The sequence below is a fragment of the Mesorhizobium sp. WSM4898 genome (genome assembly GCF_029625845.1).
In the GTDB taxonomy this organism is placed as follows: Bacteria; Pseudomonadota; Alphaproteobacteria; order Rhizobiales; family Rhizobiaceae; genus Mesorhizobium.
Genome location: NZ_JARTVQ010000005.1, coordinates 115344 through 172609 on the forward strand (window position 1 = coordinate 115344; position 57266 = coordinate 172609).

At 61.7% G+C, this 57266-nt stretch carries 53 protein-coding genes and 1 pseudogene (2 of these 54 cut by a window edge); 25 read left to right on the forward strand and 29 right to left on the reverse strand.

Annotated elements, in window-relative coordinates:
* The 7 genes from P9228_RS22230 to P9228_RS22260 form a co-directional block, all read right to left on the reverse strand.
* Positions 1–231 carry the 5' end (the start) of an amidohydrolase family protein gene (locus P9228_RS22230; protein WP_278055633.1) on the reverse strand. Its footprint begins 690 nt before the window's first position, so only the first 231 of its 921 coding nucleotides appear in the window; its start codon is at positions 229–231; its stop codon lies beyond the left edge, outside the window.
* Complete coding sequence (locus tag P9228_RS22235) at positions 228–1220, reverse strand: Gfo/Idh/MocA family oxidoreductase (protein ID WP_278055635.1); 993 nt, start codon at positions 1218–1220, stop codon at positions 228–230. The genes P9228_RS22230 and P9228_RS22235 overlap by 4 nt, the downstream gene beginning before the upstream one ends.
* A gap of 102 nt (positions 1221–1322) precedes the next feature.
* The gene (locus P9228_RS22240; RefSeq protein WP_278055637.1) at positions 1323–3383 is read right to left on the reverse strand and encodes a hydantoinase/oxoprolinase family protein; all 2061 of its coding nucleotides are present in this window, start codon (positions 3381–3383) and stop codon (positions 1323–1325) included.
* Positions 3380–5131 (reverse strand): hydantoinase B/oxoprolinase family protein, encoded by a 1752-nt coding sequence (locus P9228_RS22245; protein WP_278055638.1) that lies wholly within the window; start codon positions 5129–5131, stop codon positions 3380–3382. The genes P9228_RS22240 and P9228_RS22245 overlap by 4 nt, the downstream gene beginning before the upstream one ends.
* A 53-nt stretch (positions 5132–5184) precedes the next feature.
* Positions 5185–5952, reverse strand: coding sequence for an ATP-binding cassette domain-containing protein (locus tag P9228_RS22250; protein WP_278055639.1), 768 nt, complete (start codon positions 5950–5952; stop codon positions 5185–5187).
* Positions 5949–6848, reverse strand: coding sequence for an ABC transporter permease (locus P9228_RS22255; RefSeq protein ID WP_278055641.1), 900 nt, complete (start codon positions 6846–6848; stop codon positions 5949–5951). The genes P9228_RS22250 and P9228_RS22255 overlap by 4 nt, the downstream gene beginning before the upstream one ends.
* 162 nt (positions 6849–7010) lie before the next feature.
* On the reverse strand, positions 7011–8018 hold the full coding sequence (locus tag P9228_RS22260; protein WP_278055643.1) for a sugar ABC transporter substrate-binding protein: 1008 nt from the start codon (positions 8016–8018) through the stop codon (positions 7011–7013).
* Positions 8019–8204: 186 nt separating this feature from the next.
* On the opposite strand from P9228_RS22260, the gene P9228_RS22265 reads away from it, so the two are divergent.
* Positions 8205–9254, forward strand: a complete 1050-nt coding sequence (locus P9228_RS22265) for a LacI family DNA-binding transcriptional regulator (protein WP_278055644.1) — start codon at positions 8205–8207, stop codon at positions 9252–9254.
* 529 nt (positions 9255–9783) lie between these two features.
* Here P9228_RS22265 and P9228_RS22270 read toward each other — a convergent pair.
* The 7 genes and pseudogenes from P9228_RS22270 to P9228_RS22300 all read right to left on the reverse strand — a co-directional run bounded on the left by P9228_RS22270 (position 9784) and on the right by P9228_RS22300 (position 20898).
* Positions 9784–12216 carry an AAA family ATPase gene (locus tag P9228_RS22270; RefSeq protein ID WP_278055645.1) on the reverse strand — a complete coding sequence of 811 codons (2433 nt, stop codon included), beginning with the start codon at positions 12214–12216 and terminating at the stop codon, positions 9784–9786.
* A complete protein-coding gene (locus P9228_RS22275) occupies positions 12213–12812 on the reverse strand; it encodes a hypothetical protein (protein ID WP_278055647.1) in 600 nt (199 codons plus the stop codon). Before P9228_RS22275 ends, P9228_RS22270 begins: the two co-directional genes overlap by 4 nt.
* Positions 12809–14563, reverse strand: coding sequence for an SIR2 family protein (locus P9228_RS22280; protein WP_278055649.1), 1755 nt, complete (start codon positions 14561–14563; stop codon positions 12809–12811). The genes P9228_RS22275 and P9228_RS22280 overlap by 4 nt, the downstream gene beginning before the upstream one ends.
* 433 nt (positions 14564–14996) lie before the next feature.
* Complete coding sequence (locus P9228_RS22285; protein ID WP_278055650.1) at positions 14997–16157, reverse strand: hypothetical protein; 1161 nt, start codon at positions 16155–16157, stop codon at positions 14997–14999.
* Between the two features lie 188 nt (positions 16158–16345).
* A complete protein-coding gene (locus P9228_RS22290; protein WP_336618919.1) occupies positions 16346–17812 on the reverse strand; it encodes a helicase-related protein in 1467 nt (488 codons plus the stop codon).
* Positions 17807–18544 (reverse strand): annotated as a pseudogene (locus tag P9228_RS22295) (BREX system ATP-binding domain-containing protein); the annotation flags it as partial. The pseudogene P9228_RS22295 and the gene P9228_RS22290, both read right to left, overlap by 6 nt.
* A complete protein-coding gene (locus tag P9228_RS22300; RefSeq protein WP_336618917.1) occupies positions 18541–20898 on the reverse strand; it encodes a TerB N-terminal domain-containing protein in 2358 nt (785 codons plus the stop codon). The gene P9228_RS22300 and the pseudogene P9228_RS22295, both read right to left, overlap by 4 nt.
* A gap of 302 nt (positions 20899–21200) precedes the next feature.
* Here P9228_RS22300 and P9228_RS22305 point away from each other — a divergent pair, with 302 nt between their 5' ends.
* On the forward strand, positions 21201–24599 hold the full coding sequence (locus tag P9228_RS22305; protein WP_278055654.1) for a TM0106 family RecB-like putative nuclease: 3399 nt from the start codon (positions 21201–21203) through the stop codon (positions 24597–24599).
* Positions 24600–24712: 113 nt separating this feature from the next.
* Here the strand turns inward: P9228_RS22305 and P9228_RS22310 are convergent, their stop codons facing one another.
* From P9228_RS22310 to P9228_RS22320, 3 genes are read right to left on the reverse strand one after another with little or no spacing between them, the layout of a single operon-like run.
* Positions 24713–26119, reverse strand: coding sequence for an exonuclease domain-containing protein (locus P9228_RS22310; protein WP_278055655.1), 1407 nt, complete (start codon positions 26117–26119; stop codon positions 24713–24715).
* A gap of 6 nt (positions 26120–26125) precedes the next feature.
* A complete protein-coding gene (locus P9228_RS22315; protein ID WP_278055656.1) occupies positions 26126–26683 on the reverse strand; it encodes an ImmA/IrrE family metallo-endopeptidase in 558 nt (185 codons plus the stop codon).
* The gene (locus tag P9228_RS22320) at positions 26661–27020 is read right to left on the reverse strand and encodes a helix-turn-helix transcriptional regulator (protein WP_278055658.1); all 360 of its coding nucleotides are present in this window, start codon (positions 27018–27020) and stop codon (positions 26661–26663) included. Before P9228_RS22320 ends, P9228_RS22315 begins: the two co-directional genes overlap by 23 nt.
* A 152-nt stretch (positions 27021–27172) precedes the next feature.
* Here P9228_RS22320 and P9228_RS22325 point away from each other — a divergent pair, with 152 nt between their 5' ends.
* Genes P9228_RS22325 through P9228_RS22340 form a run of 4 tightly spaced genes read left to right on the forward strand, consistent with a single transcriptional unit; the run spans position 27173 to position 30079 of the window.
* Complete coding sequence (locus P9228_RS22325) at positions 27173–27700, forward strand: hypothetical protein (RefSeq protein WP_278055659.1); 528 nt, start codon at positions 27173–27175, stop codon at positions 27698–27700.
* A 7-nt stretch (positions 27701–27707) separates the two neighbouring features.
* Positions 27708–28205 (forward strand): hypothetical protein, encoded by a 498-nt coding sequence (locus P9228_RS22330; protein WP_278055660.1) that lies wholly within the window; start codon positions 27708–27710, stop codon positions 28203–28205.
* A gap of 40 nt (positions 28206–28245) precedes the next feature.
* A complete protein-coding gene (locus tag P9228_RS22335) occupies positions 28246–28692 on the forward strand; it encodes a hypothetical protein (protein WP_278055662.1) in 447 nt (148 codons plus the stop codon).
* Positions 28693–28702: 10 nt separating this feature from the next.
* Positions 28703–30079, forward strand: a complete 1377-nt coding sequence (locus P9228_RS22340) for a hypothetical protein (protein WP_278055663.1) — start codon at positions 28703–28705, stop codon at positions 30077–30079.
* 312 nt (positions 30080–30391) lie between these two features.
* Here P9228_RS22340 and P9228_RS22345 read toward each other — a convergent pair whose 3' ends face one another.
* The 3 genes from P9228_RS22345 to P9228_RS22355 form a co-directional block, all read right to left on the reverse strand.
* Positions 30392–31039 (reverse strand): SMC-Scp complex subunit ScpB, encoded by a 648-nt coding sequence (locus P9228_RS22345; protein WP_278055664.1) that lies wholly within the window; start codon positions 31037–31039, stop codon positions 30392–30394.
* 2 nt (positions 31040–31041) lie between these two features.
* Positions 31042–31998, reverse strand: coding sequence for a DUF1403 family protein (locus P9228_RS22350; RefSeq protein ID WP_278055665.1), 957 nt, complete (start codon positions 31996–31998; stop codon positions 31042–31044).
* Between the two features lie 239 nt (positions 31999–32237).
* The gene (locus tag P9228_RS22355; RefSeq protein WP_278055844.1) at positions 32238–33296 is read right to left on the reverse strand and encodes a GSU2403 family nucleotidyltransferase fold protein; all 1059 of its coding nucleotides are present in this window, start codon (positions 33294–33296) and stop codon (positions 32238–32240) included.
* A 196-nt stretch (positions 33297–33492) separates the two neighbouring features.
* Here P9228_RS22355 and P9228_RS22360 point away from each other — a divergent pair, with 196 nt between their 5' ends.
* The 4 genes from P9228_RS22360 (at position 33493) to repC (ending at position 39318) form a co-directional block, all read left to right on the forward strand.
* Positions 33493–34584 (forward strand): site-specific integrase, encoded by a 1092-nt coding sequence (locus P9228_RS22360; protein WP_278055846.1) that lies wholly within the window; start codon positions 33493–33495, stop codon positions 34582–34584.
* Positions 34585–35602: 1018 nt separating this feature from the next.
* Positions 35603–36805: a plasmid partitioning protein RepA gene (gene repA / locus P9228_RS22365; RefSeq protein WP_278055666.1), complete on the forward strand. Its 1203-nt coding sequence runs from the start codon at positions 35603–35605 to the stop codon at positions 36803–36805.
* A 2-nt stretch (positions 36806–36807) separates the two neighbouring features.
* Positions 36808–37818, forward strand: coding sequence for a plasmid partitioning protein RepB (gene repB / locus P9228_RS22370; protein ID WP_278055667.1), 1011 nt, complete (start codon positions 36808–36810; stop codon positions 37816–37818).
* Positions 37819–37983: 165 nt separating this feature from the next.
* Positions 37984–39318, forward strand: coding sequence for a plasmid replication protein RepC (gene repC, locus P9228_RS22375; RefSeq protein WP_278055669.1), 1335 nt, complete (start codon positions 37984–37986; stop codon positions 39316–39318).
* Between the two features lie 33 nt (positions 39319–39351).
* On the opposite strand, the gene P9228_RS22380 is transcribed toward repC, so the two are convergent.
* The gene (locus tag P9228_RS22380; protein WP_278055671.1) at positions 39352–40521 is read right to left on the reverse strand and encodes a site-specific integrase; all 1170 of its coding nucleotides are present in this window, start codon (positions 40519–40521) and stop codon (positions 39352–39354) included.
* 174 nt (positions 40522–40695) lie between these two features.
* On the opposite strand from P9228_RS22380, the gene P9228_RS22385 reads away from it, so the two are divergent.
* The 3 genes from P9228_RS22385 to P9228_RS22395 all read left to right on the forward strand — a co-directional run bounded on the left by P9228_RS22385 (position 40696) and on the right by P9228_RS22395 (position 43172).
* Positions 40696–41820: an RHE_PE00001 family protein gene (locus P9228_RS22385; RefSeq protein ID WP_278055673.1), complete on the forward strand. Its 1125-nt coding sequence runs from the start codon at positions 40696–40698 to the stop codon at positions 41818–41820.
* A gap of 102 nt (positions 41821–41922) precedes the next feature.
* Positions 41923–42654, forward strand: coding sequence for an XRE family transcriptional regulator (locus P9228_RS22390; RefSeq protein ID WP_278055675.1), 732 nt, complete (start codon positions 41923–41925; stop codon positions 42652–42654).
* A 155-nt stretch (positions 42655–42809) separates the two neighbouring features.
* Positions 42810–43172, forward strand: coding sequence for an RES family NAD+ phosphorylase (locus P9228_RS22395; RefSeq protein ID WP_278055848.1), 363 nt, complete (start codon positions 42810–42812; stop codon positions 43170–43172).
* Positions 43173–43302: 130 nt separating this feature from the next.
* Here the strand turns inward: P9228_RS22395 and P9228_RS22400 are convergent, their stop codons facing one another.
* Together P9228_RS22400 and P9228_RS22405 are read right to left on the reverse strand one after the other, a co-directional pair.
* Positions 43303–43605, reverse strand: a complete 303-nt coding sequence (locus tag P9228_RS22400; protein ID WP_278055676.1) for a DUF982 domain-containing protein — start codon at positions 43603–43605, stop codon at positions 43303–43305.
* Between the two features lie 327 nt (positions 43606–43932).
* On the reverse strand, positions 43933–44175 hold the full coding sequence (locus tag P9228_RS22405) for a DUF982 domain-containing protein (protein ID WP_278055678.1): 243 nt from the start codon (positions 44173–44175) through the stop codon (positions 43933–43935).
* Positions 44176–44473: 298 nt separating this feature from the next.
* On the opposite strand from P9228_RS22405, the gene P9228_RS22410 reads away from it, so the two are divergent.
* The 4 genes from P9228_RS22410 to P9228_RS22425 all read left to right on the forward strand — a co-directional run bounded on the left by P9228_RS22410 (position 44474) and on the right by P9228_RS22425 (position 49263).
* The gene (locus P9228_RS22410) at positions 44474–45670 is read left to right on the forward strand and encodes a DUF932 domain-containing protein (protein WP_278055680.1); all 1197 of its coding nucleotides are present in this window, start codon (positions 44474–44476) and stop codon (positions 45668–45670) included.
* A 270-nt stretch (positions 45671–45940) separates the two neighbouring features.
* Complete coding sequence (locus P9228_RS22415) at positions 45941–48058, forward strand: ParB/RepB/Spo0J family partition protein (RefSeq protein WP_278055682.1); 2118 nt, start codon at positions 45941–45943, stop codon at positions 48056–48058.
* Between the two features lie 110 nt (positions 48059–48168).
* A complete protein-coding gene (locus P9228_RS22420) occupies positions 48169–48555 on the forward strand; it encodes a hypothetical protein (RefSeq protein WP_278055683.1) in 387 nt (128 codons plus the stop codon).
* A gap of 108 nt (positions 48556–48663) precedes the next feature.
* Positions 48664–49263 carry a DUF1419 domain-containing protein gene (locus P9228_RS22425; protein ID WP_278055684.1) on the forward strand — a complete coding sequence of 200 codons (600 nt, stop codon included), beginning with the start codon at positions 48664–48666 and terminating at the stop codon, positions 49261–49263.
* 96 nt (positions 49264–49359) lie between these two features.
* Here P9228_RS22425 and P9228_RS22430 read toward each other — a convergent pair whose 3' ends face one another.
* Positions 49360–49755, reverse strand: coding sequence for a hypothetical protein (locus P9228_RS22430; protein ID WP_278055850.1), 396 nt, complete (start codon positions 49753–49755; stop codon positions 49360–49362).
* 263 nt (positions 49756–50018) lie between these two features.
* On the opposite strand from P9228_RS22430, the gene P9228_RS22435 reads away from it, so the two are divergent.
* Positions 50019–50459: a MucR family transcriptional regulator gene (locus P9228_RS22435; protein ID WP_278055685.1), complete on the forward strand. Its 441-nt coding sequence runs from the start codon at positions 50019–50021 to the stop codon at positions 50457–50459.
* A gap of 188 nt (positions 50460–50647) precedes the next feature.
* Here P9228_RS22435 and P9228_RS22440 read toward each other — a convergent pair whose 3' ends face one another.
* Positions 50648–50965 carry a hypothetical protein gene (locus tag P9228_RS22440; protein ID WP_278055686.1) on the reverse strand — a complete coding sequence of 106 codons (318 nt, stop codon included), beginning with the start codon at positions 50963–50965 and terminating at the stop codon, positions 50648–50650.
* Between the two features lie 79 nt (positions 50966–51044).
* Here P9228_RS22440 and P9228_RS22445 point away from each other — a divergent pair, with 79 nt between their 5' ends.
* The 3 genes from P9228_RS22445 to P9228_RS22455 are packed head-to-tail and all read left to right on the forward strand — an operon-like array spanning position 51045 to position 51770.
* Positions 51045–51221, forward strand: coding sequence for a hypothetical protein (locus P9228_RS22445; protein WP_278055687.1), 177 nt, complete (start codon positions 51045–51047; stop codon positions 51219–51221).
* Positions 51222–51234: 13 nt separating this feature from the next.
* Entirely contained in the window at positions 51235–51528 is a 294-nt protein-coding gene (locus P9228_RS22450; RefSeq protein WP_278055689.1) for a hypothetical protein, read from the forward strand.
* On the forward strand, positions 51525–51770 hold the full coding sequence (locus tag P9228_RS22455; RefSeq protein ID WP_278055691.1) for a hypothetical protein: 246 nt from the start codon (positions 51525–51527) through the stop codon (positions 51768–51770). The genes P9228_RS22450 and P9228_RS22455 overlap by 4 nt, the downstream gene beginning before the upstream one ends.
* A 215-nt stretch (positions 51771–51985) precedes the next feature.
* On the opposite strand, the gene P9228_RS22460 is transcribed toward P9228_RS22455, so the two are convergent.
* The 3 genes from P9228_RS22460 to P9228_RS22470 all read right to left on the reverse strand — a co-directional run bounded on the left by P9228_RS22460 (position 51986) and on the right by P9228_RS22470 (position 53437).
* Positions 51986–52177: a hypothetical protein gene (locus tag P9228_RS22460; protein WP_278055693.1), complete on the reverse strand. Its 192-nt coding sequence runs from the start codon at positions 52175–52177 to the stop codon at positions 51986–51988.
* A 115-nt stretch (positions 52178–52292) separates the two neighbouring features.
* The gene (locus tag P9228_RS22465) at positions 52293–52571 is read right to left on the reverse strand and encodes a hypothetical protein (RefSeq protein WP_278055694.1); all 279 of its coding nucleotides are present in this window, start codon (positions 52569–52571) and stop codon (positions 52293–52295) included.
* 26 nt (positions 52572–52597) lie between these two features.
* Positions 52598–53437: an ATP-dependent DNA ligase gene (locus tag P9228_RS22470; protein ID WP_278055852.1), complete on the reverse strand. Its 840-nt coding sequence runs from the start codon at positions 53435–53437 to the stop codon at positions 52598–52600.
* 94 nt (positions 53438–53531) lie between these two features.
* Here P9228_RS22470 and P9228_RS22475 point away from each other — a divergent pair, with 94 nt between their 5' ends.
* The 3 genes from P9228_RS22475 to P9228_RS22485 all read left to right on the forward strand — a co-directional run bounded on the left by P9228_RS22475 (position 53532) and on the right by P9228_RS22485 (position 54770).
* Positions 53532–53717 (forward strand): DUF3606 domain-containing protein, encoded by a 186-nt coding sequence (locus P9228_RS22475; protein WP_278055696.1) that lies wholly within the window; start codon positions 53532–53534, stop codon positions 53715–53717.
* Positions 53714–53896, forward strand: coding sequence for a hypothetical protein (locus P9228_RS22480; RefSeq protein WP_278055698.1), 183 nt, complete (start codon positions 53714–53716; stop codon positions 53894–53896). The genes P9228_RS22475 and P9228_RS22480 overlap by 4 nt, the downstream gene beginning before the upstream one ends.
* Before the next feature lie 130 nt (positions 53897–54026).
* Entirely contained in the window at positions 54027–54770 is a 744-nt protein-coding gene (locus P9228_RS22485; protein WP_278055700.1) for an excalibur calcium-binding domain-containing protein, read from the forward strand.
* A gap of 19 nt (positions 54771–54789) precedes the next feature.
* Here P9228_RS22485 and P9228_RS22490 read toward each other — a convergent pair whose 3' ends face one another.
* Entirely contained in the window at positions 54790–55983 is a 1194-nt protein-coding gene (locus P9228_RS22490; RefSeq protein WP_278055853.1) for a DUF1173 domain-containing protein, read from the reverse strand.
* A 178-nt stretch (positions 55984–56161) separates the two neighbouring features.
* Here P9228_RS22490 and P9228_RS22495 point away from each other — a divergent pair, with 178 nt between their 5' ends.
* Positions 56162–57266, forward strand: partial view of a strawberry notch family protein gene (locus tag P9228_RS22495; RefSeq protein WP_278055702.1) — the beginning only. Its footprint extends 3392 nt past the window's final position; 1105 of the gene's 4497 nt are visible here — the first part of the coding sequence; the start codon lies at positions 56162–56164; the stop codon falls past the right edge of the window.

The following is a 57266-nucleotide window of genomic DNA, read 5'->3' on the forward strand; positions in this document are numbered from 1 at the left end:
GTCCGTGCCGTAAATGCTGGGCTGGACGACGATGACGCGGTCAAGATTCAACGCCGCCTGGTGGGCGGCAAGAGCCTCGACCGGGGCCGGCGGGGGGGTGTAGGAGCGTCCGTTCCACAGCGGAAACTGTTTGCGCGGCCCGAAAACATGCACATGGCAATCGCATGCGCCCCGTGGCATGTCCGTGCCGACAGTGCTGTGCACGACGTCCAGGATCGGCTCCGGTGTCATTGGCGCGCCTCGGCATCGGGATGCGCGTCCCACCATTTGGCCTGCTCGTCCTCAATGGATTGGAGAATGCTCATGGCCGGAAGGACGGACCGCCCGGTGACGAGCGGGGCCTTGCCGCCACGAACCGCCGAAACGAAATCGCGGCTCACTTGGGCATTGTTTTCCTTTTCCGACTGCACGGGCTGCTCGCGGCCGCTCAGCGACAGCGTGCCCTTGAGGATATCGAGCCGATAAGCCTCCCGGTCCGTGACGACAAAGATGTCGAACATCCTTTCCTGCGAGTGATAGGATCCGGTACACACTATCGTCTGCTGCCGATCGGTCTCGATCATCGCCGCCAGTTCCATCGGGATGCCGGTCTTGGGCAAAGGCGGCGGCATGATCGCGAAAGAGCGCGTGATGCGCGCGGCCGCGCGCTGCGGAACGCCTCCGCCTGCAAGCCAGAGCCCCACGTCGACCAAGTGCGCACCATGGTGCCAGAGCAGGTTGTCAGTCCAACTGCGATGCAGACCTGTGGAGCCTACGTTTTCCAGCCGATGAAGGAAGAGCCTGGAATGGACATGACGTACATTCTCCTCGCCTGCGCCAACGCGCTTGCACAGTTCGACGTGCTCGCGCCTGAAACGCATCGGATGGACGACGCCGAGAGTGAGGCCCAGCCGCTCGGCGAGTTCCACCACTTCGAGCGCGTCCGGATAATTCAATGCCAGCGGAATCTCGACCAGAACGTGCTTGCCCGCCTCGAGAGCCTGAATCGCCATCGAGGCATGGGTGGCGCTAGGCCCCGCGATAATAATGATGTCGATTTCGTCATCGGAAACGGCGGCGGAGTAGTCGGTCGTCCACTTGCGATATTCATAGTCGACGGCGAAGGCTTCCGTCTTAGGCGCTTCGCGGCCGACAAGCGTATGCAGTGTGCAGCCGAAGTCCTTTAGGCTGTCCGAATGCCACGTGCCCATCATGCCGTGGCCTACCATGCATACGTTCATTTTGTCAGCTCCAGCGCGCCAGCGGACATTTAGCAATATATCAGAATATTACAATATCGATGACTGTCGCAGGCGTGTTGCGTCGATATCCCGCGGCCTCAGTCAGTCAAACGAGATCAGCAGCCCGCCCTCGGCTGTAGTGCTTGCTCGACTGCCCGCGGGCACGAAGTTTGACGTGAGCAAATCTGAAACGATGGCCGGCCCCGACAACTCGCTTCCGGCTGGCAGCGTGCCGGCATCGAAGGCGGCGATCGTGGACCACCCTCCTTTTTGCGAAAGATAGACCTGTCTCTTCGTGGAAACCCGGCGCGAGAAATTGGCCATCGCGGCGCCCGTTGGCGCCCGCACCTGCACCCGACCGACCGCCTGGATGCGCCATTCGAGAAACTCGACCGGCTCGGCAGGCGAGGCAACCGAGTAGAGCCGCTCGTGCAAGCGGTGGAAATCCAGGACGAGTTCGGTGAGAGCTTGCGCGTCGAGGCTCTGCCTACCGACGGGCACGGGTATCTGCCAGACCTGTCCATTGTAGCGGCACTCGGCCGCGAGCAGGAGCTCCCGCCTGTCATCGTCGATACCCATTGAATCGAGGAACGCAGTTCCTTCGGCCACCAGTGCGGCGAGCGTCGAATTCACAAGACCAAAATCGAAAGCGTCGCTTCGGCTGTGGGCGATCCTGCCGAAATCGAACTTGATGTCGCCCGTCGAGATGCCATACGCGCTCAAGACGCTGCCCGCACGCGGTATCAGAACCTTACGAATGCCGAGTTCCTTGGCCAGATTGGCAGCATGCAAACCGCCTGCCGCACCACCGGAGACGAGGACGAAGTCGCGAGGGTCAAATCCCTTGCGCATAGTCATGTCTTCAATGGCCGACACCATGTTCTGCTCGGCGACGGCTGAGATGATCGCGGCAGCATCCTCGACGCCAATTCCCAGCGGATCGGCCACATGCTTCGAAATCGCAGCCACAGCCCGTTGGCGGTCGAGCGTGAGGTGGCCGCCCCCGAACCGACCCGGCTCGAGAAGGCCGCGAACCAGATTGGCATCGGTAAGCGTCGGCCGTTCCCCACCCAAGCCATAGCAAGCCGGTCCAGGCTTGGATCCTGCACTTTGCGGCCCGACGTGTACGAAGCCTCCGGCGTCGACCCTCGCAATCGAGCCTCCGCCGGCGGCAATCGTCGAAATATCGACCGAGGGTACGCCGAAGACATGTCCCGCGATCGTTCCTTGTCGTTGCATCGCGACCGCGCCGTCGATCGCCATGCAGACGTCGAGGCTCGTCCCCCCGAGGTCCATGGAGATCACGTTGCGCTCGCGCAGGCCGGCGTGTCCGACAAGGCGGATCGCAGCGCCCGGGGCGGCGGAAGGGCCGGACAGGCACAGGAAAACAGGCTTGTCGACGATGACCTCACCGGAAGTTCTTCCTCCGTTGGAGCAGACGAAGAGCGGCGTTCGCTCGAATCCGGCATCGGCAAGCCGGGTAGCGAGGGTGCCGATGCTGTCCTTCATAACTGGCTTCAACGAAGCGTCGAGTGCTGTGGCGGACGTCCGGCGGTATTCGCCCACGGCGGGATTGACCTGATGCGACAAGCTAAATGGAACACCCGGCAATGTCTCGGAGATCAGTTCGCCGACCCGCAGCTCGTGCCTAGGATTCATCACCGACCACATCAAGGCGACTGCGACGGCTTCGGGTTCGGTCTTCTTGACGCGCGCCAGAACCTCTCGAACCTCTCTATCGTCCAGGGAGAGTTCGACGCCGCCTTCCGCATTGATCCTTTCCGAGACGGCAAACGTCAGCTGTCTCGGGATTAGCGGGTCGGGATAGTCCTCGAATATCTCATAGCTGTTTTCCCGGCCTCCTTCCCGGATGCGCAGCACGTCGCGGAACCCCGTGGTGCAGATCAGGACGGTCCTGGCAGTGCGGCGTTCGAGAATGGCGTTTGTGGCCGCCGTCGTGCCGCACGAGAACGTCGCGCAAGCTTTCAGAAGATCCCTGACGCTGGTGCCGCGGTCGGATGCGACGTATTGAATCCCGTCCATTATCCCTTGCGGAATGTCGTCGTGGTTCGAGAGCGACTTGTAGAAGCGGAGCGCTCCGTGGTCGTCCACCACGATGTCGGTGAACGTACCGCCCACATCCACGGAGATGGTGAGATTCATAGTGCATCTCCCGAGCAGGGACGGCTTCCCGCCGTTGGGTCGGCCCGGGCATAGCCGTAAAGCCTTGCCGCGTGGGCTTCGGTCAGCAGACCTTCCGAAATCGATTTCTCGATCTTTTCCCGCGATCGCTTGCCTGGATCACCGAAGCCGCCGCCCCCGCTTCCGTGGGCGATCAGGCGCTCACCGGGACGAAGGGTGACGTCGAAAAAGATCGGGAGCTCGCTCAGCGCGCCTGACAGGTCTCGCTTCCACGTTCTGGTCTGTCCGCCTGGCAGCCCGCCTGCTACTCCGGCCGGTGGAAACTGCTCGCCGCCGCTGTTGACCGAAAAGGTCACCGCGTCGTCTCTCACCCGGATGACGCAGTCGCAGCCCTGCGCGCCTTCCCACTCGCCGGCACCTCCTGAGTCCGGACGGAGCTCGAGCTTCTCGATGATCAGAGGCTGCTGCTGCTCCATGACCTCGACCGAGGACTGGGAGAGCATGCCTTGCGTCGTTCCGCTTCCGTATGTGAGCCAACCGTCGTGGCCGGCGAGTGCGGGGCCGCCCCAGTATCCGAGCACCATCTGGTTCACGAAGGGCGCCTGGCGCCGGGAATCGAAACCGCTGACGCAGGGAGCGGAGGCGGGATTTCCGACGGTCCCGTAAGCGGTGCCGCGCGTGTCGGTGACCTCGGCGAACATAGCCTGGATGTGATCGATCAGGATGTGAGCGAGATTGGTGGTCGCCGAACTGGTCGCCGCGGGGAACCTCGGCAGTCCGATCGCGGAGTTCTCGCGCATCTTGATCCGCACCCGGTCGAACGAACCCGATGCCCTGGGCACGTCGGGTCCCAGCATGTTGAGCACTGCGGTCAGGCAGCTGGCGGTGACGGTCGCCTCGGTCATGTTCAGGCCGATCGGAAGGCAGTCGATGTTGTCCGTAAGGTCGATCGTGATCTCGCCGGCCGTCGGGTCCACCGTCATCGTCGCCGAAATGGGCAAACCGCTCTCGAAACCCTCGCTGACGCCGTCGTGCATCGCGCGCTTGCTTAACGTGGCCGCCGGCAGCCGCGAGATTGCGCTCTTCGCCATCATGGACGCGTATTCCTGATACTGGTCCAGGAACGCCAGCACCGTCTCGACGCCGGACCGCTCACACATCTCCCGGGCCCGGCGTTCCCCGGTACGCACCGCTCCGACCATCGCGAGGTAGTCGCCATAGAACTGCTCGGGAGCGCGGATGTTAGCCTTGCAGAGTTCCACCAGCTCGAAGTTGTCTCGATAGTCGGCCTGGATTCTCAGGCAGGGAAGCGTCAGACCCTCGGCATAGTAGTCCCTGCAGAGGGATCCGTAGGTCGTAGGGGTCGGAAACCCGATATCGCTGAGGTGCGCGCGGGCGATCGAGAAGAACATGAGCCTGCCGTCGAAAAAGACGGGAGCGCATAGCGTCACGTCGGCGCAGTGTGTATTGCCCAGGTAGCTGCTGTTGTTGATGAAGCAGTCGCCTTCGCGGACGTTGTCACCGTATCGGTCACGAACGGCCTTCGGCACCAGATGGGCTGCGCCGGTGTGTATGGGAAGACCCTGCCCCGCGCTCACAGTGCGATGCCGGGCATCCGTCATAGTGCACGAGAAATCGAGCGCGGTGTTCAGCACTCCCGATCGGCCTGTCCGGGCCAGCGTATATGCCATTTCCCGGTTGATCGCCTCGAAGCGCTTCTGAAGGACGACCATGGTCAGCTGGTCGAGAGTTTGGCTTGGGTCAGACATACGCATATTCCCCTGGCCATCCTCTCAATGTTCCAGATCCTTGCTGGCCGCGCTTAATGCCGGCGCGGCTCCTCGTTGCCTCGGATGAGCGCGGAGACGTGTTCGGGATCCGCCTCGTCGATCCCGAAGGCGGCGATCGACCTGCCGTTGCGAAGCACGACGATGTCGTCGGCGACTGGCCGCACGTGGTGCACGTTGTGGGTGATGAAGATTACGGAAATCCCGCGGTCCCGGACCGCCCGGATCGTGTCCAGGACCTGCTCCTGCTGACGGACGGAAAGCGCGGCGGTCGGCTCGTCCAGGATGATCAGCTTCGCGCTGAAGTGGATCGCGCAACTGATGGCGATGCTCTGTCTCTGGCCACCGGAAAGTTCGCTGATACGATCATCGGCGCTACGCAGCCGAAGCCCCATCGAGATAGCGGCCTGTTCAGTTTCGCGCCGCATTTTTGCGTGATCCAGACGTTTGAACGGCCCCCAGCCCTTGGTCACGGAGTCCTCGCGCCCAAGAAACATGTTCCTGGCGATGCTCAGCTCGTCGACGAGGGCAAGGTTCTGGAACAGCGTCGCCACGCCTGCGTCCTGGGCGGCTTGCGGCGAACGGAAGTCGATCGGGCGGCCCTCCCAGTGGAGGCTGCCACGATCTGGCGAAACCACTCCGCTCAGCATGCTGATTAGGGTGGACTTCCCGGCGCCGTTGTCGCCCAGAAGGGCAAGCACCTTGCCCTTGCCGACAGCGAAGGAAACGTCCTTGACTGCCTCGATATGTCCGTAGCTTTTTGCGACGTTGCGAACGTCGAGGAGTACCTCCGCCGAGTTCATGAGCGGCTCCTCTTCTCGATCGCCCGGTTGATAAGAACTGCGGAAACAAGCAGCGCGCCGAGCAGTGCCTGGTAGACTGCCGGCGGCATGTTTATCAGGGCAAGCCCTTGCCGGATCATCGCGATCGTCAAGCACCCGAGCAGGGTCCCAAGCACGCTGCCGACACCGCCGCGAAGGCTGCTGCCGCCGATGACGGCCGCGGCGATGGCTTCGAGTTCCAGGCCGGAGCCGCGGTTGGCGTCGACGGTTCCAAAACGGCCGAGTTGGACAAGCCCGGAGAAGCAGGCCAAAACCGCTGTCATCACGAACAGGGTCAGTTTCAACTGGTTTATAGGCACGCCCTTCAACCGGGCGGCGGCGACATTGCCTCCGGTGGCATATATCCAGTTGCCAAACTTGGTGTTGGTCAGGACCCAGTGCGCGATCAGGAGAACGACGAGCGACCACAGAAGCCCCATGCTGAGGCCGTTCGCGAAACGCTGGGACATCCACGTCAGGACGGCTGAATCGGCGGGCGCCGAAACAGGATATCCGCCCGAGATCAGATAGACCATGGCGCGCCAGAACATGAGGCCGCCGAGCGTCACTATGAACGACGGTATGGACGCATAGAGCACAAGCGTGCCGTGCAGCAGGCCGATAAGAACTGCGCTTGCCAGCGCGCCGCATAGGGCGACGGGAACGCTCACGCCCGCGACCGACGTCAGGAACGCAGCGATAATAGACGTCAGCGCAAGCACCGACCCGATGGAGAGGTCGAATTCTCCGGCGATCATCAGCAGTGTCACGCCCGCGGCCCCGATCCCGAGCTGAGCCGCCACGATGGCCACTGAAGTCAGCGATTCCGCCGAGCTGAAATGAGGCGCCACCGTCAGGAAGATGACGAAGACGACCAAGGCGGAAATGGCCGCACCTACCCAAGGCGTTTGCGAGATCAAGCGGCGGAATTTGTGGCCAGGCCGCGGCCCGACATCGGGTGCGACAGCCGTCGTCTTCAACGTTTGCATACTTTCCTCCGAATTGAAGGGTGAGCGGGGAGCGCGCTCACCCTTCTCGCCTCACCGATAGCCGGCGGCGACGTTCGCCTTGACGGTCGCGACATTGTCCTTGTCGATGATGGCCGGACCAGTCAGCACGTCTTGGGCGAGCGTAAACCCGTACTTCTTGTTCAGATAGAGGAACTCGACCGCCAGGTAGCCCTGAAGGTACTGCTGCTGGTCGATTGTGCCGAGAATCTGGCCCTTCTCGATCGCATTGATGACGTCGTTCGACATGTCGTAGGAAAAGAGGGTGACGCTGTCGATCTTTCCGGCCTCCTGAAGCACCTTCATGATCTCGATGGTGTAGGTTGGATCCACGACGAAGACGGAAGAGATGTCGGGGTTGGCGGTCAGGTAGGCGCGGAACTGCTCGGCGGCCTGGGTCGGACTGTCGGGCGGCACCACGATGGTGTCGGCCTTGAGGCCGGCCTTGTTGTAGGTGTCCGTGAAGCCTTCGCAGCGCGCCACCAGGCCTGACTGGCCCGCGTTGGTATTCACGCAGATGCCCGACGTCGGCTTCTTGTGGCTGAGAATGTACTCCGCAGCCCTTTCGCCGCCCAGTCTTTCGTCGCCGCCGATGTAGAACAGGTAAGGGATACGCTCACCGACCGGACGGGTATCGCCCACGTTCATGGCGATGATCGGAATCCCCTTTTCAGTCGCGCGCTTCAGGCTCGCTTGGACGCCCTTGGCGTCGGGGAGGGAAACGATGAGACCATCGGGCTCGGCGGCGATGGCGCGGTCGATCTTCTCCGACTGCTGGGCCGAATTCGGTGGCGAGTTTTCCTGAAGGCTGACGACTTTGACGCCGTACTTGTCGGCGGCGTCGTGCATTCCCTTGTTGAGAACGTTCCAGAAAGGATGGCCGAGCCAGGCGTGGCTCGCCTCGTAGAACACTAGCTGCTTGTCCTCGGCGTTGGCCGCCGAAGTTGTTGAGGTGAGCGAAAACGCGGCCGTCAGGACGACTGGCAGGACGGCAAGCAAGCTGCGGACACGCGACGTCCGGCTATCACGCTGGTTTTTCATCGTTTTTCCCTCTAGCGGTTGAACCTTTGAGGTCCGCGGCCGTCTTTAGCTGTCTCTGCAGCGGCCTCTTGTGTATCGATACACAACCACCTGTCGGTGTCAACAGAATATTGATATATCGTTGAACCGCACTCTCAGACGATGAAATCAGTTGCCCTGATCGAAATGGTGTGTGCAGGAGGCGGCATGGGAAGAGTCACGATCCAGGACGTAGCAAGGACGGCTGGCGTATCCGCCACCAGCATCTCAAATTTCTTCAACAACCGCCTTCATCACATGCGCCCAGAGACGAAGGAGCGGATAGAGCAGGCGATCAAACAGTTGGGCTATGTTCCAAGCCACGCGGCACTTCAGTTGAAGACCGGCAAGACACCGATGATCGGCCTGCTCGTCCCGACTGTGGCGAACGCGTTCTTCGGAGAGCTTGCGGTGGCCATGGAGCAGGCCGCAAAGGAACAGGGATTCCGGATTATCCTTTGCAACACGTTGCAGGATGCCTCGAACGAGCGGGATTTTTGGGTCGGCCTATCTGCGCTGGGCGTGCGTGGGGTAATTTGCTCGTCAGCCCTGGTGACGAACGACGAACTGGCCGGCTACGTGAAGATGGGTCTCTGCGTTGTCGCCGTCGACGAAAAGCAGTTGGACCAGCTTCCTCCGTCTGTGGATTTCGTGTCGATCGATCACCGGAAGGCGATCCGCCTTGCTGTCGACCACCTGGTGATGCTGGGGCACCGCCGCATCGCCTACATAGCCGATTTCAGCACGACGACCTTCAGCCGCAGATCCAAGGCCGAAGGCTTCCTGGAGGCCGTGGCTAGCCATGGACTTGAAGACTGCCATCTGGTGATGCCTGACGCATCAGAAGGCGTTCCCAGGTTCTCCGGCAAGGAACTGGCGGAACTGGGAAGAGCGGGCGTGAACACCATTCTTCTCGAACATCCGAAATCGACCGCTATAGTGACCTTCAACGACATGACCGCGCTCGGAGCGATCGAGGCGTTGAAAGAGCGCCAAATCTCGGTTCCCGACCAGATTTCCGTGGTTGGTATCGACGGCATCAGCGTCGGCGAATTGCTCGCGCCCACGATTACGTCCGTGCGGCAGCCGCTGGAGCTGAGCGCCAGAGAGGCGATAGGCTGCATCACTGAACAGCTTGAGGGCGGGCGCAAGGTTCGCAAGGATGTCTCGATCGAACCTCAACTTCTAGTTCGGAAGTCTTCGGGGCCGCCGCCATGACCTGTTCAGCATGAAGCCGCCTTTGTGCGATCTCTGTCGTCAAGTTCGGGTTCAATGCGGCCGGTTGCGCGATGCAACAGGCTGACGGTGCCCTTGTCATATCCCTGTCAAGGGCGCTCTCGGTGTCGGCAAAGATCACGCTCGCACACAGGCCTGTGAAGCACCTTGCAGGTACTGCTGGCCACAGCCATGGTTGCAATCGCGGTAACGAAGCCTGATCTTGAGCAGTTCCACATTGCCCTTAATGCGACTTTCGAAGCACGAAGCGTGAACATGGAGTAGCGGCTTATGTGTTTCGAAGCCAGCAGCTGTGGCTTAGTTCGGTGACGGGCAACCACTGTGAAGGTTGGGGCCGAGAACGGATGGCAGCATGGGGTCGAGCGGCCGTTCCTTCGTCGACCTCGAGTTGGCGCCGCGACGTTCGTTGGGCACTGGCTGCAGCGTCGGGTCGGCCGCATTTCGCCGGAGCAAGGCGTCCGCGGTTTGCGCTTCCAACGTGCGAGCGGTTATAAGTTTTCGCTGCAGTCTGCTACGCCGCCACAGCGTCCACCAAGTAGGTGACTAGGTCAGGCACGATTCGGGTGGATTCTCCCGCTGTCCGACGAAGCTCAAGCGCCAGAAGACGGTCCTTCTCAAATGCGGGACTTAGCTCCAATTTCAGGTAGTCGAAGAGCGTCCGTTCATGCACGGCTATGACTACTTTCGTACCGTGTGCGCGGGAAATCGTTCTCAGCAAAGCCGCGAACTGTGCAATGTGGACCTCGTCCATATTCTGCACCGGATCATCCAGTACCAGCCATGGCAATCTCGTACCGACCGAGAAATGCAACGCGAGGAACAGCGTCAGCGCGGCGGTGTTCAGATTTCCAGCACTGAGCATGGAGCCCGGCGTGCCTCCCTTTTTGCCGTTGCGGTGCACAGTCTCGAGCTTGGCAAAATCCTTAGAATCCGTTTCGGGAACCTTGAATGCAGGCACGAATGGTTCAGTCGGAGCAAGCCGGATGAACAGGTCGCGCCACAACTTGTTGAGCGAGTCGTTGAACACACGCCGCACGATCGACGTTCGGGCACTTTGAGCGGTCTCCCCTAGTATCTTTGCCTGCGCCTTGAGCTTCTCAAGCTCGGCAACAGCCGCCTTCAGTATGACAAGCGTGTCGCGTGCCTTTGAGAGCTCGCCCGAAACAATTGCACGACGTTGATCGATGGATAGAACCGTCTGCAATGATTGCAACGCAACCGACTTTTGCGACTGCAACGCGTTTAGGCGCGTCACATTGGCCTGAACTTGCTCGACCAACGATTTAAGCATTGAGTCGAATGGCTCGTTGGCCAAGTCTTGGCGCGCCAGTTCGTCGGCAATGCGAATAAGCGAGTTGCGTAGATCAGACGCCGAGCGATCTCGCTCTCGGAAACTGGCAAGCCGCCCGCGTAATGACGCCTCGTGCGTAAGCAGCGCCGTGCCGCTCGCGGCCGAAGTGGCCAAGCGGTCCAACGCTACCTTCGCCTCCGACATATTCGCTTGCACCATTATCATGGAAGCTCTGGCATCGTCCGCGATTCGTTGCGATTTCAGCGAGCCAAGTTCGCGACGCAGCTGCGCCAACCGACCACCGGAGGACGACTTTTCGTTCGACAGTTCCGACAGTTTTCCTGCGTCCGCGGTCAACTGCGCGATGGTTTTTTGCAAGTGAACCGAAAGAGGCTCGGTGGGCGATATCTGTGAAAAATCGCGGCCACAAACCGGGCAGTCCTCGGTGTGGACGTGCGGAAGGAGCGCGGCGAGCGCACCCGCAAAGTCACCGGCGTCCTTCGCGACACCCGCCAGCTGACTGTCAATAAGCTGACCGCGCGCCTCTTCCTTCGAGACCGACTCGTTCAGTTCATCTTCGCGTTTTCCGGCGGCGTCGTCCCTATCGAGCAGGCCTTTGATGCGAGTCAATTCGTTAGCGACACGCTGACCGGCAGTCTCGGCCGCCGATGCCGGATCGGTTGACGACCAAGATGGCAAATCCGGGAACGTGGCGCGGAGGGATACGATTACTTCTTCGAGTTGGAAGCCAGTCGAGGCGCGCCAACCATCGGCTGCCTGGACAGCGGCAAGTTCTGCGGCCTCCACGTCGGTCCGCTCGCTGGCCTCCGCATCCTTTGGCAACTTCGCCCAGGCGCTATCGAGCGACCGTAGCTCCGTAAGGCGACGCGTTGCCTCGACAAGACCATTGTCACTCGAAAGAGCTCGAAGACGATCGCCCACGGTTCCGAAGTCAAAAGTATCCGGCGTCTCGCCCGGAAAGAGTGCCGCGAGGGCAACGTTCATTGGGGCAAGAGCTGTTGCCCGGCTTTGGTTCAGCTCGGAAAGCTCTGAGGTGAGCTGAACGATGTCCTGGGCCGTCCGCTCGATCCTCGTCTCGAAGGCCCGGTACTCCGGAACGAGCGTTTTGGTTCGGCTTTTGTGACCAGCATCATGCAGACCGTCTACCAGCGCATCTAGCTGGTTTAATCCAAGCAAATCCTTGACGAACTGCGTAAGCGCGCTTTCGCCATCTTCGACCTTAGACTTTTGGTAGATGTCAAGCAGTCGCCCAAGCATCGACTGGGCCAGATAGCATCGCTCGGCGAAAAACTTCCGATCGCGTGCATCCAGATACGGAGTTCCGGTTAAAACGCCGCCCCCGATGACAAAATTGCCAACCGCCGGCGTCGGCGCGTGTCGTCCCGTGAGGGCGACCTTAGCCTCGCTCGCGCCCTCATGAACGATATGACGAGCAAAGTTCGTGTCGTCGTCGCGCATCGACCTGATGTCGCCGGTAAGGGCCAACTCAAGCGCGGAGAGCAAACTAGTCTTTCCGGTCCCGTTAGGCCCGTGGATCAGAATAATCGGAGCGTCGAGCTGAACGGTGACCGTTCCCGCGATACTGCGGAAATCAGTGACAGATAGCTGGAGGGCATCATCGAGATTGCTCATTCGTCCTCGCCGAGCTTCTTCGCCGCAATCGCGAAAGGAACGGTGAGCCTCCGCTTCAATTCCTGCTGGACAGCCTTAGGGCCCCGCGGCGAAACCTGCAGCACGACGTCCGCGAGCGAATGATCCAGAGTCGTTGGCAGAAGCTTCTTTATTTCGCCAATCGGATCGGCCGCGATCCCCGATTGTGGGGCGATCGGCAGCGGCAATAGAACCGAAAGCCAGTCTTCGAGCACTTCGTCGTCCTTGGTTCCCGTAGGTGTGCCTACTGGCAGAACGCGGCAAACGCGAGCGATCGACTCTAGCGTGTTTTCATCAGGCCGCGGTCCTGTCAGAATCGCCGTTACCGGACGACGCGAGCCTACCACATCCATTGCGCGGCCGAGACCGCCGATCTTCTGGCGCGTTCGCTGAATCTCCTCGTTGATCGTGTCGATAATTACGACCAAGTCAGGATTCTTGTCCTTGCCGATCAACACCGCGGCGAAGTCGAATGGGACATTGCCGATCTTGATCGGTGTGGGGACGCGCCGAAAGGCATTCGATGCTTCTAGGATCGAAACGATCCGCTCGACAGGCGCTTGTGTCGATAAGCTCACAGCGTTGCCTCCTCTTTCAGGCGCGCCAGCAAATGGTCAGCGCCGGTGGCATTCTCCACGAGACTCTTGAAGCTGAATTCACGGCACCCCGACGGGGCATCATCCTTACCTGCCCGACCGTAGGTCGCCGACGGGTTTGTCTGGCGGCGAGGGACTGGCGCGGAGCAAACGGCGACGATCGTGTTCGTGTCACTCTCGTCTAGAACGCCCTCGCCGACTAGCTTCGATACTGTTTCATTGTTTGAAACCACGAAGACCTTCTGCGGGGCAACCGACGCAGGCGTCGAAATGGAGAAGCTTCCAACATCTGGACCACCGACAGGCTGCGTTAGAGTCCATCCCTCAACTGCCGTTCCTAGCCCGACTGCTCCCACAAACATCGCCAGCTCCGGCATGCCGGAGTTCTGAAGATTGGGATCGTTCCCCATTTGGCCAATTGGAACGGTGCCAACAGGCCCATATACCCTGTTGACGAGAGCATGGTTGTCGCCTCTAAACATCGCGAGATTGCGTGTGATGCCCGCGACAAGCCCGTTGACGAAATTGCGCTTGTCGTCACTGCTATCGCCCGCTAACGCGGCGATCAGATCACGTATCTCCATCGCGCCGTCGGCGATTCTCTTCCGCTCTGGCGCGAGGAGCAACGGTGCGTTGGCAAGGCGAATGAAACTAGCCAACTTCTGACTGAGCACGCTTAATACCAGCGCGGACAGGAGTGGCTTGCCATACGCGGGTATTTTCGCGCCTTTCTCGATTTCCTCTTGATGATTGTCGTAGTCGTCCTGATAGACGCTCTTGATCATCGTACCCTGCTCAGCGCCCAATTCGTCGCCGGCAAAAACATAAGCAGGAGGATGAGCGGGCCACGCGCGTTTCAGCATCGCGCGCCCGGCCGAGAAAATATCCTTGATGTTAGAGTCTTGCGCTGACAGCCCGATCATGAGCGTGCGATACGTTACGCTCATGCCGTCGAGTTGATTTTTCATCAGCGCGAACTTCGGGTCGTTCGGCCAGTCCGTGATTTGCTGATCTCTTCCCACGATGTACTCGCGGTACAGCTCCTCGCTTTGCTTAGCACGAACCGCGCAGCCATGAAACTTGTGAAGGTGCGTCCTGCCGTTTGCGCCGGGAATATCATCGGCCCGCACCATGATGGCGACGATATCCTGATTTCCGTTTGTAATAGACGCAGCGGCCTTTTCCACCAACCCATCCCAATTCGCCGACGCCACCTTCGGAATGACTCCTTCAAGTGCAAGCACCGCAATCGCAATATGCTCGCAGTCGGGCTCAAGATTGTCGTTGGCGTAGGTGTTACGAACATCCACGATGTCCCACACCAAGTGATCCGACCGTTTCCCTGCGATCCGCAGGTCCAGAAGCAGCGCATATTTTCCGACCAATCGGTCGACGATGGTGTCAACATTAGGCCACTGCGCGGGCTCAACAGATTGATCGACCCCGACCTTTTCCGCAGTAGTGAGCGCGTAGTCCAAGGCCTTGCTAAGTGCCCGCTTGAACGGACCGTCATCAGCTTCTGCGCGCGCTTCTTTCGACAGGTAGTCGAGGACGCGTCGCGCCACGATGCGCAGATCGGGCACGCGCTCGCGAGATATTCCGGAACCAAGCCAGAGGGCATATTCGCCCTTGGCAACGCCTTCGGCCACCTCGTGAAACTCACCATCCAGTAGTTTCAACGTGTCCAAGACAGAAATATTCGCAGCAGTCTTTTTCTTTATGGCGCTCGACATGAAAGTGCCCCCCGACACATACGATTTCACTCTACTTAAAATACGCGAGCCGGAGCTTGCAAGGCTGGTAAGCGAATAGAGTTATCCGTTCGCCTTACCCAAATTCATCGGACAAAACAAGAACGATCAACCGAAGGCTACCCATTAACCATTCGCCAAGGCTTGTTAATGACCGGACACAGGTCTCCATTTTTACTGAACGAAACGCAACTACCGAGCTAGCGCGGCATTACGGCGCATGACGTCGGTGGCTTTTCTCAATAGTCGACGACTTACTTCGTGCAATATCTAACATCTGCACTTGCCCGATCAAGCGCCATCGACGTCGACTTCAACCGACCAGAATGCCTTTCTGAGCGTCTGTCGCTCAGCGCACAGCTGGCTTTATCAGTGCGGTATGAGGGGTGGGCCAGCGATGGTGTGCAATGGGTATTTACAGTGAGTGCGCGGCCAAATTCATTCCTCCACTAAATCGCGAAGCGCCGATCGGATGCGCGGCCGAAGTGCGTTTACAAACGCGTTTGTCCGCTCCTGAAGCCAGTTCAGGGCCCGTGCCCGGTCTTCTGGATTCTCCAGGTCCTGCACGGGTGTAGTCCTGAGCAATGATTGGCCTGTCGCCCGCAAAATCGATCGTCACCCCTGGACCCAATTCCGCAGCCAACTCCTCTGCCTGAGGGGCCAGGGCCTTCGACGCGCGCTCGCCCACAGAGTTACGGTTGGAAGATAGGTCCAGACCGACGCGGTTGGCGCGCATATCACGGTAGACCGTCAACCAACTCGAACCACCGGGCGCTCCGAACTTGAAGACGATATGGCCGCCAAGGGCAGGTGGCGGCCGCATCTGATCCGGATCGTCGAGATGGAGTCCCGACAGGAAATCTTGCCAGAAGCTCTGCCTGATGGCGTTGCGCCGCTCCCGCCCGGCTCTTCTTTCCGATGTCTCGACGGGACCAGAGGATTCCTCTTCTTCGTCCTCAGACAGAGCGAGGCCATCCGGCAGGGCGATAACGCTCCTCACAATTGTCTGCGTCTTCGCGAGAACACGCGCCACGACGATCCGAGTCCCGTCTGCCAGCTCGTAGATCGGCATTTCGACGAGGCCCAACGTAAAATGAAGGCCGGAATGGCCTTGTAGATACTCCGCGATCGTCTCTACCCCGACGCGAATACCATCACCTACAATCAGGAGCAGGAACCGTCCTCGCCTCAGGTTCAGTGTCAGCGCATCATTGAAGCTGATCTCGTCCACATCGTTTCCTGCTGCCCGCACCAGATCGAGGAGGACATTTCCTTCTCTGCCTACTCTTCGGCTGGTCTCGCGTTGCAGGTCGGATGAGGTCCACAGCGCTAGTTCCTTCGCATAGTCGAGAATCTGCCCAACTACCTCCCGCCTGCCTTCTGGGTTGCGCCAAAGCTTGCACTCAGCGAGCACTGGCAGGCCTGTAGGCGTGACCATGAAGTTGTCGATTGGACCAGCCGGCGTCGAAAGCTCTCGGCAAATGGGTACCGGATTAGCGAATAACGGATCGATCTCGGCGATGGGCAGGCAGGATGGAAAGCGATGAATGAGGTCCTGGATCGCCGCCTCGGTCACGCCATGTCCCCCTCGGCCAAGCTCGAGGAGCCTTGCAGTCACTACCGAAGCTCCATCGCCGGAGATAACCAGAGGCGTTGAATGCTGCCTCGCCATGCGTCATTCCTCCTGTTTAGGGTGCGGCTGAACCGCATTTGCCCGGCGGTCCGATTGCCTCGCTTTGCAACAATTTCTTCTCCAAGCACCGCTTAGCCTCGCGGATTGAGTAGTTCGGTCGCGACAGCGCCGATCTCTTTCCCTATGTTCGCGCGCGCCTTGGCCCACAGCCTTCTCAAGAGTGGTTCAGGGACCATACCGTCGAACCTCGCTGTCTCGAGGTTCTCGACGAACTCCGAAATGGACTGAATATCCGGTGGGCGTTCAGCTACTTGACGAAGGACCGCCTCGGCTTCTGAAGGCGTAGTCTCCAGAACTGTCACGCCGACGTCGTGCACCGCGCATTCAAGGCCCGCCGAAACCAACGTGAAGGCGAGAACTGCATTGGCTTCGGTACCTCTCCAGGTCAGGATGTGCGTATCCTTCCCCGCCGGCAGGAATCTGGTCCGCTGCAGCCCGAGCTCCAGATAGGCTTCCCTCCCCTGCCCCAGGAAGTCGGCGGCGGCCATGTCGAGATAGGCTGGAACGTCGTCACCTTCCAGGACCGCTCGCATCTCGGACGAAAGCCTGTCGTGTACAGGTTCGCTCATCACGTTGTCGAACTGAGGAATCTTTCCGGACCGATGCCGCTCGACCTCGAGCACCTTGCTGCGGTCGTCCACCGATGCGATGCGCCAGCGCTGCCCGGCGAACGCGATTACCACTCCAACGGCGACCGGGTTCGAGATCGGGATGGCGCCAAGCGTCCGCCCGCCGCAGACGATCCGCCACTCCTCGTCCGTCGAAAACACGGCGTAGAAGTCGCGGCCAGCCGTAAGCCGCTCCCCGATTTCGCCGAGCATGACCGTACCATCCGGCGCCTGCTCCAGCAGCCGGTTGTCTGCCGAAGCCATGCCGCGCAGCAGCTCGATGTAATCGTCCTTTCCCAACACGGAAAGCGGGCCAGCCGAGCATATCGTCTCGAAAAGACGATCAGCGCGTAGTCCGCCCTCCTGAGCGATCAAGGAAACAGTCTGGTGAAGCGCGACGGTCGCAACGGCGTCGACGATGGATGGTGGTTCCACGAACTTGGCGACGAGCAGGCGCACCGCGGCAACGGCACGCACCGTCTCCAGTCTCAGGTGGTCGAGTGGGTCGGAATCCTGTCCAAGATTTCGTTCTCGCACATACACGCGAAGGATTGCAGGAACGCCGCGCCGCCGGCCACTGCGCCCCAGACGTTGGCGAAGCGACGCGAGCGACCGCGGCGCCCCAACCTGGGCCACGGACTTGATGGATCCGATATCGATGCCGAGTTCCAGCGTCGTCGTCGCGACCTCTGTCGTGGGTAGGTTGGACTGCTTCAGCCTGTCTTCGAGCTCCTCCCGCAATTCCTTCGAGAGGCTGCCATGATGGGGAAAGAACTCGTTCGGAACACCGCCATTTTCGGATCGCGTCCGCAGCCTGTCTGCCAGGGCCTCCACGCGCCTGCGCGACCCGGCGAATACAAGGTTGTTCGCTCCGCGAAGCGTCGCGAACATATGGTCGGCGATGAGGTCGAGCGCGACTGGCTTCACCATTTCGTCGAAGACGACGAACAGCCCGGCGTATCCTGCAAGCTTCACGAACGCTGCCAGCAGCTTGAGGGAATCATAGAGGTTGTCGTCATCGATGATGTTTCGGACGCCAAGCGCCTGGCGCGCCTCCGTCTTCGTGGAGTATTCCCCGCGCAGCCACCGGAGGGCCGAGGCCTTGAGAACCTCGTCGCCCTCTTCGCTTCCTTTCCAGTACGCCTTCAGGACCGTCGCGTAGTCATAGCCGCCGACGTGTTCCTGCAGGTGCGCGAGACGCTGGTCGATGATGCTCTCGACCGGCACGCCCGCTTGTCCCGCCTCCTGGATGCAGTCCGTCACGAAGCGCTCGACCACGCTCGGCAGTGCGCCGCCGTCGGGCCGGGTCCGCGTCGCCATGTTCCGGACGGCTTCGGCATAGAGTCCCCTCGCCTGGCCTGCCGTCGCATGAATCCTGCGGTCGGGCGCAAGGTCGGCGTGGATCGTGACGCATTTGCGCTCGAGTGCGACCAGGCGCACGAGGTTCAGGAAGAAGGTCTTGCCGGCACCGTATTCGCCGATCACGAAACGGATCGCCGCGCCACCGTCGCAGATGCGGTCGATATCCCGGACCAACGCTCCCACCTCGGCGGCACGGCCGACCTGCACATGACGAAGTCCCGTCTTGGGGACGACTCCGGCGGCGAGCGCCTGCAGAATGGCGTCGCGATCGCGCGTCTTGATAGTCGTCACGGTCGTCATGCTTCCACCCTCGCTTGCTGCAGCTTGTCCCTGAGATGCTCGCCGACTGAAACGCGCTCGTCGCTATCGACTATAGGTTCGTCGAACCTGTCGAAACCCCATTCGTTTATCGTTTCGATCGCTCCGTCGGGCAACAGCCGAAGCTTCCGTGCCTCGTCTTCGAACTCTTGCCGGTCAAGTTCGCCGCTCTCGGCCAGAAGGCTCAGCAATTTGGCGTGAGCGCCATCGAGACCGGCGAACTTCCCTTCCGCAGCTACAGGTTCCCTGATTTGAGGGGGAGAGGCTGGCGGCTCCTCTTCGATGAAGATGCCCGCGAGAAGCTCCGACACGGCCGTGGTCTCCGATTTGATCCGCTCCAGGCGACCGCGATCTATCCTGACACCGCCCGAGGGAGGTGCAGGAGGCTGCGCCGGGATCGGAATGCCGATCGCACGCGTCTCCGGAGCGACGGCGACGGGCTCGTCCAGCGCGACCGACCCGCGATGGAGGGCGGAATACAGATCCTCCACCGGGTAGCCGAGCGCCTTGTACAGCCGCTCGAGGAACTTCACCTCGTCAGGGGCCGCGTGGCCATCCGCCAGGACGGCCGACGTGGCCGATCGGACGGCGCTGGCGCGGGCATCCGCACCGATGCTGCCCAATTTCTTGATGGCGGATTGCTGCGCCGCCGGGTCCCTGAGAAGCGTGCTGGCGTACGCCATCAGCCTGCCGCGCTCGACGCCTCCCACGCCTGGAAACGAACGGATGTCCGCCTTGATCGATTCGAATTCGCTGGGCTCGACCTTTCCATCGGAAACGGCCGCCAGTGCCGCCACCTCTACCATCGCCCTGGCGGCAGCATAGGCGGAGAACTCGCCGTCCACGGGAGCCCCTTCCTTCGCCTTGAACAGCAGAATGTAGCCGTCGGCTTCCAAGCCGCGCGAGCCGTACCTGCGGTCCGGCTCGAAGCCAACATCCAGCTTGTCCATCAAGGCGCCGATCTGGTTGCATAGGACTGCGCCGAGTTTTCCCTTGGGCGGGATTTCCATTCCCAGGGCTTGCGCCAGCCGCGTCACCTTGACCCCGGCGATCCTGTGATCGCCAAAAAGATCGTCAACGCGCTTGAGCGCTGCGGCTCCGGTCCTCGAGCCGGACATCAGAATCTCCTTGGGCAAGAGGAAAGCGGCCTCAACGGTATCCTTGGCCTCAGGTTTCTTTCCAAGAAGACGGCTGTAAGCGGCAAGCTCGTCTGTACACGCGTTGAGAAGGTCTCTCAGTCCATCGATTGGCGCGGAAAGGGCAGCGACGTCGGGAAGCGGTCCGAGCTCGCTATCCGACAGGTCCACCCTGCCCCCGAAGCCTCCGCTCGCCGCCCGGTATTCGACTTTGATCTTCGTCCTCGGCGAATTGACCTTCAGCCCGTCCGGATACCGCGACGCGAACCGCACATGCCAGAGTTCGGCGAGTTCCTCGAAGCATCTAGCTGCAGGCTTACGGAGCTGCGTGTCCGGAAGGGACAATACCCACAGAAGCGCATCAGTGCTGTCGAAAGGAAGCTTGGAACCTAGCTTTCGTCCGAGATGCAGCCTTACGGACAACGGCATCTCGTAGCCGCTCCTCAAATCTGGCGAGAGTGCCGGCCGGGAGATATCCGGGTTCGCCATCAAATCCGCCACGTCCAGGAACTTCGAAACGTAGCCCTTGAAGGAGTAGTTCTCGCCATGGAGCGCAAGAAGGCGCCGGACCTCCGCTGCCATCGCCGGCGCCTCGTTCCTGGCCTCGTCGACGAAGAGACGACGTTCGAGGCCATAGAAGAATATGAAGACGTAGCCTATGCCGATCGAAGGATCGTTCCTGCTTCCTGCAAGCCATTCGAGATACGTCCGGCGCGCCCCGGGGGAGATCGATTGGTATGATGGCCAGTAGGGCAACGTCCTGCCTTCGGGATCACCTCTTACGGAGCCGACGTGGCATGTTGGATCAACCAGGCAGTTCTCGGCACCGGATTTTCCGGCGAAGGACGCGCCGAGATAGAACATGCCCGAGTTGATTGAGACTCCCGCCACCCGAACGCTTTCTCCGGAAGCTATCCATTTTGCCGGAGCCTTCGACTGACGACCGCTATCGCCTGCGAGCATGCTGGGCGTGACCGGGCGCCGCTCCCACTGATTGCTTCCTTCGGTGAAACGCCCGCCAGGATGAGATCGCGGGTCCTGCCAAGGCTGCTGCGGCGACGCAATCCGTTCGCTCGTCGGCGCAGACCGGTCCTGCACAGATCGGTGTGAGCGCTGCGGCGCCTCTTCTGCGAGACTTTGCTTGCGTCCTAGATAGATCAGCCACGCAACCAACGCCGCGCCGATCAGGAACCATTCCATAGTCGTCCCCCCGGACCCTCAGGATATTCCGTTGACATCATGGCATGGTCTGCGGGTATCGGACAATCTTCGAACAAAGATTGCCGCCCACAGCAAACAACTTCGATGACGAAGAGCACCTTCCTTGGTCATCGCCGCTAAAGAGAGCCGGACAATAGGGTTGCGTGGCGGCCATGCGAGCACCACTCATCCCATTATCTTGCGGCGCCGGGTGCCGCTAGACGGCGAAAGTTCTCCCGCAGAGTTTATTAACGGCAGCGAATGGAAATAGGCTGCGGCAGCAGAAATGGGGGGACACTGGTATGCAGGTAGTTGCGGGCGAACTGCGCCTTAGTGCGAGCGACTTGGTAGGGCATCTAAGTTGCCATCATCTGAGCGTTCTTGACCGAGCTGTCGCACAGGGACAGCTCGTAAAGCCAATCTACTGGGACCCGCAGCTGGAGGTCCTCCGGGAGCGCGGAGCCGTGCATGAACGGAACTTCGTGCAGCATTTGACCGACAGCGGATTGGAGACAACGCGGATCGACGGCGTCGATATCTCTGACACGGCCGTTGCAGCGACCCTCCAGTCGATGGCATCCGGCACCGAGGTCATCGTGCAAGGCGCATTGCGTCATGGCCGCTGGGGCGGCCGGGCCGACGTCCTGCGGCGTGTCGAGAAGCCAAGCAATCTCGGCGCCTGGTCGTATGAGGCGCTCGATACGAAGCTCGCACGGGAGACGAAGGCCGGAACGGTGCTTCAGCTCTGCCTCTATTCGGACCTGCTGGATCACGCGCAAGGCCTTGCGCCGGATCATATGCATGTAGTCGCCCCTTGGTCCGACTTCATGCCGCAGACGTTCCGCTTCGCCGACTACGCAGCCTACTATCGGCAGGTGAAGCGTCGCTTCGAGCAGTCGCTGGAGCAAGAGAATGCTCCGGCCACGTATCCCGACCCGACCCCGCACTGCGACGTTTGCCGCTGGCATGACACTTGCGATCGCAAGAGGCGGGAGGACGACCACCCCTGCCTGATTGCCGGCGTGACGAAAGTCCAGATCAACGAATTCGCGCAGCACGGCGCCTCGACGATGGCTGGCATCGCAGCGCTCGCCCTTCCCTTTCCCTGGCGTCCTGAACGCGGGTCGGTCGGCTCGTATGGTCGTGTGCGGGAACAGGCGCGCATACAGGTCGAGGCGCGGGAAACCGGGGCGCGAAGATTCGAGATGCTTGAGATCGAACCCGGGTTCGGGCTCGCACGTCTGCCTGAACCTTCCGCCGGCGACATCTTCCTGGACCTCGAAGGAGATCCATTCGTGGGAGAGCACGGCCTCGAATACCTCTTTGGCTACCTGTTCAACGACGGTCAGGGCCAAAGCGTTTACCGCGGCGAATGGGCGTTAAGCCGCGCCGAAGAAAGGCAAGCGTTCGAGCGGTTCGTCGATTTCGTCATGGCGCGCTGGGAGACGTATCCGGACCTGCACATCTACCATTACGCGCCCTATGAGCAGGCAGCCCTCGAGCGCTTGATGGGAAAGTACGGCACGCGAGAAGACGAAATCGACCGGATGCTGCGCGCGGAGCTCTTCGTCGACCTCTATTCAGTCGTTCGGCATGCCGTTCGTGCCAGCGTCGAGAGTTACTCCATCAAGCGTCTCGAACCTTTCTATGGCTTCGCAAGGCAGGTGTCGCTGCCGGACGCGAACAGCGCGCTCACGAACTTCCAGGCCAATCTCGAGCTCGGCGACGTCGCATCCGTCAGCGAAGCGACCCTCGAGACAGTGCGCGGCTACAATGAAGACGACTGCCTCTCGACGGCCGCCCTCCGCTCATGGCTCGAGGATCGGCGGGCAGAATTCATCGCCGCCGGCGTGGATGTCCCACGGCCCGCAGGCGGTGATGATGGTGCCCCGAACGAGAACGTCGCTGCCTGGCTTGCGCGCATCGCTCCCGTTATCGAGCAGCTTCTGCAAGGCATCCCCGACGATCCTGCCGATCGCTCGGAAGAGCAGCAGGCGCGTTGGTTGCTGGCCAATCTGCTGGATTGGCATCGGCGGGAACTCAAGGCTGCATGGTGGGAGCTCTTTCGCCTTGCTGCGGTGTCCGCCGAAGAGTTGCTCGACGAGCGGGCGGGGCTGTCAGGCCTTACATTCGTCGGGGAAGCCGGCGGAACGGCTCGCGCGCCCATCCATCGCTACAGTTACCCAAAGCAGGAGACCTCACTTCGCGGCGGCGAAGACCTCCGCAATTGCGGCGGCGACAAGTTCGGAAAGGTTGAAGCTATTTCGCTTGAAGAACGGACCGTCGATATCAAGAAGCGCCAGGACACCGCCACCGTTCATCCTGAAGCAGTTTTCGCGCATAAAGTCGTCGGCGCCGAGGTCATTGCGGAGGCTCTCCTCCGCATCGGAGAACATGTCGTGGCGAACGGAGTTGAAGGCCCCGGCCCGTACCAGGCGGCGCGAGATTTGCTGTTAAGGCGCCCGCCTCCCATCGGTGACCACTCTGTGAGGGAGGCAGGAGAGAGCACGCTTGATGCCGCGTTACGACTGGCGGAGCATCTCGGCGAAGGCGTCCTCCCCGTGCAGGGACCGCCGGGCGCTGGGAAGACCTTTACAGCAGCGCGAATGATCTGCGCCCTCGTCCGACAGGGCAAGACAGTCGGGATCACCGCGAACAGCCACAAGGTCATCCGGAACCTCATCGACAAGGTCATTGAGGAAGCGGACAGTCTCGGCGTCGATCTCCAGTGCTGTCACAAGGCCGATGAAGAAGACGAACAACAGCATCGGCTGACGTTTGCCCGCCGGAGTGAAGACCTAATCGCGGCCATGGGCCACGACGTGAACGTTGGCGGTGGGACGGCCTGGCTCTGGTCTCGTCCCGACGCATTTGAAGGGGTCGATGTGATCTTCGTCGACGAGGCGGCACAGATGGCCCTCCCCAACGTGCTCGCCGTCTCGCAGGCAGCGAAGACGCTTGTCCTCGTGGGTGATCCTCAGCAGCTCGACCAGCCGATCCAGGGCAGCCACCCTGACGGGTGCGACGTATCCGCCCTCCACCACATCCTCGATGGCGCCCAAACCATCCCGCCAGATCGCGGCCTGTTCCTCGACGAAACATGGCGGCTTCACCCCGACATCTGCGGTTTCACGTCCGAGCTCTTCTACGCAGGGGAACTCCATCCGCGCGAAGGGCTAGGGAGCCAGTTAATCGGTGGCGAGACACCCATGTCCGGCGCCGGCCTCCGATGGATGCCCGTTGCGCACAATGGCAACCAGAGCAATTCGCCGGAAGAAGCTGAGGCGATCGCGGACCTGGTGAACGAAGTCATTGCGGCGGGCGTTAGCTGGACGGATCGCGAAGGGGCCAGTCGCCCGTTGACTCTCGATGACATCCTCATAATCGCGCCTTTCAATGCGCAGGTTTTTGAGATCCAGAAGCGCCTGCCAGGTGCCCGGGTCGGTACGGTGGACAAGTTTCAGGGGCAGGAGGCGCCGATCGCCATTTATTCCACCGCGACCTCAAGTCCCGCCGACGCGCCGCGCGGCATGGAGTTCCTGTACAGTCTCAACCGTTTGAATGTGGCAACGTCCCGGGCGAAATGCGTATGCGTTCTGGTGTCGTCGCCTATGCTTTTCCAAGCCGAGTGCCGAACACCTCGCCAGATGCAGCTTGCCAATGCGCTTTGCCGCTACCTAGAGCTCGCAAGGCCAATTTGACCTCGTCGCAACTAGGCGGGAGAGATTGCATGGGCATTATTAGCGTCGGTACATATGGCTGAGGCTCGGACCAGCACCTAGTGACTGAGCAGAATAGCGGTATGGTTGTAAATCTACGCCGCGACGGACGCTAGACTGTCACGCCAGCCGACAAGGTGGGCCCGATGGGACTGGAGATGTGCCAAATCGCCAGGGCCTGCGAGGGCAATCATGGAGTCAGCGAGTTCTATCGCCGCCGGCAGCGTCAGCCACGGGCAAGGCGCCTCAAGGCCAAGTACCCGATTACGATGGCGGACTGCGTGAAAGGCTCGCCGCTCGGTGCTCAGTGCACCGGGACTTTCCAAGTAAATCAATTCTTCGCCAAGAAAACAAAGCCGTCCGTCCTGAAGCGCGGATAGGATTGCGTAGCGTTTCTCCCACGGAGCAGCGTGGAACTGCTCCAGTACGGCGACATCATTATCGGCCGTAAAGGCGTCGAATATCTGCTGCTCGACATGGGGCGATGGCGGGTAGATCGGCAGAGACGCATCTCTCGCAGCCACCAGCCTGGCGGTCAGACCGGGATCATCGCGCAGGCGTCGCACTCTGAGCTCCAACTCCGCATCATCTAGTGCCCGCGCCTCGGTGCCCGCTGGTGCGTCTTCAACAGCGAACAGGACCGGGCAGCCATTCACCTTGAGCTTCTTTACCGGGCGCGGGAGGGTGGCAAGCCGCTCGACAAGCTCTTCGTCCGAGAGCGCGGCAAACTCTGCAGGATCGAACTGGAGATCAAAGGCGTAATGAATATTCCTGTCGCGAACTGATATCCCGATCCGGGTCACGAGCCACGTGTAGGCCTTGCCCTTGTAGAACTCCGCCAGCCCGAAAATCTGTTCGTCGTGTATATGCTGAAGAACTGCCGATTTCTGCGCGAAGCGCATAAAGTCGTTCCAGACTGCGGGCGCCTCGTTCATGAGAATGCGCGCGACATGCAGGGTCGCGTCAAGATCTGCACGGGCATTGTGAGCGTTGAGATTGTTGTATCCGTTGGCACGGGCGAGGTCGCCAAGCTTGAACACAGGCGCTCCGTAGTCACCGGTATTGAGCCGTAGAGCACCCGGCGCAAGGAGGTGGGCAGCGCGCGCGAGCTTCAGAAGATCGGTTCGCGAATTGCCGTCCATCACCGTCAGGTAGGGGCGATGCAGCGTCTTGTAGAAGGCGGCGCGCAGGATATTTTCATCCAGCCCGAGATTGTTGAAACCCATGAACATCGATCTGCCCCAGCCGCGAAGCCGGGAGTTGATCGACTGCATCATCTGGTAGTGCGACGGCAGTGACGGGTCGGTCAGGTGGGAGGGCTTGAGGCCGTTGACCTTCATGGCCTCCGGACTTGGCACGACGTGAGGTAATAGCCGGCTCTGGAGCTGGAACTCGTCGACGATATGCAGATCATGGTCGGTCTTGATCGCGGCGAACTGCAATATCTGATCGAACTGCCAGTTCGTCCCGGTCGTCTCGGTGTCGTAGAATACGAAGGCCATGAGACCTCAATTCGTCGCTGACAAACTCTTCAGTCGGTATTCCATCATCGATTTGCTGACGCGGAACTTTCGCGCCAGCTCGTCCAGCGGGCTCTCGTCGTCTATGTCCGCCGAGGCGAGGCGACCATCGAGGGTCTTTTGCAGTAACGTATGCGGAACCAGGAGTGCCGCGGCGAAACGGTTGGCCTGGATTTCGATCGGCTGCGTGCCGAGCGAGGACCGGTGATCGCGGTTGAACACCAGCAGCGGCACTTCATATTCCTTGTCGACGTGAACCTCGCTGGACAACAGTTCGCGGTGCAGTTCGAGATGCCCGCACTCATGGGCGATTGTGAACCGCTGCCGATTGACATGGTGGAGTGCGTTGACCCCGATGATCGGCGTCCCATCCTTGATGTAGATCATCCCTGAAAGCTCGTCATCGAGCGGCGAGTATCGGACAAGGGCGCCGAGGCCCTTGGCTATCTTGTCGACGGGTATGGGCGCTGTATCTCCCAGTTTGAATCTTTCGAGAACGGCCGCCGCCGCTTTTTCTGGCTGGTCAGCGCTTGTTCTGCTTGGCACCTGTCTCTCCCTCTGCTGGCACTATTGGCTTGTCCGCGAGCATCTGCGCGAGTTGTGCGCGCTGGCTCGCGCTGAGCTGCTGCGAGAACTTCATGTCGTTCTGCCCAACCACCGGCCTTGCGGGCCTCGGCAGAAGGTCGGGCGGCTCCAAGCCAAGCGCCGAGGCGAAGGCGAAGAGTTGATGCACCAGCAGCTTCTGCCTGCCGCTCTCGATGTTTGCCAATGATGTTCTTGAGAGTCCGACGAGCGGCGCAAGCTTTTCCTGCGTCAGATTCTGCTTTTTGCGGCGCTGGCGGATCAGGCCGCCGATCTCTCGATATACCCAATCGTGGTTCATGACTTGTTCTAAATGCAAACCGACAAAATGTCAACGTCACCAACATTGTTTGCATAACAGACATTATAAATGTTTGTATTTGACGCATTTTGGAATCGACGCTATGGTTGTCGCCGTGGGGATGGCCCTGCGACGAATCCAAGGAGAGCAAAATGGCTTTCGATATTTTTGTTCATGCGCACGGACGCGATCCCGTGGTGGCCTCCGTCGAAGACACGGATAAGCTAGCTGACGTGCTGGAGCGGCTGGGGCTTGGCGACAAGGAGTCTGCCGATGCGCCGGTATTTGTCGGCGAGAGCGAAGATGTCCTGAAGGATATCGAAGCGGAGGATGCCGAGGACACGGTCGAGGCCATCGACAAGAAGAAGTCGATCGGCGAACTCGGCCTTACCAAGCACCGCCATGTTCATTTGGCGCGCTGCACGCGCGTGAAAGTGGAGGTGAATTACGGCGCGAAGACTAAGCACCGCAAGGTTGCCCCCTCCACGACGGTGAATACGCTGACGAACTGGGCGCGCAAGGCGTTCAAGCTCGATCCGGCTTCGGCTGCCGAGTACGTGCTGCAGATCACCGGCACCACGACGCAGCCCCGTGGCGATACCCATATCGGCGAACTGACGACTGCACCGGTTTGCGCGGTGTCGTTTGACCTCATCAAGGAAGTGACGCCTCAGGGCTGAGGTCGAGATGACGCCGGATCAGAAGCTGTTCAACATTGATCTTAAGGACGCCGGGTTTCGTACCGGCGTCCTCGCCGGGCGCTGGGGCATTGCCGAGGAAGAGGTTCTGCCGGAGGGGATGACATGGCCGCGTGCCTGTTTCTGGCTTCAGGCGGCTGAACGTCCGGGCGCACCGACACGCTACCACATCATGATCGACGTTGCCGGATACCGGGCGGTTTCTCCAACCGGGTCTTTCTGGGACCCGGTAGCAAAAACCATGCTGCCGAAAGGCATGTTCCCCAAGGGGCGGCCAGGATCGCGGTTCGCCCAGGTTTATCGGACCGACTGGGAGCCCGGCCTGTGCAAGGCCTTTTACCACCCTTACGACCGCTTCACCCTGAGCTCGCACGGCGACTGGACCACCACCATACCGCACCTCGCATGGAAGGACCGGAACACGATCACTGACTATCTCGACGAATTTCAGACGCTGCTGGTGGGGGAAGACTATATCGGCCAGTAACGCAGGCGCGAGACGCATCAATATCAGCGTGTGGACCTGGATGTGGCTGGTACTCGGGCTGCGCAGTCGCGGCCAAGGCCGTCGTGAAAGCGGAGCGTTTCTGTTAGGCAAATGGAATGGTTCAACCGGCAGGGTGAAGCGGGTCGTGTTCTATGACGACCTCGACCCGAACGCCTACCAGCACGGGATCATCACGTTTCACGGCCACGGCCTTGCCGCGTTGTGGGCAATCTGCCGGAACACCGGCCTCGAAGTTCTCGCCGACTGCCACACCCACGGCAACCAGAACACGGGGCAGAGCGTGACTGACCAGCGCAACCCAATGATCCCCGAAGTCGGTCATGTCGCACTCATCTTTCCGCACTTCGCGCACATGGCTCCTTGGACGGCGCGGGGAGTCGGTGTGCATCAGTACCTCGGCAGCTTCCGGTGGTGCCGTCACGACAAGGACGGACTGTCGGATCGCATCCGTCTTTTGCTTTGGTAGGAGGCCAGCAATGGCACAGGGCATCTCGCGCATCTCCAAGTTGCTGGTCGACCGCAATGGCGACGATCCCGAAAACGTGCTTGCGCGTCGGCGTGGGTTCACCGTCACTCTTCGTCTCGGCGAAGACGTCGCCGGTTCACGCTCGCTGCAGTTGGCAGCACTGACAGCCGCCCGCCTCGCCGTGCGTTGCTTTCCGGGCGCAGTGCGCATCGAGGCCCCACAGAAGGTGTTGGATGCCGTGGCCGTCGTCGGCGTGGTTGGAAAGCCCCCGTTGCGCGAGGCGCTGAATGCCGAGGTCGGCAAGAACGGCTGGAAAGCCGGAAGCACCGGGCACGTCCTCCTCATTGGCGATGCCATGCATGACGGATTGGCGACCCGCATCACGTTCGATGGCTGGGCCGCTGCTGCTGGACCGGCATCGTTGTTGAGCCGGTATGCGGAGCGGGAACACTGCTCCCTTGCGCCAGTCCTTGCAGCAGCGCTGTCGGTATCGGAAGTGTTTCTCGCTTTCGCCCGCCTTGATCTGCAAGCCGGGCGGCGGGTCATCGGGATGTCGCTGTGGCGACCGGACCTTTCGCCTACTGACCCGGACGCCGTCGGGCCCGGTGTCACTTTTCTGCCGAGGAAGGCATGGCTTCTGGGCCTCGGGCATCTTGGCAACGCATATCTGTGGGCCATCTCAACGCTGCCCTACGCGCGACCGCAGGATCTCCTGCTGTATCTGCTCGATTTTGATAAAGTCGAACTCGCGAACACGGAGACGGGCGTCCTCTTCCGTCGTCGACACATCGGTCAACTGAAGACGCGCGTATGCGCAGGCTGGCTCGAGGACATGGGCATCGAGACGCGCTTGATCGAGCGCCATGTCGATGAGCATCTTCGCAGGCGCGACGATGAGCCCGCGCTCGCGTTCAGCGGATTCGACAACAACGAGGCGCGCCATCAGTTGGTCGGCGCAGGGTTCGGCCGCGTGGTGGATAGCGGGCTTGGCGGGACTGCGACCAATTTCGACTCAATTAGCCTGCGAACCTGGCCGAACGCCCGCCGCCCAGACGATATTTGGCCGTTGGTCTCGGGCGCGGAACAGCAAGCAATCAATGCGGCGATTGAGAAGGCGGCAGAAGCCAACCCCGGGTACCGCCGCCTAAAGCGCCAGGCCTGCGGCCTGATCCAGCACGCGGGAAAGTCGGTGGCGGTGCCGTTCGTAGGGATGACTGCAGCAACGATGGTTTTGGCCGATGCCCTCAGGGTGCTGCACGATGGAGGCAGGATCGAGAACCTCAAAGTGCGGCTGGGGGCGATTGCCAGTGGTATTGACGTGACCTGGTCGCAGTACAACGGCGACGACCTTGCCGCCGTCGCCTACACCGACGCCAGGTCCATCTGACGCGACCTCGGTCCACGTGATTGAAATACCTTGCTCTCGGGTCCGCGTCGGCGTTGCGCGATAGGTGAGAACCCCCTAATGCGGCCCCGCCGCCAGAGCAGGCCAGCAGCTTTCGGGACAATGGCAGTGAGGCGCGAACGGATAGCCTGCGGCGCAGAGCTGCCGCTAGGCAACCGATACGACGATGAGGAAGGACAAGCCGTGCGTTATAAAGCGTAAGCCTCTGTTCGCTTACGTTGCATTTTGCATGTGGCCGCAACGTGACAACGCTCCGCTCACGGCACAAGCTCCTCAACGATGTCGCCCTCCCCGTTAGCCAATACCGCCGGCCAGCAGCTTTTCTTTCGACAGCAGCCCGGCGTCCTCGAGCGCCTCGAAATCCGGCAGCTGGCGCAACGTGTCGAGCCCGAACTGCGACAGAAAATTCTTGCTCGTCACATAGGTGTAGGGCGCGCCCGGCTGCGGGCTGCGCGGCCCCGAGGCAATGAGGTCCTGCGCGCGCAACACGCCGATCAGGTCGCGCGACACCTCTTTGCCAAAGAAGGACGACAGCTCGCCACGCGTGATCGGCTGGAAATAAGCGATGCACATGAGGACAAGAGCCTCCGACTGCGACAGTTCTTTTGTCCCCTGTCCCGCGGCTGTCCCGAACGCGGCGTGGATGACGTCTCCAAAAACCTTTTTGGTCCGATGCTGCCAGCCGCCGGCGACCGACACCAGTTCGTAGGGGCGGCCGGCGAGCTCGGCGCGAATGTCATCGATGACCAGTTCGAGATTGCAGTCTTTTCCCACCACCCGCGCGAGCACTTCGCGCGGTACCGGCTCGCTGGCCGCAAAGATCACCGCTTCGACGCGGCCCATCCACTCGCGCCAGCGCAATTCCGGCGGCAGGTGCTCAAGCTCAGTGTCCAGCAGCGCCGGCTGCTCGTTCGGCTTTCGGCGGACGGACGCTTGGCTCATCGCTACAGCCCAAACAGCCGGAAGGTGGGACGGCCGGAGAGCTCGCGCACGGCCTCAAGCTGCTGAAGCCGCTCGAACAGCCGCCGCGCCGCAAAGCGCGACAGGTTTTTTGTCACCAGCGATCCGGCGACGGCATCTTCATTCAGGAGCAGAAAAATCACGTCGCCGGCGCCTTTGGCGCGCAGTTTCGGCGCCACCGCCAGGAGTCTTTCGGCGCGGCGCGACAGCTCGGTGGCCAGCCGGCAGGCATCGGCCGCCGCCTGAACCAGGGCGACGCAGACCGCCCGCTCAAAATTCTTTTCGCCCGGTCGGATGCGCTTGCCGCCGCCAGCCTGGGCGCGGAAGGCCGGCGAAAAAGCCTGCGCCATCAGGAGCGGCAGCGGCCGCGGCCAGCGCAGGCTTCGCGCCAGCACTAGGTCGGCGAGCCACCAGGCCAAAAGCTCGGCATCGGGGCGCATGGCGACGACGCGGGCGGCGATCGCCGCGGCGGCGAATGGCGCCGACTGCCGCGAAGCCGCTACTTCTTCGATCTCCGTATAGAGGTCAGCGAGAGCCGCGCCGTCCCAATGGAGGCCAAGCTGGACGACGATCTTTGCAAGCCGATCGGCGCTGGCGACGGGCGGCTGCAGCGCCAGCTGCCGCCAGGCGGCAAAAATGGCGCCGGCGGGACCGGGATCGGCGCCGGCCGGGCAGAGGTGCCAGGCATCGCGCAAGGCGGCCGCGTCCTCGGCGCGGCCGGCGAGCCGCATGCTGGCGGTCGCGCAGTTGAGTGCCAGCCGCTGGCGCCACGCGCCGGCCCACGCTGACTGGGCGCGGGCAAGCATGTCTAGCGAAGCCGAGGCGGCGCCGGCCTGGAAGGCGGCGTCGGCCTCTTGCAACGCGCCGCCGGCGGCGAGTGCCCAGGCGGGAACGGTCGGCGGCGCGGCGGGGCTGGCGGTCGCGGGATCGAGGCGAATCATGCTTTCGAGGGTAAAATGCCGGTGCGCTTTATGCCATGATCTTCGCATCAAAACGCACAGCCTGTCGGCGCGATAAAACGAATGATAATGTTGCCTTATCGCTCGTTTTGGGAAAATGGCCTCTGTGGCTCGTTTTTCACCGGCGGACGGGCTTGTTCAGGCGTCAGATCGACGAGAATTCGCGTTCATTGAGAACGCGCATTTTGTTCATCGCCAAGCATTTTCTGGTGCGGCAGCTATCACATCATGTCGCCAAGGGCAGCCTGCAGCGATGGCGATCGCTTCAGGGTGGCCGCAATCCTGTCCCGCCAGCGCTTGCCGCGCGCCAGAGCGTCCTCAAGAGCCTCGCGCAGGTCGTCCGGCCTGTCCGTAGCCAGCACATCAACCAGGAATTCGGCCTGCAGCCGGTCCTTGATGGATTTTAGGCTGTCTGGCCCGTCGCGGCGACGATCGGCAACGATGAGCTTATGGATTGCGAAGCGTTCCGGCCGCGGAATTTGCACGAGCACGCCGTCGCGATAGGTAACGGCTGCCAGCATTGGCTCTGCCAGGAGATAGTTGAGATGATGTAGCGATTGGGCATGGACGCCGAGCGCCGGTAGTGGACGCAGTCCCTCTTCCTCGGCGAAAGACGGCGTCAGGAACTCGACCAGCGTCTCGCTCCGCGTTTGTTTCCAGCGCCAGGTCTTACCGGGGTCCAGCGTCGGCGCCGGTTCGAACGAGAAATCCTTGAGAACCCGTTCGAGCGGCGCCGACACACTGTCGTCCAGGGCGATCGAGAGTTGCTCGAAGCTGGCGATATCGACGTCGTTCGTTTGGGCAGTCTGGTCAAGGGTGAAGCGGACGCCGAGCTCGCCCTCGTAGAGGCGGAACGCTTGAGTTCCCACGACCGTCCCGCCGAGACGGAAAACTCCGGCGGAAGCGAATGCATGCAGAAGGCTGCCGGTCGCTGCATCGACGCCAAGGAACCGTTCCGCGCGCAGCAGGCGGACCAGTCGAGCGCGATTGCGGCGACGATTATCGCGGTCGTCGCGCAGTGCTTCGATGCGTTGCATCCGAAGGCGAAGTTCTTCGCCATCTTCTCCGATATAGGTCTTCTTGACGTCCGAACCGACGCGGTAGGTGTCGTACCAGTAGACGCGGCCGTTGCGGTCGATCCGCGTCGGCGTTCCGCGAATCTCCGCCGCGACTTCGTCGCGCAGAGACGACAGCAGATCGTGGTAGGCCGAATGAGCGAGCGGTGAATGGCGCGTGATCATGATGCTCAACGAAATACGGTTTTGTTGAGCATACTCCATGTTCAACGAAAATGAAAGCCGTTGAACATCATCACCGCCGCGGCCTGATTTTTCTGATTTAGGGCATATTTCGGCTTCGAGGATGAGACGTTCCAGCTAATCGTCCCTGACATGGTATGTTGCGAATAGCAGTTGAGGATCCGCGCGATTGACCGAACAAGGTGACCTGCCTGATATCGTGGAGATCGTCCACGCCATGGGCCGAGATACCGCTGAAGGGTCAAATGCGCGGTTGACGGCCGCCAGGAATGATCCCTCCCCTGCCCTGCCGGAGCCAAATCCTGTCGACCGACAGCGGTTGCCCGGCCACCTCGAGCACCTCGCCGATCGCGCGCGCGATTATGTCGAGGCGGCGAGTTCGGCCAACACCCGTCGCGCCTACGCCGCCGACTGGAAGCATTTTTGCGCCTGGGCGCGACGGCAGGGCATCGAGGTGCTACCGCCGGATCCACAGATCGTCGGCCTCTACATCACGGCTTGCGCATCCGGCAAAGGAAACGGTGACAAGAAGCCCAATTCCGTGTCGACCATCGAGCGCCGCCTCTCCTCGCTTTCCTGGAATTTTGCCCAGCGCGGCCAGCGGCTGGACAGGAAGGACCGCCACATCGCCACGGTCATGGCCGGGATCCGCAATAGCCATGCCATCCCTCCCCGGCAGAAGGAAGCGATCCTTCCCGAGGATCTGATCGCCATGCTGGAGACACTTGACCACGGAACGCTACGCGGCCTGCGCGACCGCGCCATGCTGCTCATCGGCTTCGCCGGCGGCCTGCGCCGTTCCGAGATCGTCGCGCTCGATGTCGGCCGCGACCAGACCGAGGATGGCCGCGGCTGGGTGGAAATCCTCGACAAAGGTGCATTGGTCAGCCTGCGCGGCAAGACCGGCTGGCGCGAGGTCGAGATCGGCCGCGGCTCGTCCGACACGACCTGTCCGGTCGTGGCGCTAGAGAACTGGCTCAAGATCGCGCGCATCGGCCACGGCCCGCTGTTCCGGCGTGTCACCGCCCAGGGCAAAGCCGTCGGCGCCGAGCGGCTCAATGATCAGGAGGTGGCGCGGCTCGTCAAGCGGACCGCGCTTGCCGCCGGCGTGCGCGGCGACCTGCCGGAAGGCGAGCGCAGAAAGCTCTTTGCCGGCCATTCGCTGCGCGCCGGCCTCGCTTCGTCGGCCGAGGTCGACGAGCGTTATGTGCAAAAACAGCTCGGGCATGCCTCGGCCGAGATGACCCGCAAATATCAGCGCCGCAGGGACCGCTTTAGAGTAAACCTCACGAAGGCGAGCGGGCTCTGACGCCCGGCTCCACAAGTCTGCCTGGATAATTAGAGCGGTATTCCGTGATTGGAGGGGATTATCGGGCCCCGCATGGCCGTCTACGCCCGCAGGCAGAAAACAGAAGGCGCCATTGCCCACGCGAGATCTTTGAGGGGCATTGAGGTTAACATCTGCTCGCACAAACGCGCACTTTGGGCAGCGGGAAGCCTGGGTAGGATAGCAAGAAATCGCGAGCTCGGTTGTACATGTGCAACTCTCTTCCCAGTGGCTAATCGCGAGCCTTTAGTTGTGCACGTGCAACTGACGGATATGGAAGCGGGGAAAGGGCGATGTATCAGGATCGCCGATTTGATTCGCTCGACCAGGCGGCTATTCCCTGGTCGACGCCAACTCAATCCGTGCCGCGTCACAACCGCGAACCGAGCCCCCGAGTTACCGTGTCGGAACTGGTGCAGGCGCGTTCGCATGCATTCGACGCATCGACGCCTGGCGTCGCGGAACACACCAGACCGAGAATGGTACGGATGCCCACTCGCACATTGAAATGCTTCCACGGTTGGCAAATGTCGAAGTTGCACACGTACAACTGAAGACCACCTTACCGCTTCAGGGCCGATGCGGATGCCTCCGAGGAGCCGGCGGCGGTGGCGCAATTCCCGCGATCGACCAGGACAGGTGTTGCACGTACAACCACAGCAAACGATCCGAGTCACGTCATGCTGAGCGCCGGGTAGGTCGCAGCAGCCGAAAACGCACTCGCGGTCTCGACGGGATCTTATCGACGGGGAAGGGCGGCTTGAAGAGCCTTGCAACGCACCCGTATGCCGGTCCCATGAAAACAATACCTGGCCGACATAGTAGTGCGCAGCTTTGATTCTTTACAATTTGCAAGCGGACGGAGACTCGCTCAGCGGCTTTGCCGCGTTAATCTTTCGTTAACCAAAAAGGGTTTGTCGGCCATCAAGAATCAGTCCATCTTGATCAGCGCATTTCAGTCGCCTCTTGGCCAAAATGCGCAGATCAGGAGAGGCCGGTGTTGGACAAGGTCAGCCAAAGCAGTCCCGCGGGCGAAAGCCTCCGCGAACTCATCGCCACGGATGCCGCGGAACTGTCAAGACAGCTGCAGGCGCACCAGGCGAGAATATTCCCGCCGACGTCGCAAAAGGGCATGCGCCTGTTCACGCCGGGCGAGGCGGCTGACTTCATCGGCATCCATGAAGGTTATCTTCGACAGATCGTTTCCGAGGGACATGGTCCGCAACCGCAGCCAAACGGTAGGCGACTATATTCCGTGGAAGATATTGATCGGCTCCGCCAGGTGCTCGACGAGGCGAATTCGAAAGGGCCTGGGAAATACATCAGACATCGCAGGGGAGGGGAGAAGCTTCAGATCCTCTCGGTGATGAATTTCAAGGGCGGCAGCGCCAAGACCACGACGGCTGCCCACCTTGCCCAGTTCCTCTCTCTTCGCGGCTACCGGGTGCTCGCCATCGACCTCGATCCACAGGCCAGCCTGTCGGCCATGTTCGGCCACCAGCCTGAACTCGATGTCGGCGCCAACGAGACCATCTACGGGGCGATCCGCTACGATTCCGAATGCCGCAGCATCCTGGAGATCGTGCGCTCGACCTATACGCCCAACCTGCACCTTATCCCAGGCAATCTCGAACTGATGGAGTTCGAGCACGAGACGCCGAAGGTTTTGTCCAGTCGGCAGCCGGGCACGATGTTCTTCGCTCGCCTGGGTGAATGCCTGGCCGAGGTAGAAAGCGCGTACGACGTCGTCGTCATCGACTGCCCGCCGCAACTCGGCTTCCTGACGCTGTCGGCCCTGTGCGCGGCCACGGCCGTCATCATCACCGTGCATCCCCAGATGCTTGACGTCATGTCGATGTCCCAGTTCCTGCTCATGACCTCGGACTTGCTCTCGGTCGTGGAAAACGCCGGCGGCAACACCGACTATGACTGGATGCGTTACCTGGTCACGCGGTTCGAGCCGAACGATGGTCCGCAAAGCCAGATGGCCGGGTTCATGCGCTCGATCTTTGGCAATCGGGTCCTTGAAAACGCCATGCTCAAGTCCACCGCGATCTCCGACGCCGGGTTGACCAAGCAGACCCTCTACGAGGTCGAGCGCGGGCAGTTCACGCGCGGAACATACGATCGAGCGCTTGAGAGCCTGACCCTTGTCAACGGCGAGATCGAGGAACTGATCCGCAAGACCTGGGGGCGTAAGTAGCGATGGCCCGCAAGAACCTCTTCGAAGTCTCCGAACCCACTGGTGAGCAAACGCCTCCGGATGCCGCCAGGACGGCTTTGGTGCGGCCTCTAATGGGGTTGGACCGACCGCTCCAGCCGGGCCGGCCGGTCGGCGCCATCTCGCAATCGCTAGAGAACATCAATTCACGCGCTCAGCGGGCCGAGGAGATCGAACGCAAGCTCTCGGAAGGGCAGGCGGTCGTCGAGCTCGATCCCAGCGTCATAGATCAATCCATAGTGGTCGATCGTCTGGGCGTGAGCGACGAAAGACGAGTGGCTCTCGTCGACCAGATCCGCGAGCACGGACAGCAGGTACCTATCCTGGTGCGCCCGCATCCTGAGAAGGGTGGGCACTACCAGGTTGCCTACGGCCATCGCAGACTGGCCGCGGTCAGGCAACTCGGCCGCCTGGTCCGCGCTGTCGTCAGGGACCTGACGGACGAGCAGCTCGTCGTTAGCCAGGGGCAGGAAAACAACAGTCGCAGCGACCTCTCCTACATCGAGCGCTGCTATTTCGCGGCGAAGCTTGAGGCCAAGGGCTTTTCGCGAGACATCATCATGGCCTCACTTGGCGTCGACAAGGCGGCGCTGTCGAGAATGATTGCGTTGGTTGCGCGACTGCCAGCCGAGATCATTGAGGCGATCGGCACCGCGGAATCTGTTGGACGCCAGAAATGGGCCGAGCTTGCCGAACTGCTGGAGGAAAAGGGCAAGCGGACCAAGGCGCTGAAGGCTATCCAGGAGCCGGAATTCGCTGCGCGTACCAGCGATGAGCGCTTTCAGGCCATATACGACCTCGTCAAGACCGCGGCAAAGAAGCCGGACCGGACGGTGTGGACCGCCGCCAACGGATCTCGGCTGGTCACAATCAACGAAAGCGAAGCGAAGATGACCTTCGCCTTCGACAAGCGCATCGAACCGGAATTTGCCAGCTTCGTGCGGGAGCGCCTGCAAGCGCTCTATGACGAGTTCCGCCAGAAGATAACGGACTAAGGAGCACTGAACCGCAAAAGAAAAAGGCCCCCAGACGTCGCCGTCGTGGAAGCCTCTCTCATGATCTAAGCAGTCTGAGAATCGCAAATCCACGAATCACTGTCAAGAGTCCAGGCGCCGAATTGGCGAGTTGATTTCTTTTGCCTAGCGATAGGTGGAAGGAAAATGGGGACGCATACCGTAACGACGCCCTTTGGGCGGCGGCCGATGACGCTTGGCTTGCTTGCAAGCCAAGTCACGGCCAGTCAGATCGACCAGGAAGCACGTGCTTCGAAATGGGAGGTCTTTCGGGATATCCGAGAGGCAAAGCAGGCGCTGGGCGCGACCGATCGCGCGCTGGCGATCCTCAATGCGCTGCTATCTTTTCATCGCGCGGACGAACTCTCGGCCGAGGGCAGTCTGATCGTATTTCCCTCCAATGAGCAGCTCATCCGTCGTGCCAACGGCATGTCGCCGGCGACGCTGAGGCGGCATCTGGCCAATCTGGTCGAAACAGGTCTCGTCATCCGGCGCGATAGTCCGAACGGCAAGCGGTTCGCTCGCAAGGGGGAGGGCGGCGCAATCGACCAGGCCTACGGCTTCGATCTCTCGCCGATCCTGGCCCGCGCCGAGGAATTCAAGGCCTTGGCCGCCGATTTGAAGGCCGAGCACAAGGCATATCGCCTGGCCAAGGAGCGCCTGACGATCTGCCGGCGCGACGTCGTCAAGATGATCGATGCCGGCATCAACGAAGCCGCTCCTGGCAATTGGGATGGCTTCCAGCGCCGCTATGAGGCAGTCATTGCCAGGTTGCCGCGCACGGCGGCGCGGTCGGTCGTCGAAGCCATCTGTAACGAACTGGAAGACCTTTGGGTCGACGTCCATCAGACGCTGGAATCGTTCATCAATTCCCAGAATCTGAACGCCAATGAGTCTCAATCTGAGCGTCATATACAAAATTCAAACCCAGATGTTTCTTCTACCGATGAATCTGAACACGGCTTTAGACAAAGGAATGAAGCGAGCGGCGTTGACGCCAAAATCGACAACGTACACGCCTTGCCGAACCGGGATTTGCCATTGGGCATGGTGGTGGACGCCTGCCCCGAGCTTTTGACGCTGGCCCGCGACGGGCATATCCGGACCTGGCGCGATTTTGTGGCGGCGGCCGAACAGGCTCGGCCGTTCATGGGCATCAGCCCAAGTGCCTGGCAGGAAGCGGTCGAGGTCATGGGTCCGGAAAAGGCGGCCGTTACGGTGGCGGCGATCCTGCAGCGGTCCGATCGGATCGGCAGTCGTGGTGGCTATCTTCGCAATCTGACGGAGCGGGCGCGCGATCAGAAGTTCTCCGTGTGGCCCATGGTCATGGCACTGTTGCGCGAAAAGCTCGATGCGCACGCCAAGTCAGCCGGTCCCGGTGCGAAGCCGGGGACCGATCATGCGGTTGGTGGCGGGGTCGAACCGGTGGAAATCAGCGATGCGCTGCGCAAAAGCATGAAGAAGAAAGGCTGGGAGCGGTGAGGGGCTGCTCGCCGATTCTGTATTTTCTTCTCCTCACACGATCAGCCGCGCGGCCTTTCCATGCCGCCGCTCGGCGTCGTTGTAATAGCGAGAGGCCTGTTGCACGGAACGATGTTGCGATTGCTGCATGGCTTCGGGCAGGGGGATGCCGCGCCGTGCAGCCTCGGTGAGAAATCCGGCACGCAGGCCATGGGCGCTGAACTCCCGTGGATCGAGCCCTGCCTGGAGGATACGCCGTTTCAGGATCAGATTGACGGCCTGCGGGGTGAGCGGCCTGCGCTCGAGGTGGCCCCAGCGGTCGATGCGGCGAAAGACGGCGCCTTCGGTGATGGCTGCGCGCGCCAGCCAATCCTTCAAGGCCGATACCGGCTTGCCTATCAGCAGGACGGACGCGCCGTCATCGGCCTCAGTGGTCTTGGTCCGGCCAAGATGGATACTGAGGCACGCCAGCGAGGCGGTATCTGAATTGTCCGGGTCGGCCGGGACAGGATCCTGTTCGACCAGTTGGTCGATGCGCAACGACGAAACTTCACTGCGGCGACGGCCCCCGGAGGCGAAGGCGACCATCAGCAGCGCTCGATCGCGCACATCCACGAGACGGTTGCCAGCGCAGGCCTTCAACAGCGCGCTCAGCACGTCGACCGTGACGGCCTTGGCGCTTTTTCTATGCCTCGGCCGGGAACTCGCTCGCACAGCGAGTTTCGTCGCATTGAGAAGCCGCGGCGCGTTGAACTTGCCCTGCAGCCCGCGCCATTGCGTCAGGGTCGACCAGCTCGACAGGCGCCGGCGCACCGTGCTGGGGGAGTGGGGTCCACTGCTCCTCAGCAGGCCGGCCTGCGTCAATGCCACGCTCACGTCGTCGGGCATGCCATGCGCCGGATCAGTCTCGCGCCGGGCCGGATCCCACAGATGGTGCGCCAGGAATTTGAGCAACAGCGCCTCCGGGGCCGGCCAGGGCAGGGGATTTGCCGTGGCAGCCTGGCACCATGCCTCAAGGTAGGCGAGGTCGGAGGCGAGCGCCCGCATCGAGTTCTCGCCGATGCCTTCGCGCGCCAGGTGCCGCAGCGTCTCGACGTCGTCGTCCGACAGGAGCTCGGCCAGGAATTCGCGGCGATCGAACGGCAGCACAGCATCCAGCGCATCGAGCGCCTCGGCGCGGCGCAGGACGTCAGCCGCGCTTGAAATCGTTCGAATTGCCCGCATTCCGTGGGTTCCTTCGGCATCACAGCATGGATTCTGGCCGATTTGCGCCTCAAAAACAATCACTATCGATAAGAGGTACTTATCGGTAGTGAGAAGGCCGCGAGGGCAGACCCCCTGCGAGTCAACTTAACTGCGAGATAGCTGGACTCTCGCGAATCATGTTAAGGTAAATCAATGGTTTATGACGCCGCCGCACTGCCTCTGGAGAGCCTTTTCGCGCCCGTTGCCCGCGCGACAGAGGTTTTGGCGCGCCTCGACGAGCGGCTGGCGCGTTCTTCCGTCCGAGACGGCTGGCTCGAGCGGCAGAATTTTGCCGATGCGGCGGCAGTGCTCTGGCTCGAGGGCGAGCTCGTGCATCTGGAAGACCTCGTCCTGCACGACGCGCACATGGACGTCCGCGCGCCCACCCACGAGCTCACCCGCGCGCATGCCGTGCTGCGCGCCCGTCGCCAGATTCTTGCCCGCGCCGCCGACTGGGCGCTCGGCCGCGAAGGGCTGCGGCAGCTGACGGGACGGGGCAGCCTGGCGGCGCCGGCGGAGAATGGTCGGGAAGGGGACGGAGGGCCGCTTTTGGCAGTCGGCCTTGACGAGTCCATGGAGGCGGACGATCCAGATCCGCTGGGCGAGGAGTTTGCGGCGATCGACGCGGTGCTCGAGCGAACCTCCAAAGTGCTGGAAGGTGGGGGAGTGCCAGCTCGCAGGGAGGCCGCGTCGCAGTCTGACCGACCGGGTCTGGTCTACGATCTCGACTGGGATGAGGACGCACGGCTCGCCGAGTGGCAGGACGTGCTCGCCGCAACGCGCCAGCTGCCGGTGGTTCTGCGCGCGGCGATCCTGCTCGACGCCTGGTTCGAAATCGAGGTGCTGCAGCATGCCACCTGGCTCGGACCGCTGCTGGTGGCTGCGCTGCTTCGGCAAGAAGGGCTCTGCGCCAGCCATCTCGTCTGCCTGCATACAGGGGCCAAAAACATTCCGCGGGAGCGTCGGCGGGCACGGTTGCGTAACGATCGATTGCTGGCTTTTGTCGACGCCATCCAGGACGCGGCGCTGACTGGATTGAGGGAGCACGACCGTCTGGTCCTGGCGAAGAGCCAGATGGAGCGGCGGTTGCGTGAGCGACGAGTAAGCTCCAGATTGCCCGACCTTGTCGAACTGGTTCTGTCGCGCCCCCTCGTCTCAACGGGAATAATCCAGGCGCGCTTGAAGGTCTCGAAGCAGGGGGCACTCAATCTGATTAGCGAGCTCGGCTTGCGCGAGATGACGGGCCGGGGAAGATTTCGCGCCTGGGGGGTCGTTTGAACAGCTTCGCGTCGATTGTCGGATGCAACTGGCCACGCAGCCCCTGTTTTACGAACTTGACGAGACTGGCGCATGGAACCATATTGGTTACAAAGGTGCGATATGGCCAACGTCAAAAGCAAATCGAGTCAGCGCGGTTCCAAACGGCCGGCCGGACGTTCCGCCCAGGCAATGCTGACCACCGCATTCATCACGAAAGCAGGCGTAGCGCTGCCCAAGGGCGCGGCCGGTGTCACTTTCCGTGCGCCCCGCAATGTTGTTGACCTCATTTCGGCAAAGCCGGGCAACGTGAAGGCGTTGTTGGCTGGCTATGGCAAGGCGATGGCAGAAAGCCAAGCGGCCGGGCGGACGGTAAGTTTCCGCGTTGAGGTTGACCCCACAGGAGACACGGCCGTGTCTCCGTTGGAGAAGCCCGCTGGCAGTGCGGACGATCTGGCTGCAGCACTTGATGAAGCGCGTGCGCGAGGTAAAGTCCGCGCCGCGACAATCCTCGTAGGCGACGACATGCTGAGTGCTGACCAGTTTGCCGCATTGCTGGGCACGACCAGGATGACGGTCAATACCAAGCGGCAAAACCACCAGGTGTTGGGTCTGGAGGGCGCCAAGCGGGGCTTTCGCTTTCCGGCCTGGCAGATCGGCGAGGACGGGAAGCCGTTTGCGGCGCTGCCGCGTCTCTTCGAGCGGCTCGGCGGTGGCCCGTGGTCGGTATATCGCTTTCTTGTCCAGGCTCATCCCGAGCTCGATGGGATGACCGGCCGCGAGGCGTTGCGGCGCGGCAAAACGGATGAGGCGCTCGCCGTTGCCGACAGCATTGCCGACGGCGCTTTCGTCTGAGTGCCAGGGCTGGATCCTCCATCCGGGTTCGCGACTGTCGTGCTCGATATCGCGACAGTCGACGTTGGTTCGCAGTTTGGACGCATCTTCTTCACCCGATTCAAAGATCCGCTAGGCTTCGGAGCGCCACCCGGTTCAGTGATCCTCGGCGCCGCCTGCCTGGCAATCGCTTCGGCGTCGTCTACCTCGGCAGCAGTCTGAAAGTGTGCTTCGTCGAGGCGGTGATGCGCGATCAGGGTGACGGTCGCATCGACGATCTTTTGCTCGACGAACGGGACCTGACCATCCGGAGCTACGCCACCATTGAGGTGACCAAGGCCCTATCTCTCGTCGATCTGCGCGACGACGGGCCTTTGCGGATGGGAATCCCCAGTGACGTCGCGCGCGGATCGAAGCAGAGCTTGGCGCGGCGTTGGTCGCTGGCCATTCACGAGCACCCCTCCAAGGCAGATGGGATCATTTATCCGTCGCGGCTGAAGGGGAGACAAATGTGGCGGTTTACGATCGTGCGATCCTGAAGCTTCGGGCGGTGGCGCACGGGGAGCTTCTCTCAGAGATCGGGCTTGCCAAAGTATTGCGCGACCTGAAGGTTGGCCTTCAATGATGGGGGAGCTGTTGTTTTCACTTTCACACGATGCCATCGGCGTATTACGCCAGAACGCCCCCAGGGCCGGATTTCGGTCCGGTCATCCAAGCGGGGATCGTAGCGATGTCCTCCAGGATATTGGTGGACTTGGCCCATTCGACAAAGGCAGCGCGGGCCGACGAAAGCGGGTGGCGGCCATCATGAGCCGAATGACAGACCCGCATGGTCGTCTCATGGAGGACGTCTTGCAGCTCGATCGGCCATTCGTCGAGAAAATCAATCGCATCGTCTATGGAAGCGATCTCCGCAATCGTAAACGGTCCATCCTTGACGAAGATGGGACTCTCAAAAATCTTATCGTTCATGACATCCTCCACCTTGGTCGACATTGCGCTTGGCCCATCAGCATGGCCGGCGCAGGTGGAAAATATGCGTTCGGAACCCCCGGTCTTCAAGATGCGGGACACCGTCGCAAAAGCATGGTGACGAGCAAATGGGGGCGACGTAGAACGACCGCAGCTAAGCGAACTGGGCAGCCTGAATTGCCAATTGGACGGAAGAGCAAGGCTTCCGTGCACCACGACGATTAGACCTGATGCCGCTGCTCGTCGTCGGTGTCGCTATAGGCTGCAAAAGTGTCGGTAAGGCCGCGACGGTGGTCACATGGGAGCCAGCTAAGCTTCACGAGGAACTCAGTCGCTGCGTAGCATCCTCGCTTCTAACGCCGCCGCAACGAAGGCCCGTCGGGCAACTGGTGTCTGGGCTTCGCCGCGTAGAACTTGAAGACATGCATCCATAGCCAGTTTTCGCTTCTTCGTCTGATGAGGGAAACTTCGCAGCAAGATCGTCGCGGCGTCGTTCACGTCAACTATGACGCGCTCACGCTCATGTCGGCCAACCTGCACGACCACGGGTCGGACGAACCTGTTCGACATGCCATCACACTTTCATCCGACCTCGGTACGTCTCTGCGTACCATGACACCAGTCATTCATACATGCACCAGCAATGGCCTGTAGGCCCGGCGGGTTAGCGGTGCTTGGCCCACACGAGGCGTTTCGGCCAAGCGTTCCGCCGGGGGCACCAGCCTTCCCGGGGTATCGACTGGTGGGGGCGCTGCCGCGGCTCTTGTAGCGGGCGCGGAGGCGAACAGAGGTAGAGGGTGGGCGGGCTAGCGGTGGCGGGCGGAGGTCCGGGAGAGAGACTTCCGGCGCTCGCCGCGGAGCTAATAGCATGACACAGATGGAAATCCACACGCCCACGCGCAGCAATCAAGCCGGGTATAGGGTCGACGTCAGCCGCGGCCGGCGCATCGGCCGCGTGTCGTCGGAATGGTTCAACCGACCGGCGGACGAACGCTACCTGTCGCTCACTGATCTCCACAATGCGGTGAAGCGCCGGTCCGAACGCAGCAAGACGCGCATCGTCGAAAGTGAGCTCATTCGCGTTGAGGCTAGCCGCGACGATCCGGAGCGCCTGCGGCTAATGCTGCCCGATGCACCTGTCCCTGTGGCGCCGACGCATTGGAGCTTTGGCCAGCTCGCCAACCTTGTCGGCGCGCCGTCCGCCTATTTGCGCCAGCTTCCGGCGCCGCTCGCGGCGATCAACCTCCAGCATGGTCTCCTTAACCACCGCGGCGAGCAGGTGAAGACGCTGGAGATTGAGAACGGGCGCCTCGAGCTGCGGGCCGTAACTGGCCCGGACTATGGCAGAATATTCGACTCAGAATTGGTCGCAGCCGTTCAGAAGATCGCAGGCAACGGCACCGGCGACACGCGCTGGAAGGTGCCCGGTGTGCTCGACTGGTCGACGGGGATCTACAATCCGAACGTCGAAATCTCCAGAGACACCACGACGCTCTACGCGTCTGATCGCGATGTCTTCGTTTTCCTAGTCGACGATCTGAACCCGATCGAGGCCGGTCGGCTGCCGAACGGGGAACCTGATCTCTATTTTCGCGGCTTCTACTGCTGGAATTCCGAAGTCGGATCCCGCACCCTCGGGATCGCCAGCTTTTATCTGCGCGCGGTGTGTCAGAACCGAAATCTGTGGGGCGTGGAAGATTTCGAAGAAATCACCATCCGCCATTCAAAGTATGCGGCCTCGCGTTTCGCCCTGGAAGCCGAGCCGGCCCTAATCCAGTTCGCCGATTCCTCACCCATGCCGTTCGTCAACGGCATCAAGGCGGCACGGCAACGGATCGTCGCTCGGGACGACGAAGATCGCCAGAGCTTCCTGCGCAAGCGCGGCTTCTCCAAGTCCGAGACCGCAAAGATCATCGATACTGTCCTGCTTGAGGAAGGGCGGCCGCCAGAATCGATTTTCGACTTCGTACAGGGCATCACGCGGGTCGCGCGCGACAAGTCGCATCAGGACGTTCGCCTGGACATGGAGGGCAAGGCCAAGAAGCTTCTCGATTTCGCCGCCTGATCCTTCCGATGCCGGCTTGGAGGGCCGGTCTTGCGTCTGTCGTCTCCGTCAAGCCAGCGCCGTCCTCGAGAGCACGAGGACGGCGTTCTTTCCTTTTTCAGTTACGGGCCGTGTGCCGGGACGATGGCTTTTCAAACCGGGGGCGTCACCTCGACCGGCAGGCAGCCGGCGCCGGCGCGAGCCGGGAGAGGCAGAGGGGGGAGGGGAGGCGGTGACGGGCTTGGAGGTTCGGGGAGAGGCCCCGGGCCGCCCGTCATGGAGAAGCTGACCATGGCAAAGGCCATTCAGAAGATCGCGATGAACGGCGCGGAGAACATTCCCTATGACAAGCTGATGCTGTCGCAAAAGAATGTCCGGCGCATCAAGGACGGCGTGTCTATTGAGCAACTGGCTGAAGACGTCGGACGGCGAAAGCTTATCCAGAGCCTGAACGTCCGTCCCGTGCTTGACGGCGAGGGCGAGGAGACCGGCACGTTCGAAGTGCCCGCCGGCGGCCGCCGCTATCTCGCGTTGGGCATCCTCATCAAGCAGAAGCGGCTGGCGAAGAACGAGCCGATCCCCTGCATCGTCAACAGAGGGCAGGAGACCTCGGCCGAGGAGGATTCGCTCGCCGAAAACCTGCGGCGCGCCGACCTGCATCCGCTCGACCAGTTCCGTGCCTTCAAGACGCTCGGCGATCAGGGCCTCGATCCCGACGAGATCGGCGCCCGCTTCTTCGTATCGCCCGCGACGGTGAGGCAACGCCTCAGGCTCGCCTCCGTGTCCCCGAAGCTGCTCGACCTCTACGAGAAGGACGAGGTCCGGCTCGAGCAGATCATGGCGTTTTCGATCACCGACGACCATGCGCGCCAGGAGCAGGTTTGGAACCGGGTTTCCAGCTCGCACATGCAGGAACCCTATTACATCAGGCGCCTGCTGACCGAGACCACGGTGCGGGCCGATGATCGCCGGGCCGTCTATGTGGGCGCGGAAGCCTATGAGGCAGCCGGCGGCGTCATTCTTCGCGACCTGTTCGAGCAGGATTCCGGCGGCTGGTTCCAGGATGCTGCTCTGCTCGAGCAGCTCGTCTTCGACAAGCTGAAGGTGGATGCCGAGACGATCCGCACCGAAGGCTGGAAATGGGTCGAGGCGGCGATCAGCTTTCCCTACGGACACAGCTCCGGCATGCGGCGCATCTATGCCGAGGCGCAGGAGCTGAGCGCCGAGGAGCTTGAACGTCACGACGCGCTGAAAGCCGAATACAACAAGCTCGACGCGGATTATGCCGCGGCCGAGGAAGCCGACGAGGCAATCGAGGCGAAGCTCGACCAGCTGGGTGCCGAGCTCGACGCGATCGACGATCGTCCTCGAAGCTACGACCCGGCACAAAAGGCCATTGCCGGTGTGTTCGTAACACTTGCCGCAAACGGTGAGCTTCAGGTCGAGCCCGGATTCGTGCGCTCCGAGGACGAGCCGCGGGCTGAGACCGGCGACATCGGCGAGGGCGAAGGTGAAGCTCAGTTTGACGGTGAACGCGATGGTGTTGTCGTCAACGGCAAACCGGTGAACGACGGTTCTGGTGATGACGGTGAGGACGACTCAATCAAGCCGCTGCCTGATCGGCTCGTCTTCGACCTGACCGCGCAGCGGACGCTGGCGCTCCGCAATGCGCTCGCCGGTGACGTCGACATCGCCTTCGTCGCCGCACTCCATGCCTTCGTCCTGCAGGTATTCTATCGCTTCGCGCAGGACACCTGCCTCGAGATCAGCCTGAAGAGCGGCAGCTTCGGCCAGGTCGATGGCCTTGCCGAGACGTCCTGGGCAAAGGAAATCACCGAGCGGCACGAAGCCTGGGATCGCGATCTTCCCGATGAGGCGGAACGCCTGTGGGACTTCCTTCTTACCCTGGACGAGGCAAGCCGCAAGGCGCTGTTCGCGCACTGCGTCTCGCTGACCCTCAACGCCGTGGTGGAACCCTGGAACAGGCGATCGAAGGCGCTTGCGCACGCCGACGTGCTCGGCCGTTCGCTCCAATTCGATATGGTCGACGCCGGCTGGACGCCCACGGTCGAGTTCCTCGGGCGCCTTACCAAGGCGAGGATCCTGCAGGCTGTCCGCGAAGCCCGTGGCGCGGATTCCGCGCAGCTGATCGACCACATGAAGAAGGACATCATGGCCCGCGAAGCCGCCCGTCTTCTCGAAGGATCGAACTGGCTGCCCGAGCCGCTGCGCCTCGAGGTCAGTGAGGCGGCTGGCGATGCCGGCGTCGGCGGCGTCTCGGACGAAGCGGCTCTCGACGGCGACACAGCCGAACTGCCGGCCTTCCTCGCCGGCGATGCGGACCCGTCCTCCGATGAGCCGGCGACGAACGACGGCGTGGAGACGGACCACCTCCAGGCCGCCGAATAGAAGGCTCCCGCTCGGCATCGGTCCGGTACCCCTGCCGGGCTCAGTTCCAAAATTCACAAGCCCGGGATCGCCACAGCGATTCCGGGCGCTTTCCTTTCATGGAGGTCGATATGTTCCAGTGGGACAAGAGCTGCTCCTATGACGAGCAGCACAAAAGACGCTTTCACACGACGGCACGTTCAAGGCTGAGGAGGCTCGCCGCCGAACTTAACCTGCCGCCGGGCAGCTACGACCTGCGGTCCAATATGGCCGGGGTGGCTGTCTCGGGCGAGGTGACCTTGCATCACGCCCGCGTCTATATCCAGGCCAGCCAGTTCGGGCTTTCCTCTGGTCACGGCATTCTCATACGGACCTGCAAGGGCCGCAAGGACTACACCGGCGGCCCAAACCACTTCGTCGCGCTCGCCATGCTTGACGATGTTTCGGCCCTTGCCGCGGCCGTCCGCGCCATCACCGGCGTAGGTCATCATGATCCATCCCGGTCCCGCGCCGCCTGACCGGCCGCAACGCTCGTTGCAACCGCCAAAACGCCATCGTCAACAGCCTATCGGCCGTCGGGAGCGACCCCGCCGGAGCCGAAGGCTTGTGCCCAAAGGAAATCTGGCATGTCCGACCATCCCACCTTCCGAAAAGTCTTCGATGGGGCCGCGACCCGCGAAGAGATGTTTTCACTGTTCAACCGCCACCGCAACGATGTCGGCGTCGATGCTCTCTGCGGCGCCATCTACGCCGGGGAATGGTTCGAGATTCTTGAAAGCGAATATCGCTTCATGCTCGCGCTCCTGCCGCCGCTCTTCCAGCGCACAGGGATGTTCGGCCTGTCCGAATATAAGTCCGGATATGTGACCAGCGTCTTCTTCTCGATCCGCATCCGCGGCCGCGAACGCTGGTTCCACGGCTTCTGCGACCTCTCAAACAAAAACAGTCCGGACGTCATGCGGGCCGCCATCGCGGCCTACGAGACGGGTGCGGTCGACAGCATGACGCGCGAGGAGAAGCTCGAGGCAATCTGGAATGCTAACCCTGCCAACCTAAAGGGGGGCGCCGGCAATGCTCCTCCCGAAGCCGAGGCGGCCGATCGTCGCCATAAGCGCACCATTCTCGTGAACGCTAAGGGGGACGGCGCTGCCCTCAAGCTGCTCGACGATCTGTCGGATCGCGAGATCGATGAACTCCTGTCCGCAGCCCGATTGCGTCGGAATTGAGCGAGCCACGCATCAAGGGCAGACCGGATACGGACTATTCCCGTGTCCTGTTGTTGGCAGCCGGCGATGGAGACCAGTCGCTGAACACACTTCCCATCAGGAACTGCAGCGCGGGATGTATCCGGCGTCGCGTAACGCGCCGATGAAGAGGCCAGTCTGGCCGGCGATACTCGTCCTGGCCTGCTTCGCCAGAGGCAGGGTGTTCCAGTCCTTCAGAGGAGCGATAAAGCTGGAGAACGTGCCATTGACCAAGCAATGGTTGGTCACCGCGCCCCGCTTGTCGAGCGTCAGAACGCCCGTCTGGTTGCTTGGATACCGGATGGCGGCGATCCGCTGCAGTTCCATGTCGCCATCGATCCGCAAATCGAAAAGCAGCACGCCGTGGCTCCTGGTGGCGATTTCCGCGACTTTTTCCGTGAAGCCAAGAGGAAGCGCCAGGACGCTTTCGACCGCCATCCGGAAAACAAACGCGTCCAGCTCATCCGCCGCCATCGGCAAGATTTGCCCCCAAGAAGCCCGAGATTGCAATTGACGCAGTCGGTTTGTGCACAGTCATCGGAAGCCGCCGGCTGTTAGTGACTGGTGCATTTGTCTGGCGGCGAATGACGGCGCTCGATGCAGGATATGTCCTTTGTCGAACATGGAGGGTGCCGACACTCATCAGACATGTCGGGTTTTATCTCAGCAACCAGTGTAGTTGATTAGTTCGTCACCAAAAGCTACTACGGCGAGGAATTGCGACAAGGAGATTCATCTTGGCCGACGAGACGACCAACCTGATAGAGTTAACTGCTGATATCGTTTCTGCCTACGTCGGCAACAACCCCGTACCTGTCGCATCTCTCCCGGATCTCATCGAAAGCGTGAATTCGTCGCTCGCGAAAATCGGGCAGGCCGCCGAACCCGAGAAGCCGGCCCAGGCTCCCGCGGTGAACCCGAAGCGGTCGGTGTTCCCGGATTACATCGTCTGTCTTGAGGACGGGAAGAAGTTCAAGTCGCTGAAGCGCCATCTCAACGTGCACTACGGGCTGACGCCCGACGAGTACCGGGCGAAGTGGGGATTGAAGGCCGACTACCCGATGGTGGCGCCGAACTACGCGGCGCAGCGGTCGTCGCTGGCGAAGGCGAGCGGGCTTGGCCGGAAGGCTTCGGCGAAATCGTCCAAGAGCACGGGCAAAAAGCGTCCGACGCGATGACCACGGAGCCTTGCCCGTTTTGCACGGGCTCGGAGGTAAGGCCGTATGTGACGGCTGGGCCGCGTTGCGATCAGATGCGAAAACTGCGGCGCATCGGATCCGGTCTGCATCGACGAATTAAGCGCCGTTAGAAACTGGAATCGTCGACCCGCCCCACCTGACCAGGATTGGGACTAAGGATCCCGCCATCACTCATCGCGCCAAATCACGCGCTTCTCCCAGCGAATTTGCACTAAGCGGCGATAGCGGATCGTGTGGGCTTGCTCGCCGCTTGGGTGGAATAGCTGTGCGCTCATCCACTCCCGGCTCTTGCACTGTTGGCAGCGCACCTTGTCCCTCACCTCGTCGATCGTGACGTTGCCGATCACTTCCCGCAGCTCGGCCGGCTTATAATAGCGCGTGACGTTGCAGTGGGCGCAGCGGATGCCCGCCACCTGCCCAGCGTCATGGGCATGCGTCAGGGTCCAGGCGGCGCCTCGCGGCCACTTTTCCGGTTGCTCGGGCATGCATTCGAATTGAGAACATATTCCCATACGGTCAAGGGGTCTCTTGACTCTTTTGTTCCCATTTTGTTCACTATTGCTCATGAGCGACGAAATCAGACTGCCCAAGCCCGATTACGCCACGTCGGTCGGCGTGCAGCATCACGTTTGCGAGCACGACGGCTGCAGCAAGGATGCAGGTTGGGGTTTCGCCAAGCCGAAGCAGGCGTCGCACTGGTTCTGTTTCGAGCATCGCGGCGAAGGTGAGAAATTCCTCTAGGGGAGCATGGCCGATGTCCCGCCATCAATTCGTGCAGGAACTGGAAAGCACCGCAGACCATATTGCAGACACGTCGCGGCCCGATTTGCAGGTACTGCTGCGAAGGGCTGCGCTGCTGCTCAGGAACGTGGGCGGGCTCAGTCTTGACCCGAGAACAGACGACGCGCTGACCAGCCTCGCCGCTGAGATGGGAGTGGCGAAACCGGACCTGGTGGAGATGATCGTCGGCGAGTGGCTCGTTGCGAATGCTTATCTGCCCGTGCCGCATGTGCTGGACGATGAGAGCAGTGTGGGAGGCAACGCATGATCAGCGCGCCAAGGCATGAGGGCGAGTACGCCGATCGCGAGGTCGATTGTCAGGAAGCAATGGAGCCGGGTTTCCAGGTGATCGTCGACTGCATGTTAGCGGCCGGCTGGGCACGCGGCGAGATAATGCGCTCTGTGCGGCGGCTGATCGCGGCCGACAACATGACTCAGAAGGAAAACGCCAGGGTCGAGACTGAGCTTGCGCTTGCAAGGGCGATGATCCGGGCAGGCAAGGCGCTCTAGCCCTTACGCGATCACACCATGTCCTTTCGAGGTAGATTAGCCGATCTGCATATATGGCGGACCACGGTTCGCCAGGCCGGCGTCTATTCAGGCAATTCTCCCCAACGAGAGGGCGCCGGCCACTTGGGAACAACAGGCTGAGCAGCCCGGCAAGCTATGGAGGTGACACAGGATTTGCCGGTCGGGCAGCCCAGTATGGCTAGCGTTGCCTGGTGCTAGCCTACCCTTTCCAGTTCTGCCGATAGCTGGTCAGGGTCGATCAAGCCGCGCCTGAAAAGGCACATGATCTTGAGCGCAATGGCTTCGCGGTCCTGCTCGTTGACCACCCGATACTTTGCGCAGTAGTCGTTGAATACCTTCGCCAAGACAGCCAGATCGTCGGAATCCGCCACGCCGTATGGCAACATGGCCGCCGGCTGTTCCGGAACCGAAGTGTAATCGTCGCTCCCTAGCATCCGCGTGCCTCTACTCGTTAGGACGACGAGCGGAAAATACACCCAAAAAAAGTCAGCTTCGAGTCAATTAGCTCGGACTGAGGTCTGACTCAGATCGTTGTAGGAGAGCCTCCCCATATTTCTTCCACAGCTGCTCGCAATCTCTGGCCCTGAGGCTCGGCGTTCCTCGTTCGCCGTAGATAACCATCGCGGCTCGGACGTCGTAGCCCAAGATCGAAGCATTGGCGACAAACCGAATGGCTTCGCCCAAAGAGCAGCAGTCGATCGCAGCATCGGCTTTGGTGGTGGTGTCCAGCACACCGATGATCTGGGCGTCCCTATTCCTGGCGGCCAACGCGGCAGCCATAGCCTCTTCAGTCACATCTCTGCCCTCTACTGGCTCTCCTCCTCCCGAAAATCCTGCAGCGAAGCATGCCGGAGGTCTTCCTCGCCACGCAGGTGCTTCACACGTCCGATCAGCCCCGGCTTGACCCATTGTGTCGCCGGACGCTTCATACCTTTCGGCGCCGACCCGGCGTGCTCCTGCACACGCTGCCAAAGCCGTTCTCGCATCTCGCGATTTAGGGTGATGAAAGCCGATCCGACATACCGGCCTGTGTCGCGTTCGGCCATCAAAGCAAATGCCGGCTTGCCCGGTTCCCGCTCGACGCCAAGCAGTTCGTATTCGTCAATACTGTATGCCTTGGCCTTCAGCCAAGCGGTCGAGTTGCCACTGCGATAGACGCTGTTTTTACGCTTCGAAACGACGCCTTCTAGCCCGGCCTGCTCGACAAGGTGAAAGACGGCCGCGCCAGTGCCTGGCAGCGCCTCGCTGAACTGGATGCGACCGCCCATTGGGATCATCGCCTGCAGGACCTCGCGCCGATCGATCACCGGCATGTCGCGGAGATCGTGGCCATTCAAATGCAGGAGATCGAAGGCGACGAAATAGAGATCGTGTTGGCGCCGGGTGATGGCCTTGCGCAACTCGCCGAAGTCGGACAGGCCCTTGTCGTTGAGCACGATGATTTCGCCATCGATGATGGCGTTGTCGACGCCGAGCTCGCCGGCCGCTTTTACCAGGTCCCGGTACTTCGCCGTCCAGTCCAGCCCGCGGCGGGTGAAAATGCGTACGCCCTGACTGTCGATGACGATTTGGGATCGATAGCCGTCGAATTTGACTTCGTGAATCCACCCTTCACCCTCGGGCGGCTTCTCCACCAGGGTCGGCATCAATGGAGGAATGAACGACAGCCGGCTCCCGCCGGCAGGCTCCGGAACATTCCCGCCCCGTCGCTGTTCTCCCTCACCACCGGGAGGAACAGCTATGACAGACGACAAGACCAAGCGCGATTTTCGGGACCGCGACCGCGTGTCCGCCGACGAGGACTATGAGGTGCGCTACTTCGCCAAGCAGCACCGCATCACGCCCGATCAGGTTCGGGAACTGATTGGCGAGCACGGCAGCGACCGCAAGACTTTGGAGCGCGAGGCCAGGAAACTCCGGGGGTGACCAAGCTTTCCGATTTGGGGCCGCCGATCATCGGCCGCCGGCATGGGAAAGAGCATACCGACGAGCGCGACCATTTCCATAAATGCCCTGTGTGTGGCCAGGCAGTCGACTGGCGCGACCTTCGACAAGTCATTTGGCACGAGCAGTCAGGACACAAGCCCTTGGAAACGGATGCCTGACCTCCGGCACATTTGGGAGCATTCTCCCGCCGGGGAGATGGGGGTGGACAGGTCTCGGCACAATAATCGGGCTGACCAGTGGCGCAATCGCACCGGCGCCAGACGTTCGCGCGCTCTGCGGTGGGCGAGCGTGCCACGACGGCTGATCTTCGTGACGGTCGCCGCGGCCGGAACCTTGGTCGCGCAGACAGCCATGCAGCACAGCGACGGTCTACCCGAGCTCAACCTTTCGAACTGGATCGGACCGAAGCCGCAGCCGATCACCGGCGTCGCCTCCGTCATCGATGGTGACACGATCGAGATCCACGGCCAACGCATCCGCTTCAACGGCATCGACGCGCCGGAGAGCAAGCAGTATTGCGACGACGCCAAGGGCTTTGAATATCCGTGCGGCCGCCGATCGGCCGAAGCGCTGGACGGCTTCATGGCCGCCTCGAGGCCGGTGCAGTGCACGTTCGTGACCTGGGATCGCTATCACCGCTTCGTCGGCGACTGCCGGCGCGCCGACGGCGCCAGCGTTGCGGCGTGGATGGTCGAGCACGGTCAGGCGCTGGACTGGCCCCGTTACAGCCACGGGGTTTATGCGGTGCAGCAGACCAGGGCGCAAGCGGCTAAGGTCGGATTATGGGTCGGCAGTTTTCAAGCGCCGTGGGACTGGCGTGCATCGCACGGCGATGGCACTGCGCCGTCGAGCCAGCCGCTCGGCATCTTCAGCCGTAAGCTGGTAGCCCAGAGCGGCTATTCGTGCGAGCCGCGGCGGTATTGCTCACAGATCGGCTCGTGCGACGAGGCCCAATGGTATCTGCACAACTGCCCGTGGGGCCGGAAACTGGATCGGGACGGTGATGGCGTGGCATGCGAAACACTTTGCTGAGGAGCGCCAGCAACGACGCTCAAAGCGGTAGCGGGGGCATATCACCCTCGCCGACTCGCCACACCCAGGCGCCGATCTCAGGTCGCGCGGCGATCATTTCGTCGAGCGAGGCTGCGAAGCTCTCGTCCGCTCCGGCCGGGACGACAAACAGCGCGACCGGCTCGTTCCTGTTCTGGAGCAATGCGTTAGCGATCGGCTGGTCGGGTTGCAGGTCGTAGCGCAATCCCTTCACGCTCTTCTCGCGAAGACGGGCCAGCCCATCGACGAGCCTCTTCTCAGGGACCGTCTCATAAGGAATCCAGTTCTCGGACACCACCATCAACGCGATCTCCTCGACAATGGCGAGGCCGGCCCGGTTCAGTCCAAAAGTCGCGATCACTATCAGATGTGACGTCGAATCCGCCTCCCACAGTGACAGCTCCTTCTCGAAGCGTGCCTGCAAACGCCGATGCAACGCATCGTCGATGATGAAGGGAAAACCGGGTAAATGCCTGACGACAAGTTTTTGACCCGATCTTGCGGGCACGATCTCCTTGACCTCGCCGACCAGCACCAGCAACTTCCGTGGACCGGACTTCGGCGGTAGCCCCGCAGCGAGAACCGCGTTGCGGCGTTGCTCGATCGCTTCTTTGTTCTCGGCGCGAAATGGCTCGGGCACGAACAGGATGTCCGCCAGCGATCCGCCGCGCACCGTCATTTGACCGGCTGCCTCGACCAGATGCCAACGGACATTCCACCAATGGCGCTTGCCGGCCCATCGCGATGTCCAGATTGTCAGTTCGGCCTCGTGCCAGAGGTAGTGAAGGAGGCCACGCAGCGACATCCTCCTGGGATCTGCGGTTACGCCGGCGGAGTTTTCGCCAGCAGGTACGGAAGCTGCCCGGCTCCCCGTCTTCGACAGGCTGAAGTCCAGCTTCAGCGTCGCCATCCCGCTTTGCGGATCGAGCTGGATCGCGCTGCCCATCAAGGCGCCTAGCCCGGACAGATCATAAGGCTGTTCATGTGACTCGCAGGACGGATCGTGCTCGCTGCCGCTGAGCGGCATGCGCTTGATCAGATGCAGGGCACCGATCCGGGCGACATACATCGGACAGCCCGGTTCGCGGCACAAGCATAGCGGACGCTCCCTGCGGGCATAGGCGTTCGCCAGTGCGGCCTGCAGATCAGGCGCTCCCTCCTCGTAGACCGCACTTCCAATACGAAACCGTCGCATCACCTCCGCTAGCTCCAGGTCGCCGCCGCATCCCTGTGCGCGCATACAAGCCATGGCTTTGCGCCGAGCGCAACCCGGATCGGCGCCAGAGGGAGAGGGGAGCGGGAGGAGTGCGGCCCAGCCGGCGCGGAGAGAGTGTCGGCGCGGGGCGTGCTCACCTTTCGCGAAGGACATCTCCATGAACATCGTTTCGACCACATCGGCCGCCGCCCGGACGGCCGCTCCACTCGCCACGCCCGCACCGGCCGCCATCGACAACGGACAGGCGATCTACCAGGCGGCAATGCAGCTTCTGCCATTCCTCGAGCAAGGCAACGCGATCACTACCAGCGCGCTCCGCGTTGCCATGACGGGCAGCTTCGGCGGCAGCGATGCGGAAGGGTTCTGGGTCTGGAAGGACGCCTATGAAGCGCTTGAAGCTGCGCAGGTGCTGTTCCTGCGCAGCTTCGGACCGGCGATCCTGTCGCGATCAGCATCGCCGCGGGCGGCCCTGGCAATGATGAAGCGGATCGCCGAACTTCTTCCCACCCACACGCGACGGTCTGACGAGAGCCAGGCCATGCAGCAGTTGTCGACGCCGCTGCCGCTCGCCTTCGTCACGGCTCACGCCGCAGGGCTCACCTTTTCAGACCACGTACTCGAACCCTCGGCCGGCACCGGCCTGCTCGCCGTCCATGCCGAGGTCGCCCGGGCCTCGCTCGCCCTCAACGAGCTTGCCGCGACACGGGCCGGTCTGCTCGGTCTGCTGTTTCCGCGCGTGGCGGTCTCGCGGCATGACGCCGCCCATATCCACGATCATCTCGATGCGGCTATAGAGCCGTCAGTCGTGCTGATGAATCCACCCTTGAGCGTCGGCGCCTATGTCGAGGGCCATGTCGCCGATGCGGCATGGCGACACTTGTCTTCGGCCTTCGCGCGGATGCGCGCCGGCGGCCGTCTCGTCGCCATCACCGGGACCGGGCTCTCTCCGGAAAACCCCAAGTGGCGGCCGGCTTTCGAACGGCTGCAGCAGCAGGGCACAGTCGTCTTCACCGCGGCGATCGACGGCCGTGTCTACGCCCGCCATGGCACCACCGCCGAAACCCGACTGACGATCATCGACAAGGTGCCGGCCGCCGACCCGAGCGGCTTCGTCCGATCGCCGGGCAAGGCGGCTGACGTCGAAACGCTGCTCTCCTGGATCACCGATCTTCAGCCCCGTACACCGGGCGGCTTCCTGGACTCGATCGGCGCCCTGTCCAACGGCATCCTGCGCAATGCCGCCATGCGCATTGGCGCGCAAA

Coding starts and splice junctions, on each gene's coding strand:
- P9228_RS22330 (WP_278055660.1), top strand. CDS start 27,708: ATGACGCCGGATCAGAAGCTGTTCAACATTGATCTTAAGGACGCCGGG.
- P9228_RS22320 (WP_278055658.1), bottom strand. CDS start 27,020: ATGAACCACGATTGGGTATATCGAGAGATCGGCGGCCTGATCCGCCAG.
- P9228_RS22355 (WP_278055844.1), bottom strand. CDS start 33,296: ATGGAGTATGCTCAACAAAACCGTATTTCGTTGAGCATCATGATCACG.
- P9228_RS22450 (WP_278055689.1), top strand. CDS start 51,235: ATGTCCCGCCATCAATTCGTGCAGGAACTGGAAAGCACCGCAGACCAT.
- P9228_RS22490 (WP_278055853.1), bottom strand. CDS start 55,983: ATGCGACGGTTTCGTATTGGAAGTGCGGTCTACGAGGAGGGAGCGCCT.
- P9228_RS22270 (WP_278055645.1), bottom strand. CDS start 12,216: ATGAGCAATCTCGATGATGCCCTCCAGCTATCTGTCACTGATTTCCGC.
- P9228_RS22305 (WP_278055654.1), top strand. CDS start 21,201: ATGCAGGTAGTTGCGGGCGAACTGCGCCTTAGTGCGAGCGACTTGGTA.
- P9228_RS22410 (WP_278055680.1), top strand. CDS start 44,474: ATGACACAGATGGAAATCCACACGCCCACGCGCAGCAATCAAGCCGGG.
- P9228_RS22325 (WP_278055659.1), top strand. CDS start 27,173: ATGGCTTTCGATATTTTTGTTCATGCGCACGGACGCGATCCCGTGGTG.
- P9228_RS22300 (WP_336618917.1), bottom strand. CDS start 20,898: ATGGAATGGTTCCTGATCGGCGCGGCGTTGGTTGCGTGGCTGATCTAT.
- P9228_RS22455 (WP_278055691.1), top strand. CDS start 51,525: ATGATCAGCGCGCCAAGGCATGAGGGCGAGTACGCCGATCGCGAGGTC.
- P9228_RS22460 (WP_278055693.1), bottom strand. CDS start 52,177: ATGTTGCCATACGGCGTGGCGGATTCCGACGATCTGGCTGTCTTGGCG.
- P9228_RS22385 (WP_278055673.1), top strand. CDS start 40,696: ATGGTTTATGACGCCGCCGCACTGCCTCTGGAGAGCCTTTTCGCGCCC.
- P9228_RS22405 (WP_278055678.1), bottom strand. CDS start 44,175: ATGTCGAACAGGTTCGTCCGACCCGTGGTCGTGCAGGTTGGCCGACAT.
- P9228_RS22350 (WP_278055665.1), bottom strand. CDS start 31,998: ATGATTCGCCTCGATCCCGCGACCGCCAGCCCCGCCGCGCCGCCGACC.
- P9228_RS22240 (WP_278055637.1), bottom strand. CDS start 3,383: ATGAATCTCACCATCTCCGTGGATGTGGGCGGTACGTTCACCGACATC.
- P9228_RS22340 (WP_278055663.1), top strand. CDS start 28,703: ATGGCACAGGGCATCTCGCGCATCTCCAAGTTGCTGGTCGACCGCAAT.
- P9228_RS22445 (WP_278055687.1), top strand. CDS start 51,045: ATGAGCGACGAAATCAGACTGCCCAAGCCCGATTACGCCACGTCGGTC.
- P9228_RS22415 (WP_278055682.1), top strand. CDS start 45,941: ATGGCAAAGGCCATTCAGAAGATCGCGATGAACGGCGCGGAGAACATT.
- P9228_RS22250 (WP_278055639.1), bottom strand. CDS start 5,952: ATGAACTCGGCGGAGGTACTCCTCGACGTTCGCAACGTCGCAAAAAGC.
- P9228_RS22310 (WP_278055655.1), bottom strand. CDS start 26,119: ATGGCCTTCGTATTCTACGACACCGAGACGACCGGGACGAACTGGCAG.
- P9228_RS22430 (WP_278055850.1), bottom strand. CDS start 49,755: ATGGCGGCGGATGAGCTGGACGCGTTTGTTTTCCGGATGGCGGTCGAA.
- P9228_RS22265 (WP_278055644.1), top strand. CDS start 8,205: ATGGGAAGAGTCACGATCCAGGACGTAGCAAGGACGGCTGGCGTATCC.
- P9228_RS22440 (WP_278055686.1), bottom strand. CDS start 50,965: ATGCCCGAGCAACCGGAAAAGTGGCCGCGAGGCGCCGCCTGGACCCTG.
- P9228_RS22465 (WP_278055694.1), bottom strand. CDS start 52,571: ATGGCTGCCGCGTTGGCCGCCAGGAATAGGGACGCCCAGATCATCGGT.
- P9228_RS22425 (WP_278055684.1), top strand. CDS start 48,664: ATGTCCGACCATCCCACCTTCCGAAAAGTCTTCGATGGGGCCGCGACC.
- P9228_RS22380 (WP_278055671.1), bottom strand. CDS start 40,521: ATGCGGGCAATTCGAACGATTTCAAGCGCGGCTGACGTCCTGCGCCGC.
- P9228_RS22345 (WP_278055664.1), bottom strand. CDS start 31,039: ATGAGCCAAGCGTCCGTCCGCCGAAAGCCGAACGAGCAGCCGGCGCTG.
- P9228_RS22260 (WP_278055643.1), bottom strand. CDS start 8,018: ATGAAAAACCAGCGTGATAGCCGGACGTCGCGTGTCCGCAGCTTGCTT.
- P9228_RS22290 (WP_336618919.1), bottom strand. CDS start 17,812: ATGGTGAAGCCAGTCGCGCTCGACCTCATCGCCGACCATATGTTCGCG.
- P9228_RS22360 (WP_278055846.1), top strand. CDS start 33,493: ATGGGCCGAGATACCGCTGAAGGGTCAAATGCGCGGTTGACGGCCGCC.
- repB (WP_278055667.1), top strand. CDS start 36,808: ATGGCCCGCAAGAACCTCTTCGAAGTCTCCGAACCCACTGGTGAGCAA.
- P9228_RS22280 (WP_278055649.1), bottom strand. CDS start 14,563: ATGTCGAGCGCCATAAAGAAAAAGACTGCTGCGAATATTTCTGTCTTG.
- P9228_RS22470 (WP_278055852.1), bottom strand. CDS start 53,437: ATGCCGACCCTGGTGGAGAAGCCGCCCGAGGGTGAAGGGTGGATTCAC.
- P9228_RS22335 (WP_278055662.1), top strand. CDS start 28,246: ATGTGGCTGGTACTCGGGCTGCGCAGTCGCGGCCAAGGCCGTCGTGAA.
- P9228_RS22400 (WP_278055676.1), bottom strand. CDS start 43,605: ATGAACGATAAGATTTTTGAGAGTCCCATCTTCGTCAAGGATGGACCG.
- P9228_RS22420 (WP_278055683.1), top strand. CDS start 48,169: ATGTTCCAGTGGGACAAGAGCTGCTCCTATGACGAGCAGCACAAAAGA.
- repC (WP_278055669.1), top strand. CDS start 37,984: ATGGGGACGCATACCGTAACGACGCCCTTTGGGCGGCGGCCGATGACG.
- P9228_RS22245 (WP_278055638.1), bottom strand. CDS start 5,131: ATGTCTGACCCAAGCCAAACTCTCGACCAGCTGACCATGGTCGTCCTT.
- P9228_RS22235 (WP_278055635.1), bottom strand. CDS start 1,220: ATGAACGTATGCATGGTAGGCCACGGCATGATGGGCACGTGGCATTCG.
- P9228_RS22475 (WP_278055696.1), top strand. CDS start 53,532: ATGACAGACGACAAGACCAAGCGCGATTTTCGGGACCGCGACCGCGTG.
- P9228_RS22390 (WP_278055675.1), top strand. CDS start 41,923: ATGGCCAACGTCAAAAGCAAATCGAGTCAGCGCGGTTCCAAACGGCCG.